General features: G+C 67.1%; 61 protein-coding genes (2 of these 61 running past the window's edge). 24 read left to right on the top strand and 37 right to left on the bottom strand.

Translation table 11 applies throughout. The annotated features are described in order from the left end of the window. The 15 genes from jaqu_RS07780 to pedF form a co-directional block, all read right to left on the bottom strand. On the bottom strand, positions 1-528 hold the start of the coding sequence (locus tag jaqu_RS07780; protein ID WP_043918385.1) for a 2Fe-2S iron-sulfur cluster-binding protein. Its footprint begins 531 nt before the window's first position; only the first 528 of its 1059 coding nucleotides appear in the window; the start codon lies at positions 526-528; its stop codon lies beyond the left edge, outside the window. 9 nt (positions 529-537) lie between these two features. Next, on the bottom strand, positions 538-1011 hold the full coding sequence (paaD, locus tag jaqu_RS07775) for a 1,2-phenylacetyl-CoA epoxidase subunit PaaD (RefSeq protein WP_043918384.1): 474 nt from the start codon (positions 1009-1011) through the stop codon (positions 538-540). Beyond that, positions 998-1750 (bottom strand): 1,2-phenylacetyl-CoA epoxidase subunit PaaC, encoded by a 753-nt coding sequence (paaC, locus tag jaqu_RS07770; RefSeq protein ID WP_043918383.1) that lies wholly within the window; start codon positions 1748-1750, stop codon positions 998-1000. The genes paaD and paaC overlap by 14 nt, the downstream gene beginning before the upstream one ends. Then, positions 1747-2085 carry a 1,2-phenylacetyl-CoA epoxidase subunit PaaB gene (gene paaB, locus jaqu_RS07765; RefSeq protein ID WP_043918382.1) on the bottom strand — a complete coding sequence of 113 codons (339 nt, stop codon included), beginning with the start codon at positions 2083-2085 and terminating at the stop codon, positions 1747-1749. The genes paaC and paaB overlap by 4 nt, the downstream gene beginning before the upstream one ends. Then, on the bottom strand, positions 2082-2216 hold the full coding sequence (locus tag jaqu_RS22050) for a DUF3291 domain-containing protein (protein ID WP_236687811.1): 135 nt from the start codon (positions 2214-2216) through the stop codon (positions 2082-2084). The genes paaB and jaqu_RS22050 overlap by 4 nt, the downstream gene beginning before the upstream one ends. Further along, positions 2213-3190 (bottom strand): 1,2-phenylacetyl-CoA epoxidase subunit PaaA, encoded by a 978-nt coding sequence (gene paaA / locus jaqu_RS07760; protein ID WP_043918381.1) that lies wholly within the window; start codon positions 3188-3190, stop codon positions 2213-2215. Before paaA ends, jaqu_RS22050 begins: the two co-directional genes overlap by 4 nt. A 10-nt stretch (positions 3191-3200) precedes the next feature. Next, on the bottom strand, positions 3201-3665 hold the full coding sequence (locus tag jaqu_RS07755; RefSeq protein WP_043918380.1) for a single stranded DNA-binding domain-containing protein: 465 nt from the start codon (positions 3663-3665) through the stop codon (positions 3201-3203). Further along, on the bottom strand, positions 3662-4870 hold the full coding sequence (pcaF, locus tag jaqu_RS07750; RefSeq protein WP_043918379.1) for a 3-oxoadipyl-CoA thiolase: 1209 nt from the start codon (positions 4868-4870) through the stop codon (positions 3662-3664). The genes jaqu_RS07755 and pcaF overlap by 4 nt, the downstream gene beginning before the upstream one ends. A 162-nt stretch (positions 4871-5032) precedes the next feature. Beyond that, a complete protein-coding gene (locus tag jaqu_RS07745) occupies positions 5033-5836 on the bottom strand; it encodes an FAD binding domain-containing protein (protein WP_043918378.1) in 804 nt (267 codons plus the stop codon). A gap of 11 nt (positions 5837-5847) precedes the next feature. Continuing rightward, on the bottom strand, positions 5848-6054 hold the full coding sequence (locus jaqu_RS07740) for a hypothetical protein (RefSeq protein ID WP_043918377.1): 207 nt from the start codon (positions 6052-6054) through the stop codon (positions 5848-5850). After that, a complete protein-coding gene (locus jaqu_RS07735) occupies positions 6054-8486 on the bottom strand; it encodes a xanthine dehydrogenase family protein molybdopterin-binding subunit (protein WP_084629542.1) in 2433 nt (810 codons plus the stop codon). Before jaqu_RS07735 ends, jaqu_RS07740 begins: the two co-directional genes overlap by 1 nt. Positions 8487-8603: 117 nt before the next feature. Further along, complete coding sequence (locus jaqu_RS07730) at positions 8604-9086, bottom strand: (2Fe-2S)-binding protein (RefSeq protein ID WP_043918376.1); 483 nt, start codon at positions 9084-9086, stop codon at positions 8604-8606. Positions 9087-9114: 28 nt separating this feature from the next. Next, positions 9115-9702 carry a CoxG family protein gene (locus jaqu_RS07725; protein ID WP_043918375.1) on the bottom strand — a complete coding sequence of 196 codons (588 nt, stop codon included), beginning with the start codon at positions 9700-9702 and terminating at the stop codon, positions 9115-9117. Positions 9703-9834: 132 nt separating this feature from the next. Continuing rightward, positions 9835-10731 carry a transporter substrate-binding domain-containing protein gene (locus tag jaqu_RS07720; protein ID WP_084629540.1) on the bottom strand — a complete coding sequence of 299 codons (897 nt, stop codon included), beginning with the start codon at positions 10729-10731 and terminating at the stop codon, positions 9835-9837. Next, positions 10728-11414 (bottom strand): cytochrome c-550 PedF, encoded by a 687-nt coding sequence (pedF, locus tag jaqu_RS07715; RefSeq protein ID WP_043918374.1) that lies wholly within the window; start codon positions 11412-11414, stop codon positions 10728-10730. The genes jaqu_RS07720 and pedF overlap by 4 nt, the downstream gene beginning before the upstream one ends. A 157-nt stretch (positions 11415-11571) precedes the next feature. On the opposite strand from pedF, the gene jaqu_RS07710 reads away from it, so the two are divergent. The 7 genes from jaqu_RS07710 to jaqu_RS07680 all read left to right on the top strand — a co-directional run bounded on the left by jaqu_RS07710 (position 11572) and on the right by jaqu_RS07680 (position 16656). Continuing rightward, entirely contained in the window at positions 11572-12726 is a 1155-nt protein-coding gene (locus jaqu_RS07710; protein ID WP_043918373.1) for an ABC transporter substrate-binding protein, read from the top strand. A gap of 9 nt (positions 12727-12735) precedes the next feature. Beyond that, positions 12736-13695: a YVTN family beta-propeller repeat protein gene (locus jaqu_RS07705; RefSeq protein WP_043918372.1), complete on the top strand. Its 960-nt coding sequence runs from the start codon at positions 12736-12738 to the stop codon at positions 13693-13695. Further along, entirely contained in the window at positions 13692-14048 is a 357-nt protein-coding gene (locus tag jaqu_RS07700) for a nuclear transport factor 2 family protein (protein ID WP_043918371.1), read from the top strand. The genes jaqu_RS07705 and jaqu_RS07700 overlap by 4 nt, the downstream gene beginning before the upstream one ends. 8 nt (positions 14049-14056) lie before the next feature. Next, positions 14057-14524 (top strand): hypothetical protein, encoded by a 468-nt coding sequence (locus tag jaqu_RS07695; RefSeq protein WP_052500842.1) that lies wholly within the window; start codon positions 14057-14059, stop codon positions 14522-14524. Continuing rightward, positions 14521-15225, top strand: coding sequence for an ABC transporter ATP-binding protein (locus jaqu_RS07690; protein WP_043918370.1), 705 nt, complete (start codon positions 14521-14523; stop codon positions 15223-15225). The genes jaqu_RS07695 and jaqu_RS07690 overlap by 4 nt, the downstream gene beginning before the upstream one ends. Continuing rightward, a complete protein-coding gene (locus tag jaqu_RS07685; protein ID WP_043918369.1) occupies positions 15222-16010 on the top strand; it encodes an ABC transporter permease in 789 nt (262 codons plus the stop codon). The genes jaqu_RS07690 and jaqu_RS07685 overlap by 4 nt, the downstream gene beginning before the upstream one ends. Positions 16011-16077: 67 nt before the next feature. Then, positions 16078-16656 carry a tetratricopeptide repeat protein gene (locus jaqu_RS07680; RefSeq protein ID WP_043918368.1) on the top strand — a complete coding sequence of 193 codons (579 nt, stop codon included), beginning with the start codon at positions 16078-16080 and terminating at the stop codon, positions 16654-16656. A gap of 15 nt (positions 16657-16671) precedes the next feature. Here the strand turns inward: jaqu_RS07680 and jaqu_RS07675 are convergent, their stop codons facing one another. The 3 genes from jaqu_RS07675 to jaqu_RS07665 form a co-directional block, all read right to left on the bottom strand. Then, the gene (locus tag jaqu_RS07675) at positions 16672-17193 is read right to left on the bottom strand and encodes an ATP-binding cassette domain-containing protein (RefSeq protein WP_316243060.1); all 522 of its coding nucleotides are present in this window, start codon (positions 17191-17193) and stop codon (positions 16672-16674) included. A gap of 73 nt (positions 17194-17266) precedes the next feature. Beyond that, the gene (locus tag jaqu_RS07670; protein WP_043918367.1) at positions 17267-18238 is read right to left on the bottom strand and encodes an ABC transporter substrate-binding protein; all 972 of its coding nucleotides are present in this window, start codon (positions 18236-18238) and stop codon (positions 17267-17269) included. A gap of 85 nt (positions 18239-18323) precedes the next feature. Further along, positions 18324-18869: a hypothetical protein gene (locus tag jaqu_RS07665; protein WP_052500841.1), complete on the bottom strand. Its 546-nt coding sequence runs from the start codon at positions 18867-18869 to the stop codon at positions 18324-18326. 126 nt (positions 18870-18995) lie between these two features. On the opposite strand from jaqu_RS07665, the gene jaqu_RS07660 reads away from it, so the two are divergent. The 4 genes from jaqu_RS07660 to jaqu_RS07645 all read left to right on the top strand — a co-directional run bounded on the left by jaqu_RS07660 (position 18996) and on the right by jaqu_RS07645 (position 23831). Beyond that, on the top strand, positions 18996-20792 hold the full coding sequence (locus jaqu_RS07660; protein WP_043918366.1) for a PQQ-dependent methanol/ethanol family dehydrogenase: 1797 nt from the start codon (positions 18996-18998) through the stop codon (positions 20790-20792). A 297-nt stretch (positions 20793-21089) separates the two neighbouring features. Then, positions 21090-21395: a hypothetical protein gene (locus tag jaqu_RS07655; protein WP_043918365.1), complete on the top strand. Its 306-nt coding sequence runs from the start codon at positions 21090-21092 to the stop codon at positions 21393-21395. Between the two features lie 27 nt (positions 21396-21422). Next, entirely contained in the window at positions 21423-21944 is a 522-nt protein-coding gene (locus tag jaqu_RS07650) for a hypothetical protein (protein WP_043918364.1), read from the top strand. 717 nt (positions 21945-22661) lie between these two features. Further along, entirely contained in the window at positions 22662-23831 is a 1170-nt protein-coding gene (locus tag jaqu_RS07645) for an NAD(P)/FAD-dependent oxidoreductase (protein ID WP_043918363.1), read from the top strand. A 123-nt stretch (positions 23832-23954) separates the two neighbouring features. On the opposite strand, the gene ubiG is transcribed toward jaqu_RS07645, so the two are convergent. The 6 genes from ubiG to xylF form a co-directional block, all read right to left on the bottom strand. Next, positions 23955-24662, bottom strand: a complete 708-nt coding sequence (ubiG, locus tag jaqu_RS07640) for a bifunctional 2-polyprenyl-6-hydroxyphenol methylase/3-demethylubiquinol 3-O-methyltransferase UbiG (RefSeq protein WP_043918362.1) — start codon at positions 24660-24662, stop codon at positions 23955-23957. After that, positions 24640-25398, bottom strand: a complete 759-nt coding sequence (locus tag jaqu_RS07635; RefSeq protein WP_052500840.1) for a methyltransferase family protein — start codon at positions 25396-25398, stop codon at positions 24640-24642. The genes ubiG and jaqu_RS07635 overlap by 23 nt, the downstream gene beginning before the upstream one ends. 377 nt (positions 25399-25775) lie before the next feature. After that, complete coding sequence (gene xylB, locus jaqu_RS07630) at positions 25776-27191, bottom strand: xylulokinase (protein WP_043918361.1); 1416 nt, start codon at positions 27189-27191, stop codon at positions 25776-25778. Positions 27192-27428: 237 nt separating this feature from the next. After that, on the bottom strand, positions 27429-28190 hold the full coding sequence (locus tag jaqu_RS07625) for an ATP-binding cassette domain-containing protein (RefSeq protein WP_043918360.1): 762 nt from the start codon (positions 28188-28190) through the stop codon (positions 27429-27431). Beyond that, a complete protein-coding gene (locus jaqu_RS07620) occupies positions 28187-29518 on the bottom strand; it encodes a sugar ABC transporter permease (RefSeq protein ID WP_043918417.1) in 1332 nt (443 codons plus the stop codon). The genes jaqu_RS07625 and jaqu_RS07620 overlap by 4 nt, the downstream gene beginning before the upstream one ends. An 84-nt stretch (positions 29519-29602) precedes the next feature. Then, positions 29603-30634: a D-xylose ABC transporter substrate-binding protein gene (gene xylF, locus jaqu_RS07615; protein WP_084629538.1), complete on the bottom strand. Its 1032-nt coding sequence runs from the start codon at positions 30632-30634 to the stop codon at positions 29603-29605. A gap of 201 nt (positions 30635-30835) precedes the next feature. On the opposite strand from xylF, the gene jaqu_RS07610 reads away from it, so the two are divergent. Beyond that, positions 30836-32059 carry an ROK family protein gene (locus jaqu_RS07610; RefSeq protein ID WP_043918359.1) on the top strand — a complete coding sequence of 408 codons (1224 nt, stop codon included), beginning with the start codon at positions 30836-30838 and terminating at the stop codon, positions 32057-32059. Then, positions 32056-33510, top strand: coding sequence for a CRTAC1 family protein (locus jaqu_RS07605; protein WP_043918358.1), 1455 nt, complete (start codon positions 32056-32058; stop codon positions 33508-33510). Before jaqu_RS07610 ends, jaqu_RS07605 begins: the two co-directional genes overlap by 4 nt. On the opposite strand, the gene jaqu_RS07600 is transcribed toward jaqu_RS07605, so the two are convergent. Together jaqu_RS07600 and jaqu_RS07595 are read right to left on the bottom strand one after the other, a co-directional pair. After that, complete coding sequence (locus jaqu_RS07600) at positions 33494-33700, bottom strand: hypothetical protein (RefSeq protein ID WP_043918357.1); 207 nt, start codon at positions 33698-33700, stop codon at positions 33494-33496. The two genes, jaqu_RS07605 and jaqu_RS07600, sit on opposite strands and share 17 nt — an antisense overlap. Before the next feature lie 73 nt (positions 33701-33773). After that, a complete protein-coding gene (locus jaqu_RS07595; RefSeq protein ID WP_043918415.1) occupies positions 33774-35066 on the bottom strand; it encodes a cytochrome-c peroxidase in 1293 nt (430 codons plus the stop codon). Between the two features lie 191 nt (positions 35067-35257). Between jaqu_RS07595 and typA the strand changes: the two genes are divergently transcribed. From typA to jaqu_RS07555, 8 genes are all read left to right on the top strand, one after another. Beyond that, complete coding sequence (gene typA, locus jaqu_RS07590) at positions 35258-37078, top strand: translational GTPase TypA (RefSeq protein WP_043918356.1); 1821 nt, start codon at positions 35258-35260, stop codon at positions 37076-37078. Between the two features lie 293 nt (positions 37079-37371). Continuing rightward, entirely contained in the window at positions 37372-37554 is a 183-nt protein-coding gene (locus tag jaqu_RS07585) for a DUF1731 domain-containing protein (RefSeq protein ID WP_043918355.1), read from the top strand. A 72-nt stretch (positions 37555-37626) separates the two neighbouring features. Then, a complete protein-coding gene (locus jaqu_RS07580) occupies positions 37627-38637 on the top strand; it encodes an ABC transporter substrate-binding protein (RefSeq protein ID WP_043918354.1) in 1011 nt (336 codons plus the stop codon). Position 38638: 1 nt separating this feature from the next. Further along, on the top strand, positions 38639-39406 hold the full coding sequence (locus jaqu_RS07575) for an ABC transporter ATP-binding protein (protein ID WP_043918353.1): 768 nt from the start codon (positions 38639-38641) through the stop codon (positions 39404-39406). Further along, positions 39399-40238, top strand: a complete 840-nt coding sequence (locus tag jaqu_RS07570) for an ABC transporter permease (protein WP_043918352.1) — start codon at positions 39399-39401, stop codon at positions 40236-40238. The genes jaqu_RS07575 and jaqu_RS07570 overlap by 8 nt, the downstream gene beginning before the upstream one ends. Positions 40239-40320: 82 nt before the next feature. Continuing rightward, entirely contained in the window at positions 40321-41061 is a 741-nt protein-coding gene (locus tag jaqu_RS07565; protein WP_052500839.1) for a leishmanolysin-related zinc metalloendopeptidase, read from the top strand. Between the two features lie 72 nt (positions 41062-41133). Then, on the top strand, positions 41134-41760 hold the full coding sequence (gene msrA / locus jaqu_RS07560; protein ID WP_052500838.1) for a peptide-methionine (S)-S-oxide reductase MsrA: 627 nt from the start codon (positions 41134-41136) through the stop codon (positions 41758-41760). A gap of 247 nt (positions 41761-42007) precedes the next feature. Continuing rightward, positions 42008-42391 (top strand): hypothetical protein, encoded by a 384-nt coding sequence (locus tag jaqu_RS07555; RefSeq protein ID WP_043918350.1) that lies wholly within the window; start codon positions 42008-42010, stop codon positions 42389-42391. Here jaqu_RS07555 and jaqu_RS22385 read toward each other — a convergent pair. Together jaqu_RS22385 and jaqu_RS07545 are read right to left on the bottom strand one after the other, a co-directional pair. Then, positions 42381-43025 carry an NYN domain-containing protein gene (locus jaqu_RS22385; protein ID WP_043918349.1) on the bottom strand — a complete coding sequence of 215 codons (645 nt, stop codon included), beginning with the start codon at positions 43023-43025 and terminating at the stop codon, positions 42381-42383. The genes jaqu_RS07555 and jaqu_RS22385 overlap by 11 nt on opposite strands. A gap of 120 nt (positions 43026-43145) precedes the next feature. Beyond that, positions 43146-44108: an IS1595 family transposase gene (locus jaqu_RS07545; protein ID WP_043918413.1), complete on the bottom strand. Its 963-nt coding sequence runs from the start codon at positions 44106-44108 to the stop codon at positions 43146-43148. A gap of 101 nt (positions 44109-44209) precedes the next feature. Here jaqu_RS07545 and jaqu_RS07540 point away from each other — a divergent pair, with 101 nt between their 5' ends. Both jaqu_RS07540 and jaqu_RS07535 read left to right on the top strand, forming a co-directional pair. Beyond that, complete coding sequence (locus jaqu_RS07540; protein ID WP_043918348.1) at positions 44210-44440, top strand: DUF6471 domain-containing protein; 231 nt, start codon at positions 44210-44212, stop codon at positions 44438-44440. Position 44441: 1 nt separating this feature from the next. Further along, entirely contained in the window at positions 44442-45290 is an 849-nt protein-coding gene (locus jaqu_RS07535) for a hypothetical protein (RefSeq protein ID WP_043918347.1), read from the top strand. Positions 45291-45309: 19 nt separating this feature from the next. Here the strand turns inward: jaqu_RS07535 and jaqu_RS07530 are convergent, their stop codons facing one another. Beyond that, positions 45310-45492 carry a hypothetical protein gene (locus tag jaqu_RS07530; RefSeq protein WP_043918346.1) on the bottom strand — a complete coding sequence of 61 codons (183 nt, stop codon included), beginning with the start codon at positions 45490-45492 and terminating at the stop codon, positions 45310-45312. A gap of 10 nt (positions 45493-45502) precedes the next feature. Here jaqu_RS07530 and jaqu_RS07525 point away from each other — a divergent pair, with 10 nt between their 5' ends. Beyond that, positions 45503-46699 carry a TIGR03862 family flavoprotein gene (locus jaqu_RS07525; RefSeq protein WP_089268320.1) on the top strand — a complete coding sequence of 399 codons (1197 nt, stop codon included), beginning with the start codon at positions 45503-45505 and terminating at the stop codon, positions 46697-46699. Positions 46700-46800: 101 nt separating this feature from the next. Here jaqu_RS07525 and jaqu_RS07520 read toward each other — a convergent pair whose 3' ends face one another. The 8 genes from jaqu_RS07520 to jaqu_RS07485 form a co-directional block, all read right to left on the bottom strand. Continuing rightward, complete coding sequence (locus jaqu_RS07520) at positions 46801-47535, bottom strand: hydroxypyruvate isomerase family protein (RefSeq protein WP_043918412.1); 735 nt, start codon at positions 47533-47535, stop codon at positions 46801-46803. Continuing rightward, positions 47532-48176, bottom strand: coding sequence for a 3-oxo-tetronate 4-phosphate decarboxylase (gene otnC, locus jaqu_RS07515; protein WP_043918344.1), 645 nt, complete (start codon positions 48174-48176; stop codon positions 47532-47534). The genes jaqu_RS07520 and otnC overlap by 4 nt, the downstream gene beginning before the upstream one ends. Next, a complete protein-coding gene (locus jaqu_RS07510; protein WP_043918343.1) occupies positions 48173-49027 on the bottom strand; it encodes an NAD(P)-dependent oxidoreductase in 855 nt (284 codons plus the stop codon). The genes otnC and jaqu_RS07510 overlap by 4 nt, the downstream gene beginning before the upstream one ends. Further along, positions 49024-49617: a glutathione S-transferase family protein gene (locus jaqu_RS07505; RefSeq protein ID WP_043918342.1), complete on the bottom strand. Its 594-nt coding sequence runs from the start codon at positions 49615-49617 to the stop codon at positions 49024-49026. The genes jaqu_RS07510 and jaqu_RS07505 overlap by 4 nt, the downstream gene beginning before the upstream one ends. 79 nt (positions 49618-49696) lie before the next feature. Beyond that, positions 49697-50680 carry a DNA polymerase III subunit delta gene (gene holA, locus jaqu_RS07500; protein WP_043918341.1) on the bottom strand — a complete coding sequence of 328 codons (984 nt, stop codon included), beginning with the start codon at positions 50678-50680 and terminating at the stop codon, positions 49697-49699. Then, positions 50677-51207 (bottom strand): LPS assembly lipoprotein LptE, encoded by a 531-nt coding sequence (gene lptE / locus jaqu_RS07495; protein WP_043918340.1) that lies wholly within the window; start codon positions 51205-51207, stop codon positions 50677-50679. Before lptE ends, holA begins: the two co-directional genes overlap by 4 nt. A 107-nt stretch (positions 51208-51314) precedes the next feature. Continuing rightward, complete coding sequence (gene leuS, locus jaqu_RS07490) at positions 51315-53912, bottom strand: leucine--tRNA ligase (RefSeq protein ID WP_043918339.1); 2598 nt, start codon at positions 53910-53912, stop codon at positions 51315-51317. Positions 53913-53965: 53 nt separating this feature from the next. Then, a protein-coding gene (locus jaqu_RS07485) for a DUF3576 domain-containing protein (RefSeq protein WP_043918338.1) crosses the window boundary here: on the bottom strand, positions 53966-54296 show its 3' portion. It continues 176 nt past the right edge of the window; the window shows 331 of its 507 coding nt (coding positions 177-507); the start codon falls outside the window, past its right edge; its stop codon occupies positions 53966-53968.

Genomic DNA, 54296 nt, shown 5'->3' with positions numbered 1-54296 from the left:
CTCGAGCACGTGGATCAGGCTGAGACGGCCGAGGTAAAGGTTCTTCAGGTCCTCGAGTTCCTCGCGGAACATGATCGTGGGCGCGCCGCGATTGGCGTAGATCAGGGTGACCTGCGAGCGCGGCTCCTCGGCGAGGACGGTGCGGATGATCGACAGGACGGGCGTGATCCCGGACCCGCCCGCGAAACAGAGGTAGTGGCGCGCGCGGTCCGGCTCGAGCGGAACATGGAAGCGGCCCTGGGGCTCCATCGCCTCGAGTATGTCGCCGGGGCGCAGATCCTCGTTGGCCCAGGTGGAGAAGGCGCCGCCCACCACCTTCTTGATGCCCACCTGCAAGTCCTTCGATCCGCGCCCGACGCAGATGGAATAGCTGCGCCGGATCTCGGTCCCGTCAAAATCTCGGCGGAATGTCAGGTACTGGCCCTGCGTGAAGTCGAAATCGCCCTCCTCCGGGCGAAGGGTCACGACGACGGCGTCCCGGATCGTCTTGCGGACATCCGTCACCGTCAGAGGATGGAAGCGGGCCATCGGGGCGCCTCAGATGCACTTGAAGTAGTCGAAGGGTTCCAGACAGGAATCGCAGCGCCAGTGCGCCTTGCAGGGCGTCGAGCCGAACTGGCTGACCCGCGTCACCGTCTTGGCGCCACAATGGGGACAGGCCTCGGGTCCGCCGGCGGGCGACGGCGGCGCAATGCCGTACGCCGCCAGCTTGTCGCGGCCCTTGTCGCTCAGCCAGTCGGTCGTCCAGGGCGGCGCGATGCGGGTCGCGATGCGCAGCCGGTCGATCCCACGGTCGCGCAGCGCAGTCTCGATCTCCATCGCGATGACGCTGGTTGCGGGGCAGCCGGAATAGGTGGGGGTCACCGTCACGACCAATTCGTCGCCGTCCCAGGCAACGTCCCGAACGATCCCCAGATCGACGACGGATATGACCGGGATCTCCGGATCGGGCACGGCGTCGAGCCATTCCCACACATCCGCGACGCGGGGCTTGAGGTCACCAGCGCGCATCGGGATAGGCCCTCGGGAGCCACTGCATCTGCGCCAGCAGGTGGCCCAGATGCTCGCTATGGCGCTTGCCGGACCGCCCACCGGTCTGGGTGAAGTCGCTTTCCGGACGGGTCAGCGTCGCCTCGGCGAGGGTCGCGTCCACGGCCACATCCCATGGCGCGCGCAGATCGGCCGGCTCCGGCGCGATCCCGGCTTCGGCCAGTTCCGCGTCGATGGCATCGCTCTCGAACATCTCGCCCGCATAGGGCCACAGCCGGTCGAGCGCGGCCTGCATCCTGCCGTGGCTTTCCTCTGTCCCGTCGCCCAACGCGATCACCGTCCCGGAGGATCTCTCCAGGTGGTAGCGCACCTCCTTGACGGCCTTGGCGGCGATTGCCGCAACCCGATCGTCCGCGCTGTCGCAGAGGCGTTCGAGTTGCAGGACGTGGAACTGATCGAAGAGCCATTGCCGCATCGTCGTCTGGCCGAAATCGCCGTTCGGCTGCTCGACCAGCAGAAGGTTGCGGAAATCCCAGACGTCGCGGCGCATGGCCAGATCGTCCGCGTCCCGCACGGCGCCCTCCACCTCGGTGGCGAGACCCAGCCACATCTGCGTCTGACCGATCAGGTCGAGCGCGACATTGGCCAGCGCGATATCCTCTTCGAGGGCGGGCGCGTGACCGCACCATTCGCCGAGCCGCTGACCCAGGATCAGCGTGCTGTCGCCCTGACGGCACAGGAATTCGAACAGCGCGCTCACATCGGCCCCACATCGTCGGGAATGTCGAAGAAGCCGGGATGGCGGTAGACCTTGCTTTCGGACGGCTCGTAAAGCGGGCCCTTGTCGGACGGGCTGGAGGCCGCGATGCGCGACGCCTCGACCACCCAGATGCTGACGCCCTCGTTGCGGCGCGTGTAAACGTCGCGCGCGTTGCGGATCGCCGTTTCGGCGTCGGGCGCATGCAGGCTGCCGACATGGCGGTGACTCATACCGTGCTGTCCCCGGATGAAGATCTCCCACAGGGGCCACTCGGCCTTGGTCTTGCCGTCCGGCACCTCGGTGCCCGGATAGGGGGTCGAAGCATGGTTGCTCATGGAGTCACTCCGCAGCCAGGGGCGGGCAGCGCCTCGGCAAAGGGCGTCACCACTGGCGAGTCGATCGGCGCCTTCAGACGGGCGACGTTCACCTCGGCCAAACGCCATGACGGATCGGGTGCGGCGATCATTCCGCCGCCACCTTCGCCGCCCGCCGTTTGGCGGCATGGGCCATCATGCCCTCACGGACCCAAGCGCCGTCGTCCCAGGCGCGGTTGCGCGCCTCCAACCGCTCCCGGTTGCAAGGGCCGTTGCCGCGAAGGACGTCGTGGAATTCGGACCAGTCGGGTTCGGTGAAGTCGTAGCCGCCCTTCTCCTCGTTCCAGGCCAGGTCGGGGTCCGGCACGGTGAGGCCCAGATATTCGGCCTGCGGCACGGTCTGATCCACGAACTTCTGGCGTAGCTCGTCATTCGTGTTCATCTTGATCCGCCACTTCATCGACTGGGCGGAATGGACGCTGTCCTTGTCGGACGGGCCGAACATCATCAGCGACGGGTACCAGAAGCGATCCAGCGCGTCCTGCGCCATCCGTCTCTGCGCCTCGGTCCCCTTGGCCATCTGCATCATGATGTGGAAGCCCTGCCGCTGGTGGAACGACTCCTCCTTGCAGATGCGCACCATGGCGCGGGCATAGGGCCCGTAGGAGGTGCGTTGCAGAGGCACCTGGTTCATGATCGCCGCCCCGTCGACCAGCCAGCCGACGGCGCCCATATCCGCCCAGGTCAGGGTCGGGTAGTTGAAGATCGACGAATACTTCATCCGCCCGTCCAGCAGCATCTCGGTCAACTCGTCCCGGCTGACGCCCAGCGTCTCGGCGGCGCCGTAGAGGTACAGGCCATGACCCGCCTCGTCCTGCACCTTGGCCAGAAGGATCGCCTTCCGCTCCAGCGAGGGCGCGCGGGTGATCCAATTGCCTTCGGGCAGTTGGCCCACGATCTCGGAATGGGCGTGCTGGCCGATCTGGCGGATGAGGGTCTTCCGATAGCCCTCGGGCATCCAGTCCTTGGGCTCGATCTTCTCGCCCGCGTCGATCCGGGCCTGGAAGGCGGCCAGCTTTTCGGGATCGTCGCCCGTCGCCTCGGATTTGATCATCTGAGCGTACATGCGTGCTCTCCTATCGCTCGCCCTTGAGCCGGCCGAGAAGGGCGGCCAGCCAGCCGTGGCGGGGTTTCTCGTCGGCCGGAGCGGAACCGGGCGCCGAAGCGCCGGGCACCGCCGGCTCGAGCCCCTGCCGTTCCGGATCGCGCTCGACCACCTGCCCATCCGGTCCGTACATCTCGCCGTCGTCGCCCTGCAGCTTGGCGCCGAGAGTGCGGGCATGCGGATAGAGCGCGACGAGCAGCTCGGTCGTCGGACCGTAGGCGCGGATGTCCCCGCGCCTCCACCAAACCGTCTCGGTCGAACCATCAGGCAGGCAGATGTCCCGCGCGATGGGCGGATCCTCACCGAACATCTTGGCCTCCGACTCCGTCAGGTCTGGCGAGGCCGCGACATGCGCCAGCCACTCCTCTCGGGAGATCGCCTCGCCCTCCTCGTCCGCCCAGAACTGCTTGCGCGTGATGTGAATGTCATAGCTCATCGAGCCGCCTCCAGAATCAGCGCGGTGCCCTGCCCGACACCGACGCACATCGTGCACAAGGCATAACGCCCGCCCGTGCGGACCAGTTGCCGCACCGCCGTCAGGACGAGGCGGGCGCCCGACATGCCCAGCGGATGGCCCAGTGCGATGGCACCGCCATTCGGGTTCACTCGTACGTCGTCATCCGCGAGGCCCAGCTCGCGCGTCACGGCGAGCGCCTGGGCCGCGAAGGCCTCGTTCAGCTCGATCACATCCATCTGCTCGATGGTCAGCCCCGCGCGATCCAGCGCCTTGCGGATCGCGGGAACCGGGCCCACGCCCATGATGCGCGGCGCGACCCCGGCCGAGGCCATCGTCACCACCCGGGCCAGCGGTGTCAGGCCTTGCGCGCGGGCCCCGTCCGCCGACGCGACGAGCAGCGCGGCGGCGCCGTCATTGACGCCGCTGGCATTGCCCGCCGTCACCGTCAGATCGGGACCGTTGATGCCGCGCAGCTTGGCCAGCCCGGCCGGGTCGGTGTCGGGGCGCGGATGCTCGTCCTCGGTGACGATCTGCGGGTCGCCCCGGCGACGCGGTATCTCGACCGGCACGATCTCCTCGGCGAAGACACCCGCATCCCGGGCGGCGGCCCGGCGCTGCTGGGAGCGCAAGGCAAAGGCGTCCTGATCCTCACGTGAGATATCGTAATCGGCGGCGACGTTGTCGGCGGTCTGGGGCATCGAATGGGTGCCGTAAGCGGCCTCCATACGCGGGTTCACGAAGCGCCAGCCGATGGTGGTGTCGAAGATCTCGGCCGCGCGGCTGAAAGCGGCCGTGGCCTTGCCCATGACGAAAGGCGCCCGGCTCATGCTCTCGACGCCGCCGGCGATGGTCAGGTCATAGTCGCCCGCCCTGATGCCCCGCGCCGCGAACCCGACCGCGTCCATCCCGGACGCGCACAGGCGATTGAGCGTGATCCCGGGAACCGTCTCGGGCAGGCCAGCCAGCAGCGCCGCCATGCGCGCGACGTTGCGATTGTCCTCGCCCGCCTGATTGGCCGCGCCCAGCAGCACCTCGTCGATGGCCGCCGGATCGAGCCCCTCATTGCGCGCCGTCAGCGCCGCGATGGGCAGGGCCGCAAGGTCGTCGGCACGCACAGAAGACAGCACGCCGCCATAGCGCCCGATAGGGGTCCGAGCCCCGTCGCAGATGAAGGCGTCGCGCAAGATGATCCTCCTCCGATCCAACGGAAATAAACCATTCGACGCCCGTCCTCAAGAAATATGTTACGGAATTTTCTCTCGACGTACATCATGTAACGTATTCAGCTAAAGAAAAAGGCCTCCGCATCCCACGAAGGCCCCCTTTTCCGCTGACGTTGCGGCGCGTCAGCTCGCGGCTGTCACCGCACGTGCTGTCATCACGCGGACCAGATGGGCCCGGTAGTCGCCCGACCCGTGCAGATCGGAGATCATGCCCGACCCGTCCGGCGCTGCAAGGCCGGTCACGGCGTCCGCCGAGAAGTTGGACGACAACGCCTGCTCCGCCTCGGTCCAGCGGAACACTCCGTCCTGCGACGCACCGGTGATCGCGACCCGCACCCCGTCGGAGAACTTCGCCACGAAGGCCGCGACCAGCGGGAAGCGCGAGGCGGGTTGCAGGAACTTCTCGTAAGCGGCTTTTTCCGGGACGGGGAACTTGACCTCTGTGATGATCTCGCCTTCGTCCAGCGCGGTGGTGAACATGCCCTGGAAGAAGTCGTCCGCCGCGATCTCGCGGCTGCCGCCGGAGCCGACTGCCACGATGGTCGCGCCCGAGCCTAGCGCCCCTGCCGGCCAGCAGGCCGACGGATCGTCATTGGCGAGGCTGCCGCCGATCGTGCCCCGCGCGCGCACCGCCGGGTCGCCGATCCGCGCGGCCAGCGAGGCCAGCGCCGGGTAGCCCGACAACGCTTCGGCCGCCGCGGCATGCGTCGTGCCTCCGCCGACGCAGAGGCGCCCCTGATCGTCGGTGCAGACGCCCTTGATCTCGTCGATATGGCTCAGCGAGACCAGCGTCTCCATCTGCGCCAGCCGCGCCTTCATCGTCGGCAGCAAGGTCTGACCGCCGCCCAGCGCCTGCGCGTCCTCGCCCTGCAACGCGCTGACGGCGTCGGCGACCGAGGAGGGTTTGACCAGTTCGAAGTTGTACATCGGATGTCCCTTCAGAAGTTCGAGACGAAAAAGATCGCACCGGGCAGGATGATCCCGGCCACGAGGAAGGTATTGAGCGCGGTGAGCGGGCCCCAGAGGACGCCGAACCCCGCCGCCAGGACGAGGCAGAGCCCCGCCCACAGAAGCAGCGAGCCGGCCGCCAGACGCCGCGAGGTCCGCGGCGTCGCGCGCATGTGCTCGTCGCGCTCGACCGGCATCAATGCGTGGCCGTATCGCCTGCGCCGACCGACCGGCCATGCGCGGTTCCGCCGCCGCCCGTCGCGTTGGCACCGTTCATCGCGGCCCAGACGCGCGGCGGTGTCAGCGGCATGTCGATATGGGTCACGTCGTGCCCCGCCGATTGCAGCGCGTCGATCACCGCGTTGACCACCGATGGCGGAGAGCCGATCGCCCCGGCCTCGCCGCAGCCCTTCACGCCCAGCGGGTTGTGGGTGCAGGGCGTCTGGCAGGAATGGTCCACCTTGATCATCGGCACGTCATGGGCGCGCGGCATGGCGTAATCCATGTAGGACGCGCTCAGCAGCTGGCCGTTCTCGTCGTAGGCGCAATTCTCGAGCAAGGCCTGCCCGATGCCCTGCGCCACGCCGCCATGGACCTGTCCCTCGACGATCATCGGGTTCACGACGTTGCCGAAATCGTCGGCCGCCGCGAACGAGATCACGTCCACCTTGCCGGTCTCCGGATCGACCTCCACCTCGCAGGCATAGGCGCCCGACGGGTAGGTGAAGTTGTTCGGATCGTAGAACGCCGTCTCCTCCAGGCCCGGCTCGATATCCTCCAGCGGGTAGTTGTGGGGAACGTAGGCCGCGAGGGTCACATCACCCCAGGCGACCGACTTGTCGGTGCCCGCGACGGTGAAGGCGCCGTCCTTGAGTTCCACGTCGTCGGGCGACGCTTCCATCAGGTGGGCGGCGATCTTCTTGGCCTTGGCGATGATCTTGTCGGTCGCCTTGACAATGGCGCTCCCACCGACCGCAAGCGAGCGGGACCCGTAGGTGCCCATGCCCATCGGCGTGTTGGCCGTGTCGCCATGGACGATCTCGACCTGATCCTCGGGGATGCCGATCATGTCCGAGACGACCTGGGCGAAGGACGTCTCATGCCCCTGCCCGTGGCTGTGCGAGCCGGTCATGACGACCAGACCGCCGGTTGCATTCACCCGGACCGTCGCGCTCTCGTAGAGGCCCGCCCGCGCGCCGAGCTGGCCGACGAGCTGGCTGGGCGCGATGCCGCAAGCCTCGATGTAGCAATTCAGACCCAGACCGCGCAGCTTGCCGCGCGCCTCGCTCTCCTTGCGGCGCGCCTCGAAGCCGTCGCGGTCGATCAACTCAAGCAGCTTGTCCATCGTCGCGTTGTAGTCGCCGGTATCGTATTCGACGGCGACCGGCGTCTGGTACGGGAACTCGGTGATGAAGTTCTTGCGCCGCAACTCCACCGGGTCGACGCCGAGCTCGCGGGCCGCCTTGTCGACCACCCGCTCCAGCTGGAACGTGGCCTCGGGTCGGCCGGCGCCGCGATAGGCGTCGACCGGGACCGTGTTGGTGAAGACCGCCTTCACGTTCACGTAGACCAGCGGGGTCTTGTAATTGCCCGCCATCAGCGTGCCGTGCAGCCAGGTCGGGATCGAGGGCGCGAAGGTCGAGAGGTAGGCGCCCATGTTGGCGTAGGTCTCGGTCCGCAGCGCGGTAAAGTTGTGGTCCGCGTCCAGCGCCAGTTCGATCTTGGAGACATGGTCGCGACCATGGGCGTCGGACATGAACGCCTCACCCCGGGTCGAGGTCCACTTGACCGGCCGCTGGATCGCCTTGGCGGCGAAGGTGCAGAACGCCTCTTCCGCGTAGTGGAAGATCTTGGTGCCGAAGCCGCCGCCCACATCGGGGGCCACGACGCGCAGCTTGTGCTCGGGGATCCCGAGCACGAAAGCGCCCATCAGCAGGCGGATCACATGGGGGTTCTGCGACGTGGTGTAGAGCGTGCTGGAATCGTCGTGCGCGGCATAGTCGCCGACGGCCACGCGCGGCTCCATCGGGTTGGCGACGAGACGGTTGTTCACCAACTCCAGCGTGGTGACGTGCGCGGCGTTTTGGAACGCCTCGTCCACGGCGGCCTTGTTCTCTTCGACGAAGCCCCAGTCGTAGCAGAGGTTGTTCTTGAGGTCGTCATGCACCTTGGGCGCGCCGTCGGCCAGCGCGGCCTTCATGTCGATGACGGGGGTCAATTCCTCGATGTCGGCGACGATGGCCTCGGCCGCGTCGCGGGCCTGAGCGGCGGTCTCGGCGACGACGGCGGCGTAGGGGTCGCCCACATGGCGAACCTTGCCCTGGGCCAGGATCGGGTGCGGCGGCTCCTGCATGGGCTCACCATGACGGTCGGTCACCTGCCATCCGCAGGGGATCGTGCCCACACCCTCGAAATCGGCACCGGTGAAGACGCGGATCACGCCGGGCATGGCGGCCGCGTCGGCGGTGTCGATCGAGTTGATGCGGCCATGGGCCATATCCGAGCGCAGGAAGACGACATGCGCCTGCCCCGCGACATTGATATCGTCCGTGTAGCGGCCCTTGCCCGTCAGAAACCGCACATCCTCGCGCCGCTTCGAGCTGGCGCCTATTCCCGTGTCCTTCGGCATGGACGTCCTCCCTGTCTCATGTGACCCCGCGCGGGGTCTGAAATCCGATAAGTCCGGCGCACGCGGATCCAGCCGCGGTGGCCGCTTGGGGACCCGGCGCGAGGCCGGGCCGCTTCGTCACTCGGCCGCGACCGGCTCGACGCTCTGACCGCTGGCCGCCAGCACCGACTTGACGATGTTGTGGTAGCCCGTGCAGCGGCAGATGTTGCCTTCGAGGTAGTGGCGCACGTCGGCTTCGGTCGGCTGCGGGTTGTCCTTGAGCAGTGCCGCCGCCGCCATCACCATGCCCGGCGTGCAGAAGCCGCACTGAAGCCCGTGATGATCCTGGAACGCCTGCTGGATCCGGCTCAGCGAGCCGTCGGCATTGGCCATGCCTTCGATCGTCGTGACCTCGGCACCCTCGCAATCCTGCGCCAGAACGGTGCAGGCCTTGGCCGGCTGTCCGTCCACATGGACGAGGCAGGCGCCACACTGGCTGGTGTCGCAGCCGACATGGGTGCCCGTGAGCCGCAGCCCCTCGCGCAGATATTCGGATAGCAGCGTCCGCCCCTCGGTCTCGGCGCTGCGTTCCTTTCCGTTGACGGTCATCGTGACCTTCATCCCGGTCTCCTCCCTGATGTTCGCGTGCTCAGTCCGCCGAGATGAGTCGGCGGAACCAGCCTTTCTTCTCTTTGGATTGATCCGTCTCGCCCCCCTCCGGAGCGGCCTGGGCCTCTGCCGGTTCGGGTGCCGATGCTGCAGGCTCGGGCGCGGGCGCCTCGGCCGGGTCGGGGGCGTCGGGCGCCACCGCGTTCTGGAATCGCTCGAAGAACTGGTCGGCCATCTTGGCGGCGAACGAATCCACGATGCGGCTGCCCAGTTGAGCCAGCTTGCCGCCCACGCGGGCATCCACTTCGTAAGTCAGTTCCGTGCCGGCTCCGGCCGGCGTCAACGTCACCAGCGCGCCGCCCTTGGCAAAGCCCGCAGCCCCACCCTTGCCCTCGCCGGACAAGCGCAGGCTCTGGGGCTCGACACGGTCTTCCAGCGTGACCTGTCCGCGGAAGGTCGCCTTCACGGGTCCGACCTTCTGGACCACCGTCGCCTCGAAGCCGTCATCGGGATTGCCCGACATCTCGGTGCAGCCGGGCACGCATTCCTTGAGGACATCCGCGTCGAGCAACGCATCCCATACGACCTGCGGGGGGGCCGCGATGGTGCGGGTTCCGGTCATCTCCATGATGCGATCCTCCTCATCCTGCGGACACGCTAGGGGCCACGGCCACGCGACGCAAATGCGACCTTGGTGGCCTAGGGTGCCGGGCGCACCGCTCCGGCAGCTTTGCGATGGACGCGACCGTACCCGGACGCCCTAGCGTTCCGGTTGCTGGAAGCTCACGCCGTAGCTGCGGTGGATCTCTTCGATGCGCCCGTCGGACAGGGCCGCCCAGATGGCGTCGTCCACCGAATAGGCCAGCGGCCGATACTGGAAGTTCACGCCCAGCCCGATCGTCCATTGCCCCACCGCGAAGCCCGGTAGCGGCGGAGTGTGGGCGGCGAGCCCTTCAGCCAGCCCGAATTCGATCTGCGACAGGGGGCCCATCGCCGCCTGCACCTCTCCGGCCGCCAGCGCATCCATGGCCTCGGCCATGGTCGGGAACCGCCGGACATTGGACCGGACCTGCCCGCCCGCGAAGGCGGACAGATAGAAATCCGAGATGGAGTCGTTCTCGACCGATACCGTGTCGTAGCGGAAATAGGCGGGCGTCGGGGGATCGTCGGGATAGGCGGCTTCGGAATAGGCGATGGCGATGCGTTCGCCGGCATATTGGCCGGTAAAGACCACCTGCTCGACCCGGCAGGCAAACCGGGCATCATAGGGGATCCGCATCATGACGTTGGCGACCCGCCCACCGATCACCCCGCCCTGCCACAGGTTCACCCGCAGATCCGTCTCCAGCGTCTCTCCCGCATCCACGAAGGTGAAGCGCGGCTCGACGCCCAGATCCTCGGCGATCAGGCGGCCGATCTCCACGTCGATGCCGCGCGCCTCGCCGCCCTCCTCCCAGGAATAGGGGGGAAAGTCCTCGTAGACGGCGATCAGGATCCAGCCCCGCTCCTGGATGACGTCCAGTTCCTGGCCGACGATGTCGCGGCTGGCATTCTGGGGACGGGCCTGCGGGATGTGATCCGCACACGGATCATCGGCGAAAGCCGCCCCCGGCAAGAGGGCGGCGATCAGCGTCAGACAGAGGGCCGCGCGCCTCACTTCGCGGCGGACAGGCCGATCGTGAGGATCTCGGCGGCCTTGGCGGTCGCCGTGGGATCGGCGTTCAGCGCGTTCGCCGCGCGCCAGGCCGCGCTGTCGGCGACGGGCGCACCGGAGAGCGTTTCGATCTCGGCCGCGATCTCCTGCAGGCGGGCGGCGGCGGCGGCCCCGTCGGCGGATCCGGCCTTCAGGTCGTCGCGCATGGCGGCCAGTTCGGGCGTCACGTCCTCCATGGCGCCGTCATCGGGGCGGGTCTCGATATAGGTCCGGATGGCCCAGGCAGCCTCCTGCCCCAGAAGCTCTCCGAAGGCGGGCATCTTGGTGATGCCGTTCTGGGTGTATCCCTCGCGGAACCGCTCCACATACCATTCGTCGCCGTATTCCTCGGCCTCGAGGAAGCGCAGGTCCGGCGCGAGCCCGCCCGAGATCGCCTCGAGCCCGTGGCAGCGGGCACAGTTCTGGTTGTAGCCGGAAGCGCCGATGCGCAGCGCCTCGGCCCAGACCTCCTCGCCGACGGCGTCCACGCGATAGGGGTTCTCGGTCAGCCAGTCGCCTTCGATGGGCGGCAGCGTCGAGACGTCGACCGCCTGTGGCTTCACGTCGCCATGGGCGAGCGCGGTGGTGCCAAGCGCGGTCAGGACGAGGGCGAGCGTCGGGCCGATCTTGCAGGCATGCCGGGTCATGATTGATCCTCCCATGAGTTGAAGTCTGATTAGGATGGGCCGCGCGGCGGACACCATTGGACCTTGGTCGGGACGGACCGGGAAGGGCGTGCGACAAAGGTATCGGTCGCCGCTGCCGAGCATCCCGTTAACCTCAGCGTCGGGAGGACAGACCGACATGCTGAGACTGGCCCTGGCCACCATGTGCCTGGCAGCGCCCGCCTGGGCCCAGATCGACGTCACCGTGCATTACCTAACCGTCGAGCGAGAGCTTCCGCCGACCCTGTCGAACCTGGATCCGCGCCCCGAACGGCTGGGCCTCGACGGGGCGGCGGTCGCCATCGAGGACAACGCGACGACGGGCCGCTTCCTGGGCCAGACATATGCGCTGACCGACAGCACCGTTCCGCTGGGCGAGGACCCGGCCGAGGCCGCCCGTGCCGCGTTGGGCGAGACGCTGTTCCTCGTGATCGACGCCCCGGCCGAAGTGCTGACCGCCATCGCCGACCTGCCCGAGGCACAGGGCGCGATCCTCTTCAACGCCACCGAAGGCGCCAACGACCTGCGCGACGCGGAATGCCGCGCGAACCTGCTGCACACCATCCCTTCGACCGCGATGCGCACCGACGCGCTGGCGCAGTTCCTGGTGCGCAAGCGGTGGGACGACCTGCCCGTCATCGCGGGCACCCATCCCGATGACCTGGCCTATCTGGCGGCTTTGGAACGCAGCCTGACGAAATTCGGGCTGGAGATCGGCACGCGCAAGGATTGGGTCTTCGACGCCGACATGCGCCGCAACGCCGCGCAGGAGGTGCCGCTCTTCACGCAGGATCTGGGCGATTACGACGCCCTGCTGGTCGCCGACGAGTTGGGCGATTTCGGCCGCTACATCCTCTACAACACGTGGGAGCCGCGCCCCGTCGCAGGCTCCGAAGGGCTGACCGCCGTCACCTGGGCGCGGGTGGTCGAGCAATGGGGCGCCGTGCAGCTTCAGAACCGGTTCGAGGAAGCGGCTGGCCGCGAAATGGAGCCCGAGGATTACGGCGCCTGGGCCGCCATCCGCGCGCTGGGCGAGGCGGTGACCCGCACGAGCGCCGCCGACCCCGCTGCCCTGCGCGCCTTCCTGCTGTCCGACGAGTTCGAACTGGCGGGCTTCAAGGGCCGGCCGATGACGTTCCGCGCCTGGAACGGACAGCTCCGCCAGCCCATCCCCATCGTCCATCCCCGTGCCCTGGTGGCGAATGCCCCGCTCGAAGGGTTCCTGCACCAGCGCACCGAACTCGATACGCTGGGGCTGGACGAACCCGAATCCGCCTGCACCGCCTTCGACTAGGAGACGATCATGCTTCGCGCATCCCTTCTGGCGCTTTGCGCCGCCATGCCCGCCGCCGCCGACGAGATCTGGGTGTCCAACGAAAAGGACGACACGATCAGCGTCATCGACATCGAGACGCTCGAAGTGGTCCGCACCATCGAGGTGGGCGAGCGCCCGCGCGGCATCACCTTCTCAAAGGATCACTCGGTTCTGTATCTCTGCGCTTCCGACAGCGATTCCGTCCAGGTCATCGACCCCGAAACCGGAGAGATCCTGCACGACCTCCCCTCGGGCGAGGATCCGGAGCAGTTCGTCCTGCATCCCGACGACCGGCATCTCTACATCGCCAACGAGGACGACGCGATCACCACTGTGGTCGACACCGAGACGCGCACCGTCGTGGCCCAGATCGACGTCGGCATAGAACCCGAAGGCATGGCCGTCAGCCCCGACGGCAAGATCGCCATCACCACGTCCGAGACGACGAACATGGCGCACTGGATCGACACCGAGACGCAGGAGCTGTTCGCCAACACCCTGGTAGACTCCCGCCCCCGCCATGCGGAGTTCATCAAGGACGGCACCGAGCTCTGGGTCTCGGCCGAGATCGGCGGCACGATCAGCGTCTTCGATGTCGCCACACAGCAGGAGACGACCAAGATCGACTTCGAGGTGCAGGGCGTCCATCCCGACCGGGTGCAGCCCGTGGGCTTCGAGTTCACCAATGGCGACACCCATGCCTTCGTGGCGCTGGGCCCCTCGAACCACGTCGCGGTCGTGAACGCCGAAACCTACGAAGTCGAGGACTACATCCTCGTCGGCCGCCGCGTCTGGCACATGGAGTTCAACCGAGACCGCTCGCTGCTCTTCACGACGAATGGCGTGTCCGGCGACGTGACCGTGATCGACGTCGCCGCGCGGGAGCCGGTCAAGACGATCAAGGTCGGCCGCTTCCCCTGGGGCGCCGCCTTCCGCCCGACGGAATGACCACGCCGGACCCGCAATCGGGGGAACGGCTCGTCCGCCGCTTCTGGGACGAGATCATCAATGCGCAGATGATCGGGGTCGTGGACGACCTCATGTCCCACGATTACCGTCAGTACGCCGATGGCATCGCCCAGGGGCCCGAGGGCCTGAAGGCGTTCCTGCGTGAGACCTTCGAGGCGAGCGAGGGGATGCGCGCCGAAATCCACGACATCGTCTCGACCGGAGAGATCGTCGTCTCGCGCACGACAATCCGCTTCGACAGCCCGCCACCGGGCTGGGCGACCGAGCAGACCATCGTCGATATCTTCCGCACCGACGGCGTGCGGCTGACCGAACACTGGGACATGCGATAGGAGGCCCCATGATCCGCACCCTGACCACCACCGCCGCGATGTTGGCCATCGCCGCCGGCGCGGCCTTTGCCGACAGCCATTCCGACGACGACGATGACGACGATCGTGGATTCGGCCTCGCCGGTATCCTGTCGGCTTCCAACAAGGAGGATCTGCCGCCGATCACGCTTTCGGCGGGCATGCCGCTCGCCGATGCGCCCTGGGTCCTGAAGTCGGGCACCTATTACGAGTTCGAGATCGAGGCCGACGGCAGTCAGGAACTGGCGCTTACCGGATCCGAGTTCTTCCGTGCCATCTGGATCGACGAGATCGTGATAGAAGGTCTGGAAATCCGTCCGCTGGGGCTCGATTCCGTCGAGTTCGACGAGGCGGGGGTCATGGAGATCGGTTTCCTCGCCATCAAACCGGGCTCGTATGTGCTGATGGTTCCGGGCTCGACCGGAGAGACGCAGCGGCTGGAGATCACTATCGAATGACGCTGACGGTCGAGGGTCTGTCCTACGCCTACGGCGCCAAGCAGGCCCTCGACGGCGTGACCTTCCAGGCGCCGCCCGGACGGTTCACCGCGTTGCTCGGCCCGAACGGGGCGGGCAAGACGACGCTCTTCGGTCTCTTCGCCGGCCTGTTGCGCCCCGGCGCGGGCACGATAAGCGTGGCGGGGCACCCGATGGGGCGGGCGGCGCTGGCGCGGATGGGGATCGTCTTCCAGCAGCCGACGCTGGATCTGGACCTGACCGTTACGCAGAACCTGCGATACGCCGCCGCCCTGCGCGGGATCGCCGGGCGGGACGCCGGGCGACGCATCGACCAGGCCCTCGACCGGTTGGCGATGCGAGAGCGGGCGGCCGAAAAGGTCCGCGCCCTCAACGGCGGCCACCGGCGCCGCACGGAAATCGCGCGTGCCCTGCTGCATGAGCCTTCCGTCCTTCTGTGCGACGAGCCGACCGTGGGGCTGGACGCCGCCTCGCGCAGCGCGATCACCGAACATGTCCATGCCCTCGCCACCGAGGGTCTGGCAGTGCTCTGGGCCACCCATCTGACCGACGAGGTGCGAGAGGGCGATCACCTGCTGATCCTGCACCGCGGTCGCCTCCTGGCCGACGGGCCGGTGGCGGAGGTGACGGCCGGCGCGCCGCTCTCGGACCATTTCCTGTCCGTCACCGGGGCCGCCGCGTGAAGGCCGCGCTCATCGCGCTCCGGGCCGTGGTCGCCCGCGAGGCTCTGCGCTTCATCCATCAGCGCGAGCGCTTCGTCGCGGCGCTCGTCCGTCCGCTGGTCTGGCTGCTGGTCTTCGCCGCTGGATTCCGTGCGGCGCTGGGCCTCTCGATCACGCCGCCCTACCAGACCTACATCACCTACGAGACCTACATCGTGCCCGGCCTTCTGGGCATGATCCTGCTCTTCAACGGGATGCAATCCTCGCTCAGCCTCGTCTACGACCGAGAGATGGGGTCGATGAAGGTCCTGCTGACGGCCCCCCTGCCGCGCTGGTGGCTGCTTATGTCCAAGCTGCTGGGCTCGACCGCCATCTCGATCCTGCAATGCTACGCCTTCCTCGCCATAGCCGCGCTCTTCGGGATCGACTTCGCACCATGGGGCTATCTGGCGATCCTGCCCGCGCTGGTTCTGGCGGGGCTGATGCTGGGCGCGCTGGGGCTGGCGCTGTCCTCCTTCATCAAGCAGCTCGAGAACTTCGCGGGCGTGATGAATTTCGTGATCTTCCCGATGTTCTTCCTGTCTTCGGCCCTCTACCCGCTGTGGAAGATGGCGGAATCTTCCCGCCTCTTGCACGACATCTGCGCGGCCAATCCCTTCACCCACGCGGTCGAGCTGATCCGCTTCGCGCTCTACCTGGATTTCAACCCCCTGGCCCTGCTCTGGACCCTGCTGGCAACGTTGGCCTTCGGGGCGCTGGCCCTCTGGGGCTACGACCCGGCGCGGGGCATGAAGCGCGCGCGCTGACGGCTACGACCACGGCGACGGTGCGATCCGAGCGCATCCGTGCTATGGCTCCGGCAGGAGGCCATCCATGTTGATCCGAATTCTGTCATTCTCCCTGCTGACCGCATCTATCCTCGTAGCCCCCGTCCGCGCCGAGGATCTGGCACTCGCGGACGACGCGACGATCGAGGATGAGAGCGGCACGCTCAACCCGCCGGAATTGTCGCTGGGCGCCGTGCAGCGCAATATCGAGCGCGGCCATGCGGACATGATGACCTGCGCGCAGGGGTACTTCATCACCAAGTCGGGGCGCCACGAACTGGCGCGCGAGCTCTTCCGGCTTTGCGCCGACAAGGGCTGGACCGGTGCGATGACCTGGATGTCCCAGCTCGAAAACAACGGCCTTGGCGCCCCCTACGACCCCGACGCTGCGACCGAATGGGACCGCCGCGCCGCCGAGGCGGGGGACCCTGTGGGCGAGTTCAACCTCGGCCTCGCGATGATCCGAGGACACGGCGTTGTGCAGGATATCGAAGCGGGCCGACGGCTGATCGACCGCGCGGCAGAGACCGGCCTGCCCATCGCCGAACGGATGGTGTCGTCGGGCTACGATCCCGAAGAGGTCACGCCGGACGCCGACAATTGGAAGTACGGCCCGCGCTTCTGAGGGGCGCGCCACGCGTCACGCCGCAAGCGTCGCGGGTTTCCCGCCCAGCCTGAGGATCCGCGTCGCCAACCGGCGCGCCTCGTCCTCCACATGCGTCACCAGCAGGGCGGCCGTTCCGGTCTTGCACTGCCAGTCCGCGAACAGGTCCATGATCTCGTCCGCGAGAACCGGGTCCAGCGAAACGAAGGGCTCGTCCAGCAGGATCAGGCGCGGCATCGCGGCAAAGGCGCGGGCCAGCGACAGGCGCCTCTGCTGGCCCAGCGACAACTGGTCGGGAAAGGCATCCTCGCGCCCCTCCAACCCCACCTGCGACAGGGCCGCGCGTGCGGCCTCCGCCGTGGCACCGGTTGGGATGGTGATGTTCGCGAGCGCGCTCCGCCAGGGCAGAAGCGTGGGTTCCTGAAACACGTAGGCCGTCGCGTCGGGCGCGTCGATCCGGCCTTCGACCGCGCCGCCCAGGCCGGCGATGGCCCGCAACAGCGACGTCTTCCCGATCCCCGACGGCCCGGTCAGGGCGACCGTCTCGCTCTGACCCACCGTCAGTGCGACGGGACCGAGAACGGGGCTGCCGCCGCGCGACAGCCCCGTGATGTCGACCTTCAGGACCGGGTCAGCTTCCGGGCGTATGGAACACCCCCTCGGGCAATGTGGTGGCCTCGCCGATAAGCTCCTCGCCGCCAAGTTCCGCCATCAGCCGCAGCATCCGGTCGGCGGCGGCCTCGTCGACGGGTCCGGCCTCGGGGATGCCGGCGCGGAAGCCCGCGACCAGCGCCTCGAACTGGGCGTCGGTCTTGGCGTTCATGCGGGGGCGCAGCCGCTCCCACTCGGCGTCGTCGGTGGCGAGCATCTCCTTGGCGGCGCGACTGGCGGCGGCCAGCCCGTTCACGAGTTCGGGGGTGTCGCGCAGCGTCTCGCCGCGCACGACGTAGCCCAGAAGCGGCGTGTCGGGATCGAGGCCCAACGCCTCGGCCGCAGTCGACACGTCGATCAGCTTGCGCATCCCGCCCGCTTCCATCTTGGCCATGAAGTGCCAGAAGTTGATCGCGGCATCCGTCTCGCCCTGAAGCGCGGTCTTGAAGATCAGCGGCGGCGCCCCGAAGACCTGCTCGGTGTCGCTTTTCAGGTCCAGCCCCTGCTCGGAGGCGTAGGCCTGAAGAATCAGCCAGGACTTGTCGAGCGGACCGCCCGCGATGCCGATCTTCTTTCCGGCCAGATCGTCCATCGTCTCGATGCCGCTTTCGGCGCCGACCATGATGCCGCCCACGGCCTTGGAATAGGGGATGAAAACGTAGTCCCGTCCCGCCGCGCGCTGACGGGCGACCCACAACCAGTCCGAGACGATCACGTCCGCCTCTCCGCCCTGGAATGCAGTCTTCGCAGCCGATCCCCCGGCCATGCCCTGCACCTCGAGCGAGAAGCCATTGGCCCCGTCCAGCCCATGGTGCCTGATCGTGTCCAGCTCCCAGTTGACTGTGCCGAACTCTAGCACGGCCGCGCGAAGGGCGGGCATCTCTGCCCAGGCTGCGGTGACGGTAGAAAGCGCGGCAACGGCCGCTGCGGCGAACGTGGTCCGAATGCTCATGAAAATTCCTCCCTTTCGGCCCGGACGGTAGCGCAGCCGCCGGGTGGACGGCACTGCGACGAAAGGCGGAAGCGCGGCCCGTCGCCTACTCTACCACGAGGCGCGGCAGAGGGTGATCGTCCGGATCGGCCTCGGTCAGAATCGCTGGGCGGATGGGTCGCATCTCACCGTCCGGCGGGGGGACCGATAGCGCATCCATGTCCATCTCGTGCAGGACCCCGACAAACCGGTCGTCGTCGCGTTCCAGCTTCCAGTACATGCCGTTCCACATGTTGATCCCGTACTCGCCCGCCCCTTTCCAGACGAACAGCAGGTCATATTCCAGATCGGTCAGCCCGTCCGAAAGGTCCCGCGAGATGGCATAGGGATAGGGCACATGACACAGATGCCGCTCTGCCCCTTCGATGCAGCGGAAGGGACGCATGGAAAGAAAGTGGTTCTCGAACGCAGCCGGGACCAACGCGAATTCGTAGGTGCCGTCGTTGCGCAGCGTGACCTCTGCGATGGCGAGCCGCACATCGCTCCCTTCCAGCCAGACCTGACGGACCTCCTCCGCTCCGGCGGGCAGGGAAAGGGTAAGGGCGGCGGCGGCGGCGGCGGCGGCGGCGAGACGTGCCATCATGAAGGCCATGATACCACCGCCCCGCCTCGAGGGTCGTAAGACCAAGGTCCGATTTCGGGCACGGCGCCGGCGCCGGATACTCGGAGCGAGGATTTGGGCGCTCTGCGCCCTCTGGGTCGTTAAGGGAGGACCGACATGAAACGTATCATTCTGGCCGCATCGGTCAGCATGCTGGCATTCGGAGCCAATGCCGAAGTCACCGAAGAGATGCTGGCGAACGACGCCGAGTCCGTCGGCGACGTCCTGACCAATGGCATGGGGCGCCACCTGCAGCGCTATTCTCCGCTAGAGACCCTCAACAAGGAGAACGTGGCCAACCTCGTTCCCGCCTGGGCCTTCAGCCTTGGCGGCGAAAAGCAGCGCGGCCAGGAAACCCAGCCGCTCGTCCATGACGGCATCGTCTACATCACGGGCAGCTATTCGCGCCTCTACGCCATCGACGCCAAGACCGGCGAGGAGATCTGGCAGTACGACGCCCGCCTGCCCGAAGGCATCTTGCCCTGCTGCGACGTGGTGAACCGCGGCGCGGCGCTCTATGGCGACAAGATCTACTTCGGTACGCTGGACGCGCGGATCGTGGCCCTCGACGCCAAGACCGGCGACGTGGTCTGGCGCGACAAGATCGCGGACTACAAGGCCGGCTATTCCTACACCGCAGCGCCGATGATCGTGAACGGCCTCGTCATCACCGGCAATTCCGGCGGCGAGTTCGGGATCGTCGGCGAAGTGCAGGCCCGCGACGCCGAGACCGGTGACTTGGTCTGGACCCGTCCGGTCATCGAGGGCCACATGGGCACGCTCAATGGCGAAGAGAGCACCATGACCGGCGAGCTCAACGCCTCCTGGCCCGGCGACATGTGGAAGACCGGTGGCGGCGCGACCTGGCTCGGCGGCAGCTACGATGCCGATACCGATACGATCGTCTTCGGCACGGGCAACCCGGCACCGTGGAACAGCTGGTTGCGCGGCGGCGGCACCGAGAGCGACGACCTGATGGGCGACGCGCTCTATGCCTCCTCGCGGATCGGCCTCGACCCCGCCACGGGCGAGATCAAGTGGCACTACCAGACCACCCCCCGCGAGGGCTGGGACTATGACGGCGTGAACGAGGTCGTGGCCTTCACCGACTCGGAGGGCAACCAGAAGTTCGCGACCGCCGACCGGAACGGCTTCTTCTACGTGCTCAACCGCGAGGACGGCGCCTTCGTCGACGCCTGGCCTTTCGTGAAGGACATCACCTGGGCCGAGGGGATCGACGACAACGGCCGTCCGATCTTCATCGAAGAGAACCGCCCCGGCGACCCGTCCGCCTCGGCCGACGGCCAGAAGGGCGAGACGGTGTTCTCCGCCCCCGGCTTCCTGGGCGGCAAGAACTGGATGCCGATGGCCTACAGCCAGCGGACCGGCCTGTTCTACGTCCCCTCGAACGAGTGGGGCATGGACATCTGGAACGAGCCGATCACCTACAAGCAGGGCGCGGCCTATCTTGGCTCGGGCTTCACCATCAAACCGATGTACGAAGACCATATCGGCAGCCTGAAAGCGGTCGATCCGATGACCGGCGAATGGGTTTGGGAGGTCAAGAACGACGCGCCGCTCTGGGGCGGCGTGATGACCACCGCGGGCGGCCTCGTCTTCACCGGCACCCCGGAAGGCAAGTTCGTGGCCTATGACGACGAGACCGGCGAGGAACTCTGGAGCTTCCAGACCGGCTCCGGGATCGTGGGTCAGCCGATCACCTGGGAGCAGGACGGCGAGCAATACGTCTCCGTCATCTCCGGCTGGGGCGGCGCCGTTCCGCTCTGGGGCGGGGAAGTCGCCTCCAAGGTGAACTACCTCAATCAGGGCGGCATGCTCTGGACCTTCCGCCTGCCGCGCCAACTGGCCGACGTGGACGGCAACGGCGAGCGGATCATCAAGACCTCGAACTGATCCGCACGGATCGACCGGAACAGGGGGGCGCCTTCGAGCGCCCCCTTTGCGCTTCGCGGGTCCGCTCGATGCCGAACGCCTGGCGGACATGGCACGATGTCCGGCGGCGGCTCCGGGGGAAATCGTCGGGAACTGACCGGTCCGGGGTCGGCTTGGCGGATCAGGGCAGACTTTCGGTGCGATCCGCGTGAATGCCCGGTTCCGTTTGACAGACACTGTGCTAGGCCAATCTCCGCTCACGGCGTTGGCGGAGCAGGGCGGTCCACCCTACGATCCTCGCACCGGTCCGGGGTGCGTATGTCCTTGAAGCTGCTGCGGTTGGTGCGATGGGGTCGCTCGAAGTGGTTCGAGGCGACCATCGAACATAACGGAACGAGGGTCTGGAGCCGGGATCCCGCCCGGGCGCTTGAACACGCCAGAGGTGCCGACGCGGCATATCGCCTGAGGGTACGGATCGCAGAGCGCCGCGGGCGGGATCCCAACGCGCCGCGCGTCGTGGGCGCCTCGGTCTCGGCGCAGGAGTTCGACACCTGCGTCGGTTCGGCTCTGGAGGCAGAAATCTTTCCGCTGCGATATACGCGCGCACGGCGGCGGGTCTGGTGACGCGACGCGGGCAACGGGATCCGCCATGTGATCACGATCGCGGCCTGGAAAGGGGTGACATACACGATCAAATTCGGGGTGTCGCTCGAGTTCGTGCCGCACATCGACTACCGCGGGAACATCGCATGGCATCGAACGGCCAAAAGCGTCTTTGCCGAGAACTCCATAATGACGTCTATATCGTGGATGGGGTTGAATGTTCTTCAACCTCTGGAGTTGTTTGCACAGGACGTCGCTTTCGTCGTGCCTCGTGCCGTGCGCATGTCTGAAATCTATCTTGCCGACGTTGTCGACGCCGAGACGGCTCTGGCGTTCCTCGACCGCGCGGGTCGCCAATTCGGTCCCAACAAGAAGCGCGTATGGATAGACTACGGACAGGTCGACCTCGCCCGCATATTCCTCGAGGCCCACCTCGGCAAGACGGACGAGGCGATGGCGCGGTTGGAAGCATGGTGCGAGGCACAAAGCAATCTGCGCGATCTGGAGCCTCGCAGCGCGGAACGGCTACGCAAGTTGGTTGCGGACGCCGGTGCGACCACGATGTCTTGATCCTCGAAGGCAGGGCCGAACCACCCGACGCTCAGACCTGCACGGGCTCTCCGCCTCTGCCGACCCGCCCACCTCGCGTAATGAGACGTCGGAGACGATGCCATCCATCGGGCAGTCGCGATGGCCCCGCCATTGTCCGTCGAGCGGGCGCGGGTCGTGCGGCCTCGCAGGATCGTCGGGCTGGCGCTTTGCCACAAAGGAAGCTGTGGGTGCAAAGCCCGGGTCGAACAGGTGCAGAACCAGCGCGGTCGGATCGCTCGTTGTCGAGACGGGATCGTCCCGCTCATGGTCCGTGTCGCCGTCGTAGCGGCGGGATCAGTCGTGAGAATCTCGATCCGCAACCGGGCAAGAGCAAGCGAGGTGGGCCGCTAAGTGGACCGATGTGTGCGATGCGGTAGTGTCCTCGCCCGTTTCTGGAACGCTTCGGCGGGCAGGTCTTCATCCAGATCAGACACGATGCATCGGCGACCTGTGCCGTCGGGGCCGTCATTCATGCCGAATCCAGCGTCAGTCAAACCGGGCTCGAAGCAGTCATCGCGGTCAGAGCTGCGCCGACGCTTGCCTGCTCCATGAAATGCAAACGGCGACACGCCATCGGGCGCCGCTTTCACGTTTTGGGTCCGTTCTGCGCTGACTCTCGGTCCGATGCCCTGCCGTACCCTCCTCCGCTTGCGGTAACGCCCCGGAGGCGCGACTGTGACGGCCGGAGGTGCGGACATGACGGACGTCATCATCGTCGGCGGGGCGATCATGGGCTCCAGCCTCGCCTGGTGGCTGACCGAGTTGGGCCATCCGCCGCAGCGCATCACCGTGGTCGAGCGTGACCCCACCTACGCCGCCTGCGGCACCGCCTTCACCAATTCCTGCATCCGCATGCAGTTCGGAAACCCGCTGAACGTCGCGCTCAGCCGGTTCGGCGTCGAGTTCCTGCGCGCCTTCCCCACGCGATTGGGCGACGACCGCGTGCCTCCGATCCAACTGCACGAGTTCGGATATCTCTACCTCGCGGGCACCGATGCCCAGGCCGACCGTCTGTGTGCCGCCTTGGCAGTCCAGACCGAGGCTGGCGCCGCCACCCGCCTGATGGAGCCCGCCGCCATCGCCGCGGAGTACCCGTTCTACGACCTCGACGGCGTGATCCTCGGCTCTCACGGAGCGCGGGACGAAGGCTACTTTGACGGAACCACCATGTTCGAATGGTGGCGCCGCCTCGCCCGCGAGCGGGGGGTGACGTTCCTGCCCGGAGAAGTCATTGCGATCGACGCCTCCGAAGGCCGCGTCCACGGCGTCACCCTGTCCGACGGCACCCGCCTGCCCGCCGACATCGTGGTCAACGCCGCCGGAACGCGCGGCGCGCAGGTGGCCGCGCTGGCGGGCGTCGCGATGCCGGTCGAGCCCCGCAAGCGCTACACCTGGGTGTTCGAAGCCGCCCACCCCCTCGACCGCGACTTGCCGCTGACCATCGACCCGTCGGGTGTCCATGTCCGCACGGATGGCCCTTGGTACATGGCGGGCGCCACGCCCGACCCCGACCCGGCCGTCGACCCTGACGATTTCTCCGGCGATTGGGAGATCTGGGAGGATCGCGTCTGGCCCCTCATCGCCACCCGCATCCCCGCCTTCGAGAACATTCGCGTCCGGCAGAGCTGGGTCGGACATTACGATCTGAACACCCTGGACGCGAACGCGCTGCTGGGTCCCGTGGGCCCCGAAGGCTTCGTGATGATGAACGGCTTCTCGGGCCACGGCCTGCAACACGCCGCCGGCATCGGACGCGGCCTCGCCGAATGGATCGTCCATGGCCGGTACGTCTCGCTCGACCTCACGCCGTTCTGCCCCGCCCGCGTGGCCCGTGCGGAGCCTTTCGCCGAACTGGCGGTCATCTGACGCGTGGCGCAAGCGAGGGGCCAGCCCCTCGCGCTCCCCGGGACATTTGAAGCAGGATGAGGGAGAAGTCGGTTCTTCGTCCTGCCGCAGAAACCACAGACCCCCGGCGCGCGAGATGCCGCCTCAGGGCTTGCGTGCCACGCCCATGTAGATGATCGCCTTCGACGGCAGGCGGCCGAAGACCGGATCGCCTCGCCGGTTGACACCGCGCGGCCCCAGCCCCGTCTCCTCACCAGGTTTCAGCCCGGCCGCCTCGAGACCCGCGCGCAACTCGGCCGGGGTGATAAACATCGCGGGATCGTGCGTCCCCTTCGGCAACAGGCGCAGCACGTCCTCGGCCATCGTGATCACCGCGAGCCGCGACACCGGATTGCGGTTGATGGTGTCATAGAGAAACACCCCGCCCGGTTTCAGCACCCGCGCCACCTCGCGCAGGACCTGATACAGGTCGTTCACGTGCTCGAGCACGTCCACGCAGGCGACCGCGTCGAAGCTCGCGTCCACATAGGGGAGACTCTCGCCGAAGCCGACATCGTAGTGGATGTCGCGTCCCTCCTGATCGGCATGGGTCCGGGCAGCCCGGATCGCCTCTTCGGCGGGGTCGATTCCGGTCACGCGCGCGCCGCGCTCGTCTAGCGCCTCGGCCAGGAACCCGCCGGCACAGCCCAGATCCAGCACCGCCTTGCCATCCCAGTCGATGAACCGGTCGAACCAGGACAGACGCCCCGGCACCATGTTCTTGAGCGTCCGGACCCAGCGGATGTCGTCGGACCACCACTTCTCGGCCACGTCGTCATAGATGCTCAGGTCATTCCGCTGGCGTTCGGGCATCGTCGGGGGCCTTTCGGGGAAGCGGCAACCAGTAAGGGACGCGCGCCTGGTACGCGCGGAACCGGTCACCGTAGATCTTGAGGAATCGCCGCTCCTTCAGGCGCGGCGCGAGAACGCAATAAGCCGTCCAGAGCAGCGCCAGGACCAGTTGGTCCGGCGTCCAGACCGGCATCGTCCAGAGCGTCAGGGCAAAGCCCAGATAGATCGGCTGCCGGGTCAGCCGGTACAGGCCATGGGTCGGCATGTCGAGAAATCGCGGCTTGCGTCCGCGCAGCATGGCGAACCAGCCCAGCATCCCCGACTGCAATTGCGGACCGCCCTGCCAGATCGCCAGCATCAGGTAGAGCCACGCCCCGGCATAGGCCGCGCACATGACCCAGAACAGGGCGTCTTCGGCCCTCCAGAGGACGATCCCGCTCGGCGTCCAGAATGCGAAAAGGATCGCAAGCTGAAGCGATGCGATCAGCGCGTAGACGGTTGTCGCCAGCCTCTCGTCCGGGCCGATCATCGCCAGGATCCTGCGCCCGCGCCCCGTCAGCAGCAGCGAATGCGCCACGGGGAATTGCAGCACCAACAGCAGGTTTGCCCCCGCCGCCCATGGCCATGGCACGGCGCCCCAGCTTTGCGTGAGGCCGAAGAAAAGGTGATAGACCATGAGCCCCGCGCCCAGCGCGAACGCAGCGTGGCAAGCGGCCCCCCAGAGGAGCGCGATGGCGATGCGGCGGCGATCCAACATGAGGTGGTAGCTAGGCCGCACCCACGCCGAAGAAAGCGACCGCCTGCCGCAGGTCGCCTTCGTCGGCTCGGGGACGGTTCCTGCAGCATGGGAATGCACCGGACCCGTCTTCTCGGGGTCAGCCTCTTGGACGACGCCAACCGACGCACTCCCGTTCCGGTGAACCCTCTGCGCAAGGGTGTCACCTGCGCTGTAACGAGACCCGCTCGCCCCGCGGACCTATCCGGCGCCAGAACATCTCTCTATGGAGCCGTCACTTCGGGATCGGGGGCTCCGATCCCGACCCGCGCCCGTCCTTCTTCGCTTTTCAAATATCCCGGGGGTGTGGGGGCAGAGCCCCCACCGGATCGGACCGCGTCAGCGGTCCGATCTCCCGCTCAAAATCGGCGCACCGCGTCGTAAGCCGCCCGATAAAGCTCCGTCGCCTCGTCATAGGCGCCGCGCATCGACGTCTCCGGCTCGACGGTCCGGGCGATCGCGGGGGCGGCTGCCACCTCGGTCCCGTGCCCGTCCGCCATCATGGCCAAGCGGCAGGCGCCGAGCGCTGCGCCATAGCCCTCTTCGGCGGGCACCTCCAGCGGCCGGTCGAGCGCCGTCGCCACCATCCGCAGCCAAGTGTCGGATCTCGCCCCGCCGCCGACGGCGAGCAGCCGCTCGACCGGCGTGCCCGTGGCGACCAGCGCATCCAATCCGTCGCGGAACGCGAAGGCCACGCCTTCCATCACCGCGCGCGCCAGCGCTTGGGCATCCGTGGCATGCTCCAATCCCAGCGCCGCGCCGCGCACGGCGGCGTCGTTATGCGGCGTCCGCTCTCCGCCCAGATAGGGCAGGAACAGCGCGCGCCCCGGAGGCGCCATCTCGACACTGCCCAGATCGGCCGCGCCGCGACCCGTCAGGCGGGCTGCCCATTCCAGGCTGTCCGTCGCCGACAGGATGACCGCCATCTGATGCCATGTGTCTGGAACCGCGTGGCAGAAGGTGTGCACCGCCGTCTCCGGCGCGGGCGCGTAGGACGCCGAGGACACGAACAGCACGCCCGACGTCCCCAGGCTCACGAAACCCTGTCCCGGCGCGACGGCTCCGGTGCCGACGGCGCTGGCGGCATTGTCGCCCCCGCCGCCGGCGACGGGCACACCCTCCGGCAGACTCGTCTCGGCGGCACAGGCGGCCGAGATACGTCCGGCGACGCGGCTGCCTTCGGTGATCGCGGGCATATGCTTGCGGCTCAGACCCGAGCGCTCCAGCATCGCGTCCGACCAGTCGCGCGCGCCGACATCCAGCCAGGCGGTCCCGGCGGCATCCGACATGTCGCTCCAGGCCTCTCCGGTCAGCCAGAGGCGCAAGTAGTCCTTCGGCAAGAGGACCAGCCGGGTCGCGGCGAAGATGTCCGGCTCGTTGCGGCGGACCCATTCGACCTTGGGCGCGGTGAAGCCGGGAAAGACGATATTGCCTGTGACGCGCCGCGCCTCGGCATCGTCCATCGCCGCCGCTTCTTCATGGGCGCGGGTGTCGTTCCACAAAAGGCACGGCCGCAGCGCCCGGTCATCGGCTCCGACGAGGGTGGCGCCGTGCATCTGCCCCGACAGCCCCACCGCCCGGACGGCGGACAGATCGCCCAGTTCGGCCAGCGCGGTGCGGCAGGCGGCGATCCAGCTTTCTGGATCCTGCTCGGACCATCCGGGATGGGGCCTCTGAACCGTCAGCGGTGCGGTCGCCTCGGCCACGACGGACTGGTCCTCCCGGATCAGCAGGGCCTTGAGGCCGGACGTGCCGAGATCGAGACCCAGATACATTCAGCCCGATCCCCCTGAGGGCCGTCCGGGCGCCGAGCCGACCGCCTTCCGATCCCCACCCGGGCGCCAACTGTGTAGACGGCGGGTGCGCAGAGGGGCGATCAGGCTCAGCGGGATCGCTCCGGTGGACCGATCCACCTGCAAGCGGGCGAAGCCCCGGGCACCCGACCGGTGCCGATTGTGCAGACAGGGGGTGCACGGGGGGTGCACAGGGGGTGCACAGCGGAATTCCGCCATTCAGGCCGCCACCGCGGGATTCTTGCCGAGGATGATCATTCCCAAGAGATCGTCCTCGGTCACCTTGTCGACCTCGACGGTCCCCACGAGCTGGCCGTTCTTCATGACGCTGGCCCGGTCGCACAATTCCTTCACCTGATGGATATCGTGGTCGATCAGGAGGATGCCGATCCCCTGGTTCTTCAACTCATCGATCAGCTCGGAGACCATCCGCGTCTCCTCGACGCCCAGCGCGGCGGTCGGCTCGTCCATGATGAGGATCTTGGCGTTGAAATAGACCGCACGGGCGATGGCCACCGACTGCCGCTGCCCGCCCGACAGTCCGGCCACAGGCGTCGAGTAGCGGCGGAAATTGGGGTTGAGCCGACCCATGATCTTGCGCGTCTCCGCCTCCATCTGCGCGTCGTCGACCAGCCCGAACGGCGTCGTCAGCTCCCGTCCCAGGAAAAGGTTCGCCGCGGCGTCCAGGTTATCGGCCAGGGCAAGCGTCTGGTAGATCGTCTCGATATTGTAGCGCCGCGCGTCGCGGGGGCTGTTGATCGTCGCCTTCTCGCCGTTGACGTAGATCTCGCCGCCGTCGCGCGGCAGGGCGCCGGACAGCATTTTCATCAGGACGGACTTGCCAGCGCCGTTATGGCCCAGCACGCCGACCACCTCACCGGGATAGAGGTCGATCGAGACATGGTTGACGGCGTGGATCCCGCCGAAGGACTTCTGCATGTCCCGCAGCTCGACCAGCGGCGTTCCGGATCTGTCGATCATTTTACCCCCAGGCTCCTGCGGTACCAGATGTCGATCAGCACGGCGAGCACGAGGACCGCGCCCACGACGATGTTCTGAAGCGGTGCATCGACACCCACCATCGCCATGCCGGATTGCAGCGACTGCATGATCAGCGCACCGAGGAGCGCGCCATAGATCGTGCCCACCCCGCCCTTGAGCGCGGTGCCCCCGATCACGGCGGCGGCGATCACCCTCAACTCGTCAAGGGTGCCGATGTCGTTGGAATGGTTCGCCAGCCGCGCCGAGGCCACCACCGCCGAAATCGCGCATAGTGCGCCCAGCAGCGCGAAGACCTTCACGGTCAGCATCCGGATGTCGATCCCCGACAGCTCGGCGGCGTCCGGGTTGCCGCCGGTGGCGTATATATACCGGCCGAAGCGCGTCCGCCGCGCGATCACGGTCATGCCGATCGCCACCAGCACCACCAGCAGCACCGAATAGGGCACACCGTAGCCCATGCTCAGCCCCTCGGGCATTTCCAGGCCGCGAGCCCTGAATTCGCGGGCAAGTACCCGTTCCGGGATCTCGTAGGCGTTCATGACGGCGACGAAGCCGAGGATCAGCACAGCCACGATGGCGGCCACGACGCCTTCGGCCCAGAGCGGCTTGACCGGGAAGTCATGCTCTACCTTGTCTCGGCGGGCCGACCACAGCGTCCAGACGGCCAGCGCGACGGCGATCAGGCCGACGATCCACGACCAGGTTTCGCCCAATGTGCCTCGGATGCCGCCCAGCTGCATGAAGGTCGGGTCCAGCGGTCCGATCGTCTGACCGTTGGTCAGGTACCAGGCGACATTGCGCCAGACCAGCAAGCCGCCCAGCGTCACGATGAAGGCGGGGATGGCGAGATACCCCACCAGCCAGCCGTGTAGCGCGCCAATGGCCGCGCCCGCCAGGATACCCGTCACGATGGCCAGCGGTGCCAGGAGCGGGTTCCCCAGTTCCAGCCCGAGCGCCGGCAGCCAGGCCGTCTGGGTCATCGCCATCACGGCGGAGCAGGTGGCCAGCACCGATCCGACCGAAAGGTCGATGTGGCGCATGACGATGATGAAGACCATGCCGGTCGCCATGATGGCGACGCTGGCGGTCTGGATCGTCAGGTTGAAAAGGTTGCGCGGCGTGATGAAGCGGCCGTCGCTGGCAAAATGGAAGGCCAGGCAGATAACGACGAAGGCGCCGATCATGCCCAGCAGGCGGCCGTCGACCTCCAGGGCGCGCAAGCCCGTCAGTCGGGGGGACCCGCCGGGCGGTCCGGTCCGGTCCTGTGGACCATGGCCTGCGCGGGGGGTTTCGGTCGTGTCGGTCATCGGTGCCTCGTTCCGGCGGCGGCGATCCGGCGACATGCGCCGGATCCGTGTCGGGGCCGCCCGCGCGGGCGGCCCCCGGTCACGTCAGTTGCAGGGCGCGGGGCCGTTCTCGACGCCCTGGCAGAGCGCCTCCTGGTCGATCCAGCCGGCATCGACGACCGTCGACAGGTTGTCGGCGGTGATCGGCACGGGCTCCAGGAAGATGGCGGTCATCTCGGTCCCGGCCGGGCTGGTCCAGGACTGCGCGCCCTCGACATCGCCCATCTCGGTTCCGCCAGCCAGGGCCACGGCGATCTCGGCCGCGGCACGACCCAGGTCGCGGGCGTCCTTCCAGACGCTGACGGTCTGGGTGCCCTTGGCGATCCGGTTCAGCGCGGCGTGGTCGCCATCCTGACCCGAGACCGGGATACCTTCCATGCCTTGGGCGGTCAGTGCCGCCACGGCGCCGCCAGCGGTGCCGTCATTCGAGGCGACCACGGCGTCGACATTGTTGTCCTCGGCGGTCAGGATCTGCTCCATGTTGCGCTGAGCGTTCGCGGGCAGCCAGCCGTCGGTATAGGCTTCGCCGACGATGGTGATGGCGCCGCTGTCGATCGCCTCCTGCAGCACTTCCTGCTGCCCGCCACGCAGGAAGTCGGCATTCGGATCGGTGGGCGAGCCCTTGATCATGACGTAGTTGCCTTCGGGCTGCGCCTCGAGCACGGCGCGGGCCTGCATCCGTCCGACCTCGACATTGTCGAAGGTCAGGTAGAAGGCGCGCGGGTCCTCGATCAGGCGGTCGTAGCCGACGACGGGGATGCCCTCGTTCGCGGCGGCCTCCACCGCCGGGCCGATGGCCTGTGCGTCCTGCGCGAGTATGATGAGCGCGTCGGCGCCCTGCGCGATCAGGCTCTCGACATCCGAAAGCTGCTTTGACGACGAGGATTGCGCGTCGGCCGAGATGTAGGTGGCGCCGGCGGCTTCGAGGGCCTCCCGGATCGCGGCCTCGTCGGTCTTCCAGCGTTCCTCTTGGAAGTTGGACCAGCTGACGCCCACCACGGGCGCGTGCGCGTCGGCGAACGCGGCCCCACCATACGTCATCGAGGCGGCAACGGCCGCCGTCAGGAACTTCTTCATATTGTCCTCCCGTTGGATCTCGGAATCCCCCGAGGGGGACCGGATGCAGGATGGCATGACGTGTTTTTGTTCGGCTGTCAAAATTAATTTGACGGCGACGGTGAAAATCTGCGTATTCTGCACCCGCGTGGGAGGAGTAGGGCGCCGATAACCGCGGGATCGCGTATCGGAACCGGCTTTTTAATTCTGGAGGCGAAGGATATGGGGCTCGACGACCCGCAGGCGCAGATCGTGCCGGGCTGCGGTCCGCTGCGCGCGGCCCCATTGGATGCCCCGCTTCCACTGCGCCAGCAGATCTACGAGTCGGTTCGCGCGGCGGGCCGAATCAGCCGGACCGCCCTGGCCCGCGATCTCCAGGTCTCGCCCGGGTCGGTTTCGCCGCTGGTCTCCGAGCTGATCGGCCGCAACCTCCTGCGCGAGGTCGAGGACCCGGGCGCCCCACCCCCCTCCGGCCGGGGCCGGCCGCCTGTGACGCTCGGCGTGGAACCCGCGGCCGGCCTCGTCGTGGGGCTGCGCCTGTCGGATGATGGCCATACCGGTGTGGTCGTCGACATGGCGGGGCGTCCCGTCGCCTCGGCGGAACTGCCTCGCCGGGGGGCCGACCGAAGCCCGCGCGCCTTGCTGGACGAGGCAGCCAAGCTCACGGCGCGGCTTATCTGCGACATCGACGCGACCCGCATCCTGGGGGCCGGCATCGGCCTGCCCGGTCTGATCGAGAGCGGAACGGGGCGCATGCGCTGGTCGCCCATCCTGGACGAGCGGGACGTGGCGCTTGCCCCGTTGCTTTCGGACCGGCTCGGACTACCGGTGGCCATCGACAACGATGCCAACGTGCTGACGATGGCCGAGCTATGGTTCGGGCGGGGGCGCTCGCTGCCGGACTTCGCCGTCGTCACCATCGAGGGTGGCGTCGGCATGGGATTGGTGATCGGCCACACGCCGTGGCGCGGCGGCGGCGGGCTGGGGATGGAACTGGGCCATTCCAAGGTCCAGATCGACGGCGCGCTCTGCCGTTGCGGCGCGCGGGGCTGCCTCGAGGCCTATGTCGCCGACTACGCGCTGGTGCGAGAGGCGGCCGTGGCTCTGAACGGCCCCCTGCCCCCGCGCGGCGAGGTGCTGGGCGAACTGGACGCGCAGGCCCGCGCGGGGAACCCGGCGGCGCGCGCAATTTTCGACCGGGCCGGACGCTATCTGGCGCTTGCGCTGGCGAATGTCGCCACGCTGTTCGATCCCAGCCGCATCATCCTTTCGGGGAGCCGGATGCGCGAGGATTACCTCTATGCCGACGCCATGCCGGCCGAAATCGCCGCCCTGAGCCTCGGCGCGCCGCCACCGGTCGAGATCAACGCCTGGGACGGGCACGTCTGGGCCAGGGGCGCCGCGGCGCTGGCGCTGGACCGGGCGACGCCGAAGCTGCTCGGATGAGGTGGCTGGCCTTTCTGCTGGCCGCGCCCGCCGCGGCCGACCCAATCTTCGAGCCCGTCGACATGCCACCGCACATCTATACCGGCGGGTGGGAGCATTTCGTCGGCGGCGGTCTGGCGGTTCTCGATTGCGACGGCGACACCCTGCCCGAACTGGTCGCGGCGGGCGGCGAAAGCCCGATGACGCTCTTGCGCAACCGGGGCGGGATGCGGTTCGAGCCGGGTGCTTTCCCAGAGATCACCGGTGCGACCGGCGCCTATCCCATAGACCTCGACGCGGACGGGGCGCTGGACCTCGTCGTGCTGCGCGTCGGACCGAATGTCACCCTGCGGGGCGATGGCGCCTGCGGCTTCGCGCCCCACGATTTCGGCATACCCGACGGCGGTGACGCGTGGACCACCGCCTTCTCGGCCACCTGGGAAGACGACGGCCGCCCGACCCTCGCCTTTGGCAACTACGTCGACCGCGCCGACCCGGATGGCCCCTTCGGCACCTGCGACACGAACCTGCTGCTGCGCCCCGAAGGCGAGGACTGGTCCCGGACGGTGCTGGACCCCGGCTTCTGCGCTCTGTCGGCGCTCTTCTCCGACGAAGATCGCGACGGCGCACCGACGCTGCGGCTCTCGAACGACCGACACTACTATGTCCGCGGCGGGGCCGAGCAGGTCTGGTCGCTGTCCGAGAGCCGCTTCCTCGGCCCCGAAGACGGCACCTACGCGCCGTCCATCTGGGGCATGGGCATCGCCAGCCGCGACGTGACCGGCGATGGCCGCCCCGACCTCGCGTTGACCTCGATGGGGGATCAGTTGTTGCTGCTGTCGGACGACGGGGGCCACGCCCCCGCCCCCTACGAGGTCGGGGCGACCGCGACACGCCCCCATACCGGCGGCGACGGCCGACCCAGCACCGGGTGGCATGCCGCATGGGGCGATGTGGACAATGACGGCGATGCCGACCTGTTCTACGCCAAGGGCAATGTCGACCAGATGCCCGGCATGGCGATGGAAGATCCCAACAACCTTCTGCTGAACGAAGGCGGGAGGTTCCGGGAAGTAGGCGCGGCCGCGGGCATCGCCTCCACCCATCGCGGACGGGGCGCCGCCTTGGCCGACCTCGATGGCGACGGACGCCTTGACCTCGCCGTGGTCAACCGCCGCGCCCCTCTTGAGGTCTGGCGCAACGTCTCCGAAGCGGGGAACGCGGTGTCCGTCGAGCTTCACCAGCCCGGCGGCAATGCCCGCGCCGTCGGGGCGTGGGTCGAGGTTCGCACGGAGGCCCGCGTCCAGACGCAGGAAGTCACGATCGGCGGCGGTCATGCCGGCGGCACGGCCGTGCCGCTGCATTTCGGATTGGGGGATGCCGAACGGGCGGAGCTGCGCGTCAGATGGCCGGGCGGGGACTGGTCGGACTGGAAGGCCGCCGCGCCCGGACGGGTCACGCTTCGCCGCTAGCCGTACGCCGGAGGTCGTGGTTCACCCGCATCCCGTAAAGCTGGATTCGCGTCGCCGCCTTCTGTTCCAGCGCGATTGCGGCGATGTCGAAATAGTCTGCCGCGACCTTGCGCCGAGTTGCTGGCGCCTGGCTATGATAGGCCGAGACGGCCGTGAAGAACCCCTGATAGTCGTAGATGACGCAGCCCATGCCTCTCCTCCGACCGTGTTCATGAACGTGTCATCTCTAGTTGACACTTCGGGGAATGCGCAAGGGGAAACGTCTATCTATCTATCTGTAATCCCGACGGAACGCTCGCCGGAGCACCGAGTCGGCCGGACAAGGCGACAGGGTCCTCGAGTGCCTCGAGAAATGAGATCAGCGCATCGACCTCCGCGTCGGACAGAACGCGGTCCGGTCCGGCGACGGCAGCCGCAATCGCGGTGACCTGTGACGGGTCGTTCAGGACGGTCCAATCCTCCGCCCCTTCCAATTCGGGAAGGACCGCGCTCCGGACTGCGCGGGACAGGGCCCCCCTTGGTGCGGCGTGATCCCGGACGAACCGACGCAGATCGTCGTAGGCCCCGGCATGCCCCCAGGGACCCGTCCGTGTCACGTTTCGAAGGGACGGCGTGCGGAACGCGTAGCGGTCGGCTTCGGCGCCCGTGACGCGAAAGCGGCCGTCGTCGCGGGCATGGTCCTCGAATCGCTCCGCCTTGCCGGGGCCGAGTTGCGGCTGACCGGTCGCATGGAAGGCATGGTCGGTCTGAAACGGGCCGGAATGGCAGGACGCGCAACCGAGCGCGCCATAGAACAACTCGAGCCCCTCCAGCGCCTCGGGCGGCAACGTCCCTTCGCCGCGCAGCCAAGCATCGAACGGCGACGTGTCCGAACGCCATTCATGCTCAACGAATTGCGCGATGGCATCCGAGATGTCGGTGAAATCCAGCCGGTCGTCCCCCGGGAAGGCCTCGCGCCACATCGCGTCGTAGGCCGGAATGGCCGCGACACGTTCCGCCAGGATGCTCCAGGCGCCCCCCTCACCGGTGATCAGGCCCTGCCGGACGGCCTTGGCGACGTCGTTCTCTCCGTAATGGCCCGCCATTTCGTCGGCGGAGAGGACCGGAAACATCGTCTGCGCCGACAGGAGCGTGTCGAACCCTTCCACCATTTCCGGACCCATCGGGGTGCGCAGACCATCGGGCGTCTCTTCGATGCGGCCGTCATGAAAAAGGACGGTGAATTCGTGTGCGCCCAGGTTGAATAACGCAGGCGATTTGCGGGGGATCCTCTGCTCTGGCGGGTTCTCCGGATCGACGACGCGGTCAGGGCCGAGCCCCACGCCGCCCTCTCCGAGGCCGAGGCTCAACCCGTCGCCCGTGCCGAAGCGCGGGTGGTGGCATGTCCCGCAGGAGATGTTGCGGTTGCCCGACAGGATCGGATCCCAGAACAGCAGGCGCCCCCATTCGACCACGGCCGGATCGGTCGCGCGATAGCCGTCGTCGGTCACCGGCGCGGGAAACTCCATCGCGGCGGCGGGGGCGGTCAGGGCCAGGAGGGCGATCACGAAGCGCATGGAAGGGTTCAACCATGTCGACCCATGCTGGAAAAGGGGCGGCTCGCCCGCGGGGGCCAATTGCATCGGAAGGCGGTTGCAACTCTGTTCGAGCGGAGTTGCGCCGCCGCCTCTGGCTTTTTCTGCACGTGCAGTGTAGGCGCGCGGCAACTCCGAAAATTCGGCCCCTCTCCCTCCGAAGGCACCCCCTCATGGACCTGCGCAACATCGCGATCATCGCTCACGTGGACCACGGCAAGACGACCCTGGTGGACGAGCTTCTCAAGCAATCCGGCACCTACCGTGAGAATCAGGCCACGACCGAGCGCGCGATGGACTCCAACGACCTCGAGCGCGAGCGGGGCATCACCATCCTCGCCAAGGCCACCTCGGTCGAGTGGAAAGGCACCCGGATCAACATCGTCGACACGCCCGGCCACGCCGATTTCGGCGGCGAGGTGGAGCGGATCCTCAGCATGGTGGACGGCGTCGTCCTGCTGGTCGACGCGGCCGAGGGGCCGATGCCTCAGACGAAGTTCGTCACCTCCAAGGCGCTGGCCCTGGGGCTGCGTCCCATCGTCGTCCTGAACAAGGTGGACAAGCCCGATGCCGAGCCGGATCGCGCGCTCGACGAATGCTTCGACCTGTTCGCCAACCTCGGCGCGTCGGACGAGCAACTGGACTTCCCGTCGCTCTACGCCTCCGGGCGCTCCGGCTGGGCGGATGCAGACCTCGACGGCCCGCGCAAGGACCTGTCCGCGCTCTTCGATCTGGTCGTGCAGCATGTGCCTGCCCCCGCACAGGTCGCCCGGCGGAACGAACCTTTCCGCATGCTGGCCACGACGCTGGGCGCCGATCCGTTCATCGGCCGCATCCTGACCGGCCGCATCGAGAGCGGGACCGTGAAGGCGGGCCAGACGGTCAAGGCCCTGAACCGTGACGGCACCCTGGTCGAGCAATTCCGCGTCAAGGATGTGCTGGCCTTCCGCGGGCTCACGCAGCAGTCGATCCCAGTGGGCGAGGCCGGCGATATCGTCAGCCTGGCCGGCATGGCCAAGGCCACCGTCGCCGACACGGTCTGCGACCCCGCTGTCGAGGAGGCGATCCCCGCCCAGCCCATCGACCCGCCGACCATCACGGTCACGTTCGGGATCAACGACAGCCCGCTGGCCGGCCGCGACGGCAAGAAGGTCCAATCCCGCGTCATCCGCGACCGCCTCATGAAGGAGGCCGAGACGAACGTCGCCATCAAGGTCTCGGACACGCCCGGTGGCGAGGCCTTCGAGGTCGCGGGCCGGGGCGAGCTTCAGATGGGCGTCCTGATCGAGAACATGCGCCGCGAGGGGTTCGAGCTGTCCATCAGCCGCCCGCAGGTGCTGTTCCGCGACGAAGGCGGGCAGCGGCTGGAACCGGTCGAGGAAGTCACCATCGACGTGGACGACGACTATTCCGGAACCGTCATCGAAAAGATCACCGGCACCCGCAAGGGCGACCTGGTCGAGATGAAACCAGCCGGCGCGGGCAAGACCCGCATCATCGCCCATGTCCCGTCGCGCGGGCTGATCGGCTATCACGGCGAATTCCTGACCGACACGCGCGGCACCGGCGTGCTGAACCGCGTTTTCCACGATTGGGCGCCCTACAAGGGGCCGATCCCGGGTCGGCGTCAGGGGGTTCTGATCTCGATGGAGGACGGAGAAGCCGTGGCCTACGCCATCTGGAACCTCGAGGATCGCGGCCGCTTCTTCATCTCTCCGCAGGAGAAGGTCTATCAGGGCATGATCCTTGGCGAGCACAGCCGGGACAACGATCTCGAGGTGAACCCGCTGAAGGGCAAAAAGCTGACCAATGTCCGCGCCTCTGGCAACGACGAGGCGGTCCGTCTGACGCCCCCGATCAAGATGTCGCTGGAAGAGGCGATCGCCTATATCGACGATGACGAGCTGGTCGAGGTCACCCCCAACGCGATCCGCCTGCGCAAGCGCTTTCTCGATCCGCATGAGCGCAAGAGGGCCGCGCGCGCCGCGAGTTGAGAGCGGCGCCCAAACCCATTGCTGCCCTAGCCGAGCGGCGCCCCCGCACCTGGCGCCGGAATTCCGCCTGATCTGCGTGATCCGCTGCGGGCATGACGCACGAGACAAAGCATGTCCGGATCGGTGGCGGGTCGGGGTCCATCGGCTCCGCGCTGGCCGCGCGCCTGCGCGAGAGGGGCGACGGCGGGCAAATGCTTCTATGGCACGCGCCGCGACCATGGCGGCGCCTATCCCGATCTCGATGAAAGCGCAGAGACGATGGGCCTCGACTTTCCCGCAGAGCTGGTCGGACAATGGGAGAGCGCGGCGGATCATCTGGGCACGTCTCGGGTTCGTCACGTGCGGGCCAGGATCGGGCCTCGATTCTGGTCGAGGGTCAGAGGGTCGTTCAGAAGCGAACCATCGAGGCGGGTTACACCTTCCGCTACCCCACAATCGACGGCGCGATGGACGATCTGGTCGAGATCACGATCTAGCCGCGTTCCGCATCGCATTGACACTGCGAGCGCGCGCGTCATCCTGCCGGCCGGAGGAACGGGAGGATCACCATGACACTGACACGCCGCCACACGCTTGGATTGTTGGGCGCCACTGCCGCGACGGGGCTCGCCGCGCCCGCCATCGCGCAGAACACGCCGCTGAAGGTGGGCGCGCTGCGCTTCACGTCGCATAGCCCCAGCTTCATCGCGCTGGAAAAGGGGCTCTTCGCCGATGCGGGTCTCGACGTGGAACTCGTCTTCTTCGAGGCGGCGCAACCAATGGCGCTGGCCATCGCTTCGGGCGACGTGGACTACGCGATGACAGCCATCTCGGGCGGACTGATCAACCTCGCGCGAAAGGGCGCGATCCGGGTGATCGGCGGCGGCCTCAGCGAGGAAGAGGGCATCGACGGCCAGAAGATCCTCGTCTCCGACGCCGCGATGCAAGCCGGCATCGACGCGCCCTCCAAGCTGGATGGCAAGCGTTGGGGCGTCACCCAGGCAGGGTCCAGCTTCCACTATATGGGCTCCAAGATCGCGCAGGCCGAAGGCATCTCGCTGGAATTCACGCCGCTCCAGAAGGTGCCCGCCGTGATCGGCGCCCTGAAGTCCGGCCAGATCGACGGCTGGTCCATCGTGCCGCATATCGCCAAGCCGCTGGCCGGGTCGGGCGCGGTGCATATCGTCGGCGACGTCGCGGACTACCTGCCCGGCTACCAGGTGACGACGCTGTTCACCTCGGCGGCGAATGCCGAGAACCGCTCCCAGACAGAGGCGTTTCTCGGCGCCTTCGGCCAGGGCGTGACCGACTACAACTCCACCATGATCGACCAGTCCGGCGGGCAGGACGGCGTGGATGCCATGGTCGATCTGATCCACAAATACGTCTACACCGACCGGGAACGGGAACGCGCCGCCCCGTCGATCATCAACGGGACGATGCGCATCAACGAAGGCGCGGCGCTCAACCTCGCTTCGGTTCGCGATCAACTCGAATGGTTTCAGTCCGAGAACCTGATCGACGCCTCGATCACGATCGAGGATCTGGTCGACACGACCTACGTCGAGACCGTGGGCTGACATGGACCTCGCGGTCGAGGGGCTGGGCCACCGCTATGGCGGAACGGAGGTGCTGCGCGACATCTCGCTGGAGATCCCGGCGGGGCGCATCCTCTGCGTGGTCGGCCCCTCGGGCTGCGGAAAATCCACACTGCTGCGGATGATCGGCGGGCTGGAGCGGCCCAGTGCGGGGCGCGTCGTCCAGATCGGCGAGGCGCCCGCCACCTCTCTCAATCCGCTGACCTTCGTGTTTCAGGATTTCGCCCTGCTGCCTTGGCGCAGCGTGGCCGGGAACGTGAGCCTTGTGCTGGAAGACAACGCCCTGCCCCGCGCCAGACGTGACGCCATCATCGCCGACGTCCTTGCCCGCACGCGGCTGTCCGATTTTGCTCATGCGCTGCCCCGGCAGCTCTCCGGCGGGATGAAGCAGCGCGTCGCCATCGCCCGGGCGCTTGCCGTCGATCCGGCCGTCCTTCTGATGGACGAACCGTTGAGCGCGCTCGACGCGCAGACCCGCGAATTGCTGATGGAGGATCTGATCGGCCTCTGGTCCCGCACGCCCTTTACCGCGATCTACGTGACCCACAACCTGGCCGAGGCCGTCCGGCTGGGGCACCGAATCGCGGTCCTGTCCCGCCGTCCCGGACAGGTGCGCGAGGTGGTCGAGATCGACATGCCGCTGGCCGACCGGCAGGCGGGCGACCCTGAGCTTGAGGCCGTGCAGGCCCGCCTCTGGGACCTGATGCGCGACGAGGCTCGCGCCGCCGATGCGGAATTGCTGGATGGCTGACGCGACCGACTCCCATGGCTCCAAGCCGCCGCGGACCGACGCCGCTGCAAGCCGGGAGATCCGCTTCCGCGGCGGTGGGTTTCGACCGCAATCGAACCGTTGGGCGGGGATCGCCGTCTTCATCGTCCTCATCGCCCTCGTCGAAATCGGATTGCGGCAGGGCTGGATCAGCGCGCTGACCCTGCCGCGCCCCTCGGCTGTCGGCGCGACGCTCTGGCAACTCTGGGAAAGCGGCAACCTGACCCGTCACCTGTTCCCGTCGCTGTCGCGCCTCGCCGTGGGCGGCGCGATGGGGGCACTCGCAGGCATCGCGATCGGGGTGGCGATCGGTTTGTTCGGGCTGGCCCGCGCAGGGCTGGTGCCGCTGGTGGCGGCGATCTTTCCCATCCCGAAGATCGCGCTTCTGCCGCTCTTCGTGATCTGGTTCGGCATCGGCGAAGGCTCGAAATACGCGCTGATCGCACTGGGCACCTTCACGCCGACCGTCGTCGCGACCTTCGGCGCCGTGGACAACGTGGACCGCACCCTGATCCGGATGGGGCAGAGCTTCGGGCTGACCTGGTGGTCAATCGTGCGCAAGATCGTCCTGCCCGGCGCCATGCCCGGCATCCTGTCGGGCCTGCGCGTCAGCCTGGCCATCGCCATCATCCTGCTGGTCGCCGCCGAGATGCTGGGCGCTCAGGCGGGCATCGGCGCGTACATCCTCGAGGCCGGATCGCTCTACGATCTGGACCGGTTATTCGCGGGCGTCGTGATCCTGTCGGCGCTGGGCGTGACGCTGAGTTGGGCGATGGGGCTGCTGGAGAAACGGGTCCTGCGCTGGCGCGCCTGACGCTTGCGCGACTTTTCGCGCCGCGCGCGGACAGTCCACCCCAAGGCTTTCCCCCGCCTTCTCCGCCCTATCTCATCGGGTCATGATCACGCTCAACTACCTGACCGACCTGTCCCCTGACCGCCGCGCCCTGTTCGAGGACGCCGCGCGCCGCTGGGATGCCGTGGTCGAAACCGGCTTCGACCCTCTGGTCTTCGAGGGCGAGACCCTGACCGGCCTGCGCATCGACGTGTCGATCGAGCCCATCGACGGCGAAGCCGGCGTGCTGGGACAGGCCGGCCCCACGGTGCTGCGGCCGGGCAGCGAACTGCCCGCGACCGGCATCATGGCGTTCGACACGGCGGATGCCGACGCCTTGGACGAGGGGGGCCGCCTACGCGACGTGATCCTGCACGAGATGGCCCATGTGCTGGGCTTCGGCACGCTCTGGTCGCGGCAGCGCCTGATCGACGGATCCGGCGGCGCCGATCCGCGCTTTCTCGGCCCGAACTCGGCGCGCGAATGGGCGGCGCTCGACCCGACGGGCGGGCCCTTCGTCCCCATCGCCAATACCGGCGGCGCAGGCACCCGCGAGGGTCATTGGCGCGAGCTGATCTTCGGCGACGAGCTTCTGACCGGTTTCCTGTCGGGCATCGAGCGCCCGCTATCACGGCTCTCGGTCGCCTCGTTCGAGGATATCGGCTACGAGGTCGATTACAGTCAGGCCGACGCCTACACCCTGCCATCCTATCGCGAGCTGGTCCTGATGGGCATCACCGAGGCGGTCCGGATCTGCGATCTCTGCCGCATGGGCCGGACGGAACCGGTCGTCGCCCCCGGCTGATCGCCGTCCGTATCGAACCGCAGCGGCCCGCACGCGTTGGGATCTCGACCAACGCCTTCGATGGAGCCGACGATGAAAGCCCTGCCCTTCGCCCTTCTGATCCTCGCCACGCCCGCCGCCGCGCAGGAAACCGCGATCTTCGCGGGCGGCTGCTTCTGGTGCGTGGAGGCCGATTTCGAAAGCGTCGAGGGTGTGGGCGATGCCATCTCGGGCTTCACCGGCGGCACCACGCCAGATCCTGTCTACCGGCGCTCGGGCGACCATATCGAAGCCGTGCGCATCCCCTACGACCCGACCGAGGTGGATTACGAACGGCTCGTCTCGCTGTTCCTGCGCTCCATCGACCCGTTCGACGCGGGCGGTCAGTTCTGCGACCGTGGCCTTGAATACACCACGGCCATCTTCGCCCTGAACGAAGAGCAGCGCGCCATCGCCGAGGCTCAGATCGCCGAAGCCGAAGAGGAGCTGGGCCGCGAGATCGTCACCCCCGTCGTCGATACGTCCGAGTTCTATCCCGTCGACGACTATCATCAGGATTACTACAAGTCCGAAGAGCGTCTGCCCGTCTCCTCCGTCGGCATCGCCGTCCCCAAGAGCGTGGCCTACAAGCGCTACCGTCAGGGATGCGGCCGGGATGCCCGCGTGCGTCAGGTCTGGGGGGACGATGCGCCTTTCCTGCCCGAGAACGGCGAAAGCTGAACCGCGCTAGCGCCGCTTCCACCCTCGCCGCGCCCCGGGCGTCCTGGAATGGAAGTCGGCCGGCCGCTTGCGGACCCAGCGCACGAACTTCTCCAGCCGTGGATGGCGGCGCAGGTCTTCCGGCGTGTTCCAGAGTCGCGCCAGTTCGGCCTCCGAGGCGCTGGCATGGATCTCGTTGTGGCAAATCTGCGGCCTTAGGTAGCAAACGCACCAAGCAGACAGTGCTGGCTCGCGCTACCTTCACCACATGACCAGAGCCTACTTCCGCCCGATCAAAGAGGAAACCGTCATCAGCGTCCTGCACTACATGCGGCAGGAGGCGGTGAGGGAGGGCGCGGGCGGGTTAGACCATATCGACGCCTTGCTACGACTGCGGGGCTGCGATCCCGAGGCCCTGAACATGCCGCGCAAAGTCCCTAAGACGTTCCAGCGGAGCGAGTTGCGGCGTCTGGTTCTGACCATCCTCAGGCACGGCCCCATGACAGGGGCGCAGATCACCAAGTCCGTGGTTCTGCGATGTCCGGGGCTCACGTATCGCCATGCGTATAAGAGCGTGTACGTCGCGCTTTCTGGGATGAAGGCGCGGGGGATGGTTAGTCATGAGGAGCGGGTGTGGCTGGTTAGCGTCTAGGATCGTACTCTGCGGGACGCCGAAATAAATCAGAGCCATCTTTTGCGGTCTCGTGTTCGGGAAGTAGGCACCTGATCATGTGCTGTTCCAATATCTGACCCCTTTTGTCAGCGGCCCCCCACAGTTCCTTGCTATGCCGCCTGTACGGTGGGGCGATCACCTTTATCTGCTTGTTTTTGAAAGTGTTTCTTAACAACCTAACGGGCCCAAGAAGGTCAGAGTCGTTGGTGACCAAGAAGGCTTGGTCAAAGAGATCTCTGTGAGCGTCATCAATGAGGTGCATAGCAATGTTGACGTCTGACTCCTTCTCTTCCCTCGCATTATATTGCCGCCTGCAATTCTTACAAAAAGCAGTTTTTTTCTTGAACTGGCCTTCGATTATGGTTGCGCCGGCGTGTTCCAAGGCGGCTGTGTAGTTGCGGTGTCTTTGCGTTTTCGGCCCATCCCAAGTAGGGTAAGCCGTAAAGAATTTTACCGCCTTAATGGTGTGAACGCTGGGATCAGTGAACTCTCTCATGAGCGCACAAAGGTCGAGCCATTTGAGGTGTGACTTCGCGCCCCGTGCAGACCTATTTTCGTCGTCTATGGCGTGATAGACGTTAAACCCATCGATGTAGCAGAAGATCGTAGCCAATCCGTATCCCCCAAAAAGAAAATGCCGTGAGCATTTTCATGCCCACGGCTGGCGACAGATCAAGTCTGCCGGGATGCAGTGTGTCTCATATGAGTCAGCGGTGGACTCGTGTCAAGTGTCTCAAGCCGCCCGCTGCCAGTACCCCTTCCACGTCCGGCTGACCGGGGCACCCATGGCATTGGCGACGACACGATGGGTCGCGGTGCCGTTGTCCACCCGGCGATTGTCTTCCAGCCAAGCGGCGTGGTTCGCGTACTGGTGCAGGTATTGCGGGCTCACCTGATGGTGCTGGCCCAAAACCATGCGGCGCAGGCGCGAGAAGAACGACTCAACTAGGTTCGTGTTCAGGCCGTTGTCCGAGAAGCACAAGGAATGGTTCACGCGATCCACGTTCCAAGCACCGTGCAGATGGTCCCAGTGGGACGCCTCGTCAGCGGAGAGGGTCGCCATGCTGTCCACATTCTCAGCCGCCAGAGCCACGCCAGCCGCTTCCGAGCGGGTCACGAACGGCAGGGTACGCCCGCCACGCTCGCGGAAAGCCACCACGACGCGGCGCTTGCCCGTCTGGTTCTTAGCCTTGCGGCGGTCGATCCGGTTTTCCTTGCGGTTGGCCGGGCGGATGTGACCGCCGAAATACGCGCCATCGACCTCGACATGACCCTCTAGCATTTCGCCAATCTGCACTTCCGACGACATGGCCTCACGCAGCTTGTGGGCCAGAACGAAGGCCGTCTTATACTGGCAGTCCAGATCACGGGAGAGTTGGACGGCAGACACGCCCTTGGAGGCGTTCACAAGGATGAAGATCGCGGCCAGCAGATCCACGAAGTCCATCTTGCGCGATGCGAAGATCGTGCCCGACGTGACGCTGAACTGGTGCTGACACCGCTTGCACTTGAACTTCCGGCGGGTGGCAATGTCGTAGGTCTCGTCATGGCCGCAGCGGGGGCACACGGCCTCGCCGTCCGTCTCGGGCCAACGCATCTTGCGGAACGTCTCATAGGCCGCGTCCTCACCAGCCTTGTAGATTGCACGGAGCGACGTGGTGCGGGCGGCTGCGGAGAGGAGGAAGTGTTGGGCCATTGTCATTACCTGTGGTGTCTATACCCTATAAATAGGGGTTATAGATCACCGCTTCAAGGGTTATACCCCTATAAGTGAGGATATATCCACATAGGTAAGGTATGCCCAAGCAATCTACAGACAAAGAATGGTCGGACAAGGCTAAGAATCTGATCCGGTCAGAACTCAAAAGAAAAGGCGTGACCTACGCTCAACTATCTGATTCATTACAGGAAATCGGCGTTCATGAGAACGAGAAGAATATCGCGAACAAAATCAGTCGCGGCGTCTTCACGATGGCTTTCTTCTTGCAGTGCATGGCCGCAATCGACGTAGCAGAGGTAAGGCTTTGAAATGGTTTCATATGACGTCGAGGAGCATGGCGACCGTTTAGTCATTACCCTCGATCCAGGCGAGCCTGTCGGACTTCAAGATTTGGCGGACAGCTTCGCTTCCTTGGCGCGAATGTATGAGCGGCACTACCGGCAAAATGATGAGGCCGCACCGAAGCTGTTTGTGACGAGGCTGGAGACCGGCTCTGTTATCGCTGAGATCGCGCCATTCGGCCTTATGATGGGCGGGATTGCGATGATGGACGGCGGTATGATCGTAACCGACTTTGCCAATCGCGTATGGCGTGGGATCACCTACTTCACTGCTGGGCGCGAAGGCGCTCAAAAACTTGAGGCACCGTCAAGGGCAGACGCGGCAGACCTGAAAGAGTTCGTGAAGCCTTTAACTGGTAAGACGGGGGCCCGTCTCGGCATCAGGCACGCGAAATACGAGAGAGCCGAGGGCGAGAAGCGGACGGTGATCGAATACACCTTTGATGAAGCGGAGATAAACAAGGCCTCCATCAAAATGGATCAAGCTATCGCGCTCCCCACCCCCTCAGTGGCCCCAGATGCAGGGGAAAGCGGCATCCGAAACGAAGTCATGCTGTTCTTAGAGCAAGCCAATCGCGGGCGCGGAAAAGAGAAGGGGCGCACTGGCGACAAGGGGCGCATCCCAGAGGTTTCCGACAAAGTGTTGCCGGTCTACTTCCGGCAAAGCATTCAAGACATCAAAGAACAGGTGATGCAAGGCGAAGAAAACCCGCTAAACCTTGTGTTTGTGGTCGATGTTCATGTGCAGAGGATCGACGGTGAGCCCAAAGGCTACACTGTCGTTGAAATTCACGAAAGCACGGCGCGCGAAAGCTGAGTTCTGCTTGGTGCGCTTGCTACCTAAGGCCGCAAATCTGGTGAACCAGCACGACCGGCCCGCCCTTCCCGCCGCGCAGCTTCGGGACGAGGTGGTGCAGCGATTGCTTCGCATTCGGCGGCACCGGCCGTTCGCACAGCGCGCAGAGCGGGAACCCCGTCTCGGGGTCGATTGCGTTGCCTTCGGGAAAGTCCTGCCGCATGGGGGCGGAGATGGAGCGCGCACCTGATCCGACAATCGCCGTGATCGGCGCCGGCCCGGCGGGCCTGATGGCGGCGGATGTGGCTTCCGCCAGCGGCGCAATGGTGACGATCTACGATCACATGCCAAGCCCCGCGCGCAAGTTCCTGATGGCCGGCAAGTCCGGCCTGAACGTCACCAGGGACGAAGACCCGACCACCTTCCGCGCTGCGTATCGCTGCCCCCCGCTCGATCCGATGCTTCGCGCCTTTGGCCCGCCAGAGGTGATGGCCTGGATGGAAGGTCTCGGGCAGAACATTTTCACCGGCAGCACCAGGCGGGTCTTTCCCCGAGTGATGAAGGCGTCCCCGACCCTGCGGGCTTGGCTGGCCCGGCTGGACAGGCAGGGCGTCACCCTCCGGCGCCGCTGGCGGTGGACGGGCTGGGATGGGGATGCGCTGACCTTCGAGACGCCCGCGGGCCCGGCGACCGCGACACCGGACACCACCGTCCTTGCGATGGGCGGCGCGTCCTGGCGGCGGCTTGGCTCCGATGGGGCCTGGGCGGCCCTGCCCGGTCTAGCGCCCCTGACGGCACCTTTCGCCCCCTCGAATGTCGGCCTCCGGATCGACTGGTCTGCTCCGATGATCCGCCATTTCGGCGCCGCCCTAAAGAGCATCGCCCTGCGGGCGGGCGACATGGATAGCCGCGGAGAGGTCGTCATTTCCGCCAAGGGTCTGGAAGGCGGGGGCCTCTACTCCCTGACCCCCGCCCTGCGGGAGGACCCGCCCCTGACGGCGGACCTGAAGCCCGACCTGACCGAAGACACCGTGGCGGCGCGACTTGCCAAGCCGCGCGGCAAGGCCAGCCTGTCGAACCACCTTCGCAAGACCCTGCGCCTGACCCCACCGCAAATCGCGCTCCTGCGGGAATTCGGCGGCGACCTCGTGGACCTGCCCGGCCTGATCAAGCGCCTCCCGATCCGCCACTCGGGCCTTCACGACATGGACGAGGCGATCTCCACCGTCGGGGGCCTGCGCTGGGACGCCCTGGACGAGACGCTGATGCTGCGCGACCGGCCGGGCACCTTCGCCGCCGGAGAGATGCTGGACTGGGAAGCGCCGACCGGGGGCTATCTCATCACCGCCTGCCTCGCGACGGGCGCCTGGGCGGGACGCCACGCCACCGATCACGCTGCGAGGATCAAAGCCTGCGGCACGTCGTCCTAGGCCGATCGCCTCCTTCTCTGCTTTCCAAATATCCCGGGGTCTGGGGGCAGAGCCCCCAGCCGGATCGGAGGGGGCTCGAGGCCCCGTCCGATCCGTCCAGCTCAGCGGAACGCGCTCATCCAGCCCAGCGTCACGTCGGTATCCTCGCCCGGCTTGTACTCCGCCCCGAGCGGTCCGTCCCAGTCCAGCGCGGGCAACAGGCGGTCGAAGGCGATCTCGCCCGCATCGGGCGGACCGCGGTCTGGCACGCCTGCGAATTGCACGTGCCCGACTGCGCGTCGCACCTCACCGAAGCGTCGGGTCAGGTCGCCCTCCATGATCTGCACATGATAGCAGTCGAACATCAGCTTCAGGTTTTCCCGCTCCAGCGCGTCGATCAGAACGACCGCCTGCCCGGTCGTCGTCAGGAAGTAACCCGGCGCGTCGTAGCGGTTCAGAGGCTCGATCAGGATGGTCAGGTCCGGCGCGGCCTCGCAGGCATAGGCCAGGTTCTCGCGGAACGCGGCTTCGGCCTGCGGCCCCTCGGCGAAGCCCGCCATTACGTGCAGCGCGCCCGCCCCGATCTCGCGTGCATAGGCGATGCCCCGGTCGATGGCGGCACGGGCCTCGCGCGTCTGTCCGGGGATCGCGCTCAGCCCATTCGTCTCTCCGCGCAAAGTGTTGAGGCCCAGGCACGGCAGGCCGGTCTCGTCCAGAGCGGCCTTCACCTCGTCCGCGGGCGTCTCGTAGGGCCAGTGCAGTTCGACCGCGTCGAAACCTGCCGCTTTGGCCGCACGGATCGCGTCCGGCAGGGGCCGATCGGCCCAGAGGAAGCCCAGATTGGCCGAAAATCTCAGTCCCATTGCACGTCGAACCTCTCCACCACCTGCGCGACCTGCGCGTCGTCCAGCGCCCGGACCGGCATCCCGCGCGTCAGCAGCGCCAGCCGGGCGGTCGCTTCCAACTCCTCGATGGCGTTGGCCGCCGATTGCGCATTCTTGCCCGCCACCACGGGGCCGTGATTGGCCAGCATCACGGCCGAGCGGCGCCCGGCCAGACCGCGCACCGCGTCGCCCATCGCGGGATCGCCGGGCAGAAAATAGGGCAGCAGACGCACCTTCCCCAATTGCATGACCGAGTAGGGCGTTAGCGGCGGCAGCCAGTTGCCCTCGTCCTCGGCGGGCAACAGGGACAGCGCCACTGAATGACAGGAATGCAGATGGACCACGGCGCCCGCCCCGGCGCGGGTCTCGTAGAAGGCGGCATGTAGCGGCATCTCCTTGGTGGGCGCGTCGCCATCCACATGCCGACCATCTGCGTCGAACCGCGCAAGCCGCGCGGGATCCAGCCGCCCGAAGCTCGATCCGGTGGGCGAGACCAGCAGCCCCCCATCCTCGGTCCGGGCCGAGATATTGCCGGTCGAGCCATGCGTCAGCCCGCGTCCGAAGAGGTCGGCGGCGATGGCGCACAGCTCTTCGCGCAGGCGGGCCTCGCTCATGCCTGCCCCGGCAGCTTGACGCCGGCCTGCGCGGCATAGGCCTTGGCGACGGCCGCGTCGTCCTCACCCCCGTGGCCGGCGGCGGAGGCGGCCCGATACTGCGCCAATGCCGCGCGGACCAAAGGTAACTCCATCCCCGTCGCTGCGGCGATGTCCTCGACGATACCCAGATCCTTGGGCCAGATATCGACGGCCGAATGCGGGGTGTAATCGCCGTCGCGGATATGCGGGCCGCGATTCTCCAGCATCCAGGACGTGCCACCGCAGGAGGGCAGGATCTCCATGAACCGCTCGGGAGTGATGCCCTGCGTCATGCCGAAGACCATCGCCTCGGCCATCGTGGCGATGTTCACACCCGCCAGGATCTGGTGCGTCGCCTTCATCGCGGATCCCAGACCGGCCGCGTCTCCCATGTGGTGGACGGTCGAGGCACAGGCCTCCAGCACCGGTGCGGCCGCGTCGAAGGCCTCGGGCCGCCCGGAGGCCATGATCGCCAGATCCCCCTTGGCCGCCCGGGCGGCCCCGCCCGAGATCGGCGCGTCGAGATAGTGCAGCCACGCCGCCTCGGCACGCCCGGCCTGCGCGCGGGCGAAGTCGGGCGGGACCGTGGCGCAGGCGACGATCACGGCGCCCGCAGGCAGCTCGCCCAGCAGCCCGTCGATCACCGCCTCTGTCTGGGCAGCGTTCAGCACACAGATCACGGCCGCCCGCATCTCGCCCGGTTCGACGTCGACACCCCCTTCGAGCGTCACGCCCCGCGGGTCGTGGCCCGTTACCTCATGTCCGGCGCGCACCAGCGATTGCGCCATGCCCATCCCCATGGAGCCGAGACCCCAGAATCCGATCTTCATTCGTCTTCCCCCCTCGCCAACGCCCGCTCGAAGGCGGGTCGGGCGCGCATCCGGCGCATGTGCTCCAGAACCGGAGGCGCGAGATCCATCTTGAGGCCCCGCGCCCATCCGGCGCAATGGGCCAGCAGGATGTCCGCGATCGTCGGGGCCTCTCCCACGGCGAAATCGCCATCCATGAGATCGGCGATCTTGGCCGAGTAGGTCTCCATCTGCCATGTCAGCGTGGGCTTCACGCCTTCCACGCGGTACTCCTCCGGCAGGCCGAAGCTATGCTGCGCATAGGCCCAGAGCGGCGCATCCAGCATCTCCAGGACGGCGTTCGAAAAGGCGTCCTGACGGGCGCGTGCGACGGTGCCGGCAGGGTGGGTGAAGGCGCCATGACGATCGGCGAGAAACGTCATCTGCGCCACCGAGTCGAGGATCACCTCGCCATCCACCTCAAGGATCGGGATCTTGGCCAGCGGCGACATCGCCCCGGCCTCGGGAGAGCGGGGCATGACCGAGACATACTCGTAATCTGCGCTCAATTCCTCCAGCAGCCAGAGTGGGCGCATGGTCCGCGACCTGACCCGGCCGTGCAATCTCAGCATCTCGGATGTCCCCCTGCCGTCGTGTTCATCGCATTATGAACGTACCGGCCCGCACGGTCTTCCCATTTCGCTAGAACCCTCAGCGCGCCCCGGCCATCCGGCTGAGCCGGATCAGCGCGCGCTCGATCACCGCCATCTGCGGCGCGGCCGAGGAGGAGCGCAGGGTCAGGTCCGTCTCCATCAGCAGGGCGAGCGCGCCTTCCAGCCGGGTGGCCCCCCAGGCGCGGGCCTGGCGCTGCATCGCGTCGCGGCGCGGCCCCCAGGCCTGACCGGTGCCCGCGGCCAGCCCGTGAAGCTGCTGGAAATGCCGCGTGGCGAAGATCGCCAGCGTTACCGGCGACGTCCCCTGCGCGGCCAGCCGGGACATGAGCGGCCCGATCGCGCCATGATCGCCGTCGGCGGCCGCGTGGATCACATCATCGGTGGCCGTCTCGTGACTGGTCGGCGACATCAGCGCGACGGCGTCCCCGTCCGCGACCTCCTGACCGGCATAGAGCGCGATCTTGGTCAGCGTCTGGCGAAAGTCTCCGGGATCGAGCCGGGTCGCCAGCGACTCGACATCACGTCGCGCCTCGTCGGTGAGACGCAGCCCCTCGGCGGCGATGGCGGCGTCGATCTCGGCTCGGGTCATGGGGTCGTCGTAGAGACCGATGGCGACGGCCTTGGGATCGGCCTCGAACGCCTTGCGCAGCTTGGAGGTCTTCTTGAGGTTTCCCCCCGCAACGATCAGCGCGGCGTCGCCCGGCGCCCAGGCATCGAGCGCGGCCACAAGCGGCGCGGCGTGCTGGTCGGTCGCGCCGTCCACGAAGACCACGCGGGGGCCGGGGAAGAACCCCACCGCCTTGAGCGCGTCGATCACCGAGGCCGGATCGGACCGCGCGGCGCCCGCCTCCATCCGGGTCAGGCGCATATCCTGCTCCGCCTCCGCTCCGGCGAAATTGCGGATCAGGTCCTGCCGCTTGAGCGACACGCGCATCGCATCGGTGCCGTAGACCAGTGCGGCGGCCAGATCGGCGGGGGGCTTGCGAAAGAAGCCGTCGGCCTGCGCGCCCCGCAGGATCATCCGGGCGTCAGATCGTCGGGAAACGGACCCGCTTCGATCGCGTCATCCAGAACGTCCATCGGCGCGCCCGACGCGGCCCCCGACAGAAGCTGCGCGATCACCTTGTCCGCCAGGATGATCGACAGGCGCCGATGGGCGTCGCGCTCGGATTCCAGCGTCGAGATCGGCGAACCGGTGGCAGAATAGGCGGTGAAGCCGGTCTCGGTCCCCGAAAGGATCGTCCGGTCGGCCCGCGTGAGGGTCCAGCGCAGGCGGCCCTCGACCGAAAAGCGGGTGATGTTGTTGGACCCGTCGATGGCGAGGCCGGTCTCATCGGATGTCAATGTATAGGCGAGATCGTAGGTCGGCGCCGATGGGCGGCCCAACCGTTCCTCGATCCGGGCGACGAAGGCGAATTCCTCGTCTGTCCGCGGGTCCTCCGCCCGGACGGCCCCGCGAAAGGCCGAGGCCTGCCCGCCGGGGCCGTAAACCGGCGTGAAGCCGCAGGCGGCGAGAAGAGGAAGCAGGAGCAGCGCGCGGCGGTTCATGGCGCCGTTCTACGGGCTGAGGGGCGCGGGGGACAATGGGGGACGGATCGAAGACGGAGGACACCCGGCCGGACGCGCTGGCGCGCCGGATCGGCAGCGGCAGCGCGTCAGACCACGACGTTCACAATCCGGCCGGGCACGACGATCAGCTTTTTCGGCTGGCCGCCGTCCAGCGCCTTCACGACCGCGGGCTGATCCAACACCAGCGCCTCGACCGTGGCCTTGTCGGCGTCCTTGGCGACCTCGATCTCGGCCTTCTTCTTGCCGTTGATCTGGATCGGCAGGGTCACCGTGTCGTCCACCAGCAGCGCGGGATCGGCCTTGGGCCAGGGCGCGCGCATCACGAAGCCCTCACCGTCCAGCATCTGCCAGACCTCCTCGGCCAGGTGGGGGGTCATCGGCGCCATGAGCTGGGCCAGCGTCCGCATCGCCGCGCGCCGTGCCTCGGCCCCCGCGTCGGATTTGGAAATCGCGTTGGTGAACTCGTAGAGCTTGGCCACCGCCTTGTTGAAACCGAAGCCCTCGATCCCCTCGGTCACCTCGTGGACGGCCCGCGCCGTCGCCTTCTCCAATGCGGCGTCATGCTCGTTGGCATCCCGGTCCGCACGCGCGATGTCGGTGGCCAGCCTGTGGACCCGCGAGAGGTGCTTGGCCACCGCCTCGGCGCCTTCGGGTGTCCATTCGAAATCCCGCTCGGGCGGACTGTCGGAGATGACGAACCAGCGGGCCGTGTCGGCCCCGTAGCGGGCGATGATGTCCATCGGGTCGACGACGTTCTTCTTCGACTTGGACATCTTGATCGCGGGGATGACGTCCACGGCCTCTCCGGTCGCGGCGACCTTGCGGGCCGAGACATCCACGTCTTCGGGCAGATGGTAGACGGGCTGCCCCTTGTCGCCCTTGGTCACATAGGCCGGGTGCGTCACCATGCCTTGCGTGAAGAGCGCGTCGAACGGCTCTTCGGTACCCTGGGGCAGGTGGCCGGTCCGGACCATCGCGCGGGCGAAGAACCGTGAATAGAGCAGGTGCAGGATCGCATGCTCGATCCCGCCGATATACTGGTCGACATTCATCCAGTACGCGGCGTCGTCCAGATCGGTCGGCGTCTCGGCCCGGGGCGCGGTGAAGCGGGCGAAGTACCAGGACGAATCGACGAAGGTGTCCATCGTGTCCGTTTCGCGCTTCGCCGGGGCGCCGCAATTCGGGCAGGCCACGTCGCGCCAGGTCGGGTGCCGGTCCAGCGGGTTGCCGGGCACGTCGAAGGTCACGTCATCGGGCAGACGGATCGGCAGATTCTCCTTCTTCTCGGGCACCACGCCGCAGGTGTCGCAATGCACGACCGGGATCGGGCAGCCCCAGTAGCGCTGGCGACTCAGCCCCCAGTCGCGCAGGCGATACTTGGTCACGCCCACGCCAAGCTGCCTATCCACATTGTCCGACTTCCGATGCACCGTCTCGAACCACGACACGGCATGGTCGATCGCCTGCTGCCCCGTCATCTGATCCGGGCCAGCCACCGGGCGGATATACTCAACCAGTTCATCCTTGGGCGGAACGAAAGGCGCCTCCAGGATGGCAGGCAGCTCGATCCCGTCGTCACGATCCGCGCCTTTCGGGCGCATGACTTCGACGATCCGCAGGCCGTACTTCACCGCGAAATCGTGGTCCCGCTGGTCGTGCGCCGGGCAGCCGAAGATCGCGCCGGTACCATAATCCATCAGGATGAAGTTCGCGATGTAGACCGGGAGGTCTTCAACGAACCCGCCCGGCAGCCGCGCGCGCAGCCCCGTGTCGAAGCCTAGCTTCTCGGCCTTCTCCACGGCCTCGGCCGTCGTTCCGAGCTTTCGGCACCGTGAGCAAAACGACGCGACGTCCGGATCCTCGGCCTCGAGCGTCTTCGCGAGAGGATGATCGGGAGAGATTCCGACGAAGGACGCCCCGAAGATCGTGTCCGGCCGCGTCGTGTAGACCTCGATCGCACCGTGACCGTCTGGCGCCGTTTCCACCTCGAAGCTGAATTGCGCACCCCGCGACCTCCCGATCCAGTTCTCCTGCATCAGGCGGACCTTCTCGGGCCAATCCTCCAGCCGGTCGAGGCTGTCCAGCAGGTCCTCGGCCATCGACGAGATGGCGAAGGCCCACTGGACCAGCTCGCGCCGCTCCACCTCCGCACCGGAGCGCCAGCCCTTGCCGTCGATCACCTGCTCGTTGGCCAGCACGGTCATGTCGACCGGGTCCCAGTTCACGATCGCCGGCTTGCGGTAGACCAGCCCCGCCTCCAGCATGTCGAGGAACAGAGCCTGCTGCTGGCCGTAATATTCCGGGTCACAGGTGGCGAATTCGCGCGACCAGTCGATCGACAGGCCCAGCGGCTTCATCTGGCCGCGCATCGTGTCGATGTTGGAGTAGGTCCAGTCCTTCGGGTGGCCGCCTGACGCCATCGCGGCATTCTCGGCCGGCATGCCGAACGCATCCCAGCCCATCGGGTGCAGAACGCTGAACCCGCAGGACGATCTGTACCGCGCGATGACGTCGCCCATCGTGTAGTTGCGCACATGCCCGATATGGATGCGCCCGGACGGATAGGGGAACATCTCCAGCACGTAGTATTTGGGGCGCTCGTCGCGCACGGCGCGGAAGAGGTCGGCCTCGTCCCACGCCTTCTGCCATTTCGGCTCGATCTGCGAGGTGTCGTATCGGTCCATCGGTGTCACTCCGGCGGGTCCCGCCGGGCGCGCCCGCGGGATGGATTATCGTGTCAGAGGCGCGAGTCGCGAATGCGAAGCTGACGCGCGCGGGTCAGGATGGCGTCCTCGATGGCGCGCTGCGTCTCCCGGCTGACGGCACCGCTGCGGGTGCGCAACGCGACGTTCAGGCTGCGCGCGTCCAGCGCGGGGTCCTGCACGTAGACGGTGGCCTGGTAGGCGCGGCCGCCGCCCGGCGGGGTGCCGTAACCGAACTGGATCACGCCCGAGAACGGATCGGCCGCCTGCACCGGCAGGAACGACAGCACGTCCAGCGAGGCCGCCCAGAGATACTTGTTCACTTCCAGCGTGACATTGGGGTCGTCGCGGTTGTCGAACAGGTCG

This window comes from Jannaschia aquimarina (assembly GCF_000877395.1).
GTDB lineage: Bacteria > Pseudomonadota > Alphaproteobacteria > Rhodobacterales > Rhodobacteraceae > Jannaschia > Jannaschia aquimarina.
The sequence above is the reverse complement of the archived record's forward strand: the minus strand, read 5'-3'. Positions and strand labels throughout refer to the sequence as shown.

What these genes read in the sequence shown, in the direction of transcription:
- paaD (WP_043918384.1), bottom strand. Translation starts at nt 1,011, where the DNA reads ATGCGCGCTGGTGACCTCAAGCCCCGCGTCGCGGATGTGTGGGAATGG.
- paaB (WP_043918382.1), bottom strand. Translation starts at nt 2,085, where the DNA reads ATGAGCAACCATGCTTCGACCCCCTATCCGGGCACCGAGGTGCCGGAC.
- jaqu_RS22050 (WP_236687811.1), bottom strand. Translation starts at nt 2,216, where the DNA reads ATGATCGCCGCACCCGATCCGTCATGGCGTTTGGCCGAGGTGAACGTC.
- paaA (WP_043918381.1), bottom strand. Translation starts at nt 3,190, where the DNA reads ATGTACGCTCAGATGATCAAATCCGAGGCGACGGGCGACGATCCCGAA.
- jaqu_RS07755 (WP_043918380.1), bottom strand. Translation starts at nt 3,665, where the DNA reads ATGAGCTATGACATTCACATCACGCGCAAGCAGTTCTGGGCGGACGAG.
- jaqu_RS07745 (WP_043918378.1), bottom strand. Translation starts at nt 5,836, where the DNA reads ATGTACAACTTCGAACTGGTCAAACCCTCCTCGGTCGCCGACGCCGTC.
- jaqu_RS07740 (WP_043918377.1), bottom strand. Translation starts at nt 6,054, where the DNA reads ATGCCGGTCGAGCGCGACGAGCACATGCGCGCGACGCCGCGGACCTCG.
- jaqu_RS07735 (WP_084629542.1), bottom strand. Translation starts at nt 8,486, where the DNA reads ATGCCGAAGGACACGGGAATAGGCGCCAGCTCGAAGCGGCGCGAGGAT.
- jaqu_RS07730 (WP_043918376.1), bottom strand. Translation starts at nt 9,086, where the DNA reads ATGAAGGTCACGATGACCGTCAACGGAAAGGAACGCAGCGCCGAGACC.
- jaqu_RS07725 (WP_043918375.1), bottom strand. Translation starts at nt 9,702, where the DNA reads ATGGAGATGACCGGAACCCGCACCATCGCGGCCCCCCCGCAGGTCGTA.
- pedF (WP_043918374.1), bottom strand. Translation starts at nt 11,414, where the DNA reads ATGACCCGGCATGCCTGCAAGATCGGCCCGACGCTCGCCCTCGTCCTG.
- jaqu_RS07710 (WP_043918373.1), top strand. Translation starts at nt 11,572, where the DNA reads ATGCTGAGACTGGCCCTGGCCACCATGTGCCTGGCAGCGCCCGCCTGG.
- jaqu_RS07705 (WP_043918372.1), top strand. Translation starts at nt 12,736, where the DNA reads ATGCTTCGCGCATCCCTTCTGGCGCTTTGCGCCGCCATGCCCGCCGCC.
- jaqu_RS07700 (WP_043918371.1), top strand. Translation starts at nt 13,692, where the DNA reads ATGACCACGCCGGACCCGCAATCGGGGGAACGGCTCGTCCGCCGCTTC.
- jaqu_RS07695 (WP_052500842.1), top strand. Translation starts at nt 14,057, where the DNA reads ATGATCCGCACCCTGACCACCACCGCCGCGATGTTGGCCATCGCCGCC.
- jaqu_RS07690 (WP_043918370.1), top strand. Translation starts at nt 14,521, where the DNA reads ATGACGCTGACGGTCGAGGGTCTGTCCTACGCCTACGGCGCCAAGCAG.
- jaqu_RS07680 (WP_043918368.1), top strand. Translation starts at nt 16,078, where the DNA reads ATGTTGATCCGAATTCTGTCATTCTCCCTGCTGACCGCATCTATCCTC.
- jaqu_RS07670 (WP_043918367.1), bottom strand. Translation starts at nt 18,238, where the DNA reads ATGAGCATTCGGACCACGTTCGCCGCAGCGGCCGTTGCCGCGCTTTCT.
- jaqu_RS07665 (WP_052500841.1), bottom strand. Translation starts at nt 18,869, where the DNA reads ATGGCCTTCATGATGGCACGTCTCGCCGCCGCCGCCGCCGCCGCCGCC.
- jaqu_RS07660 (WP_043918366.1), top strand. Translation starts at nt 18,996, where the DNA reads ATGAAACGTATCATTCTGGCCGCATCGGTCAGCATGCTGGCATTCGGA.
- jaqu_RS07655 (WP_043918365.1), top strand. Translation starts at nt 21,090, where the DNA reads ATGTCCTTGAAGCTGCTGCGGTTGGTGCGATGGGGTCGCTCGAAGTGG.
- jaqu_RS07645 (WP_043918363.1), top strand. Translation starts at nt 22,662, where the DNA reads ATGACGGACGTCATCATCGTCGGCGGGGCGATCATGGGCTCCAGCCTC.
- ubiG (WP_043918362.1), bottom strand. Translation starts at nt 24,662, where the DNA reads ATGCCCGAACGCCAGCGGAATGACCTGAGCATCTATGACGACGTGGCC.
- jaqu_RS07635 (WP_052500840.1), bottom strand. Translation starts at nt 25,398, where the DNA reads ATGTTGGATCGCCGCCGCATCGCCATCGCGCTCCTCTGGGGGGCCGCT.
- xylB (WP_043918361.1), bottom strand. Translation starts at nt 27,191, where the DNA reads ATGTATCTGGGTCTCGATCTCGGCACGTCCGGCCTCAAGGCCCTGCTG.
- jaqu_RS07625 (WP_043918360.1), bottom strand. Translation starts at nt 28,190, where the DNA reads ATGATCGACAGATCCGGAACGCCGCTGGTCGAGCTGCGGGACATGCAG.
- jaqu_RS07620 (WP_043918417.1), bottom strand. Translation starts at nt 29,518, where the DNA reads ATGACCGACACGACCGAAACCCCCCGCGCAGGCCATGGTCCACAGGAC.
- xylF (WP_084629538.1), bottom strand. Translation starts at nt 30,634, where the DNA reads ATGAAGAAGTTCCTGACGGCGGCCGTTGCCGCCTCGATGACGTATGGT.
- jaqu_RS07610 (WP_043918359.1), top strand. Translation starts at nt 30,836, where the DNA reads ATGGGGCTCGACGACCCGCAGGCGCAGATCGTGCCGGGCTGCGGTCCG.
- jaqu_RS07605 (WP_043918358.1), top strand. Translation starts at nt 32,056, where the DNA reads ATGAGGTGGCTGGCCTTTCTGCTGGCCGCGCCCGCCGCGGCCGACCCA.
- jaqu_RS07600 (WP_043918357.1), bottom strand. Translation starts at nt 33,700, where the DNA reads ATGGGCTGCGTCATCTACGACTATCAGGGGTTCTTCACGGCCGTCTCG.
- jaqu_RS07595 (WP_043918415.1), bottom strand. Translation starts at nt 35,066, where the DNA reads ATGCGCTTCGTGATCGCCCTCCTGGCCCTGACCGCCCCCGCCGCCGCG.
- typA (WP_043918356.1), top strand. Translation starts at nt 35,258, where the DNA reads ATGGACCTGCGCAACATCGCGATCATCGCTCACGTGGACCACGGCAAG.
- jaqu_RS07585 (WP_043918355.1), top strand. Translation starts at nt 37,372, where the DNA reads ATGGGAGAGCGCGGCGGATCATCTGGGCACGTCTCGGGTTCGTCACGT.
- jaqu_RS07580 (WP_043918354.1), top strand. Translation starts at nt 37,627, where the DNA reads ATGACACTGACACGCCGCCACACGCTTGGATTGTTGGGCGCCACTGCC.
- jaqu_RS07575 (WP_043918353.1), top strand. Translation starts at nt 38,639, where the DNA reads ATGGACCTCGCGGTCGAGGGGCTGGGCCACCGCTATGGCGGAACGGAG.
- jaqu_RS07570 (WP_043918352.1), top strand. Translation starts at nt 39,399, where the DNA reads ATGGCTGACGCGACCGACTCCCATGGCTCCAAGCCGCCGCGGACCGAC.
- jaqu_RS07565 (WP_052500839.1), top strand. Translation starts at nt 40,321, where the DNA reads ATGATCACGCTCAACTACCTGACCGACCTGTCCCCTGACCGCCGCGCC.
- msrA (WP_052500838.1), top strand. Translation starts at nt 41,134, where the DNA reads ATGAAAGCCCTGCCCTTCGCCCTTCTGATCCTCGCCACGCCCGCCGCC.
- jaqu_RS07555 (WP_043918350.1), top strand. Translation starts at nt 42,008, where the DNA reads ATGACCAGAGCCTACTTCCGCCCGATCAAAGAGGAAACCGTCATCAGC.
- jaqu_RS07545 (WP_043918413.1), bottom strand. Translation starts at nt 44,108, where the DNA reads ATGGCCCAACACTTCCTCCTCTCCGCAGCCGCCCGCACCACGTCGCTC.
- jaqu_RS07540 (WP_043918348.1), top strand. Translation starts at nt 44,210, where the DNA reads ATGCCCAAGCAATCTACAGACAAAGAATGGTCGGACAAGGCTAAGAAT.
- jaqu_RS07535 (WP_043918347.1), top strand. Translation starts at nt 44,442, where the DNA reads ATGGTTTCATATGACGTCGAGGAGCATGGCGACCGTTTAGTCATTACC.
- jaqu_RS07530 (WP_043918346.1), bottom strand. Translation starts at nt 45,492, where the DNA reads ATGCGGCAGGACTTTCCCGAAGGCAACGCAATCGACCCCGAGACGGGG.
- jaqu_RS07525 (WP_089268320.1), top strand. Translation starts at nt 45,503, where the DNA reads ATGGAGCGCGCACCTGATCCGACAATCGCCGTGATCGGCGCCGGCCCG.
- otnC (WP_043918344.1), bottom strand. Translation starts at nt 48,176, where the DNA reads ATGAGCGAGGCCCGCCTGCGCGAAGAGCTGTGCGCCATCGCCGCCGAC.
- jaqu_RS07510 (WP_043918343.1), bottom strand. Translation starts at nt 49,027, where the DNA reads ATGAAGATCGGATTCTGGGGTCTCGGCTCCATGGGGATGGGCATGGCG.
- jaqu_RS07505 (WP_043918342.1), bottom strand. Translation starts at nt 49,617, where the DNA reads ATGCTGAGATTGCACGGCCGGGTCAGGTCGCGGACCATGCGCCCACTC.
- holA (WP_043918341.1), bottom strand. Translation starts at nt 50,680, where the DNA reads ATGATCCTGCGGGGCGCGCAGGCCGACGGCTTCTTTCGCAAGCCCCCC.
- lptE (WP_043918340.1), bottom strand. Translation starts at nt 51,207, where the DNA reads ATGAACCGCCGCGCGCTGCTCCTGCTTCCTCTTCTCGCCGCCTGCGGC.
- leuS (WP_043918339.1), bottom strand. Translation starts at nt 53,912, where the DNA reads ATGGACCGATACGACACCTCGCAGATCGAGCCGAAATGGCAGAAGGCG.